61 protein-coding genes, 1 tRNA gene and 2 other annotated features (2 of these 64 only partly in view) are annotated in these 57,671 nt (G+C 36.2%); of the genes, 40 read left to right on the top strand and 22 right to left on the bottom strand.

Annotation, left to right across the window (positions count from 1 at the left end; all coding sequences use genetic code 11):
• From rfbB to JFU18_RS09330, 4 genes are all read left to right on the top strand, one after another.
• Positions 1 to 465: the 3' portion of a dTDP-glucose 4,6-dehydratase gene (gene rfbB / locus JFU18_RS09345; protein ID WP_201034863.1), read on the top strand. It extends 507 nt beyond the left edge of the window; only the last 465 of its 972 coding nucleotides appear in the window; its start codon lies off the left edge, out of view; the stop codon is at positions 463 to 465.
• A gap of 11 nt (positions 466 to 476) precedes the next feature.
• Positions 477 to 1,331, top strand: coding sequence for a dTDP-4-dehydrorhamnose reductase (gene rfbD / locus JFU18_RS09340; protein ID WP_012260557.1), 855 nt, complete (start codon positions 477 to 479; stop codon positions 1,329 to 1,331).
• Between the two features lie 108 nt (positions 1,332 to 1,439).
• Positions 1,440 to 2,210, top strand: a complete 771-nt coding sequence (gene fabI / locus JFU18_RS09335) for an enoyl-ACP reductase FabI (RefSeq protein WP_002011384.1) — start codon at positions 1,440 to 1,442, stop codon at positions 2,208 to 2,210.
• 147 nt (positions 2,211 to 2,357) lie between these two features.
• Positions 2,358 to 2,882, top strand: coding sequence for a CotO family spore coat protein (locus JFU18_RS09330; RefSeq protein ID WP_201032690.1), 525 nt, complete (start codon positions 2,358 to 2,360; stop codon positions 2,880 to 2,882).
• Between the two features lie 48 nt (positions 2,883 to 2,930).
• On the opposite strand, the gene exsY is transcribed toward JFU18_RS09330, so the two are convergent.
• Positions 2,931 to 3,395 (bottom strand): exosporium assembly protein ExsY, encoded by a 465-nt coding sequence (gene exsY, locus JFU18_RS09325; protein ID WP_201032691.1) that lies wholly within the window; start codon positions 3,393 to 3,395, stop codon positions 2,931 to 2,933.
• 124 nt (positions 3,396 to 3,519) lie between these two features.
• On the opposite strand from exsY, the gene JFU18_RS09320 reads away from it, so the two are divergent.
• Positions 3,520 to 3,879 carry a DUF1360 domain-containing protein gene (locus JFU18_RS09320; RefSeq protein ID WP_000899658.1) on the top strand — a complete coding sequence of 120 codons (360 nt, stop codon included), beginning with the start codon at positions 3,520 to 3,522 and terminating at the stop codon, positions 3,877 to 3,879.
• A 164-nt stretch (positions 3,880 to 4,043) separates the two neighbouring features.
• The gene (locus JFU18_RS09315) at positions 4,044 to 4,229 is read left to right on the top strand and encodes a hypothetical protein (RefSeq protein WP_033708144.1); all 186 of its coding nucleotides are present in this window, start codon (positions 4,044 to 4,046) and stop codon (positions 4,227 to 4,229) included.
• A 76-nt stretch (positions 4,230 to 4,305) separates the two neighbouring features.
• Here JFU18_RS09315 and exsF read toward each other — a convergent pair whose 3' ends face one another.
• The 6 genes from exsF to JFU18_RS09285 all read right to left on the bottom strand — a co-directional run bounded on the left by exsF (position 4,306) and on the right by JFU18_RS09285 (position 9,657).
• Positions 4,306 to 4,809, bottom strand: a complete 504-nt coding sequence (gene exsF / locus JFU18_RS09310; protein WP_002011391.1) for an exosporium protein ExsF — start codon at positions 4,807 to 4,809, stop codon at positions 4,306 to 4,308.
• A gap of 167 nt (positions 4,810 to 4,976) precedes the next feature.
• A complete protein-coding gene (cotY, locus tag JFU18_RS09305; protein WP_201034864.1) occupies positions 4,977 to 5,447 on the bottom strand; it encodes a spore coat protein CotY in 471 nt (156 codons plus the stop codon).
• Positions 5,448 to 5,590: 143 nt separating this feature from the next.
• Complete coding sequence (locus JFU18_RS09300; protein ID WP_002011394.1) at positions 5,591 to 7,657, bottom strand: ATP-dependent helicase; 2,067 nt, start codon at positions 7,655 to 7,657, stop codon at positions 5,591 to 5,593.
• Between the two features lie 235 nt (positions 7,658 to 7,892).
• The gene (locus JFU18_RS09295) at positions 7,893 to 8,315 is read right to left on the bottom strand and encodes a GNAT family N-acetyltransferase (RefSeq protein ID WP_016101545.1); all 423 of its coding nucleotides are present in this window, start codon (positions 8,313 to 8,315) and stop codon (positions 7,893 to 7,895) included.
• A 1-nt stretch (position 8,316) separates the two neighbouring features.
• A complete protein-coding gene (locus JFU18_RS09290; protein ID WP_002011397.1) occupies positions 8,317 to 8,835 on the bottom strand; it encodes a YjcG family protein in 519 nt (172 codons plus the stop codon).
• Positions 8,836 to 8,925: 90 nt separating this feature from the next.
• Positions 8,926 to 9,657, bottom strand: a complete 732-nt coding sequence (locus JFU18_RS09285) for an alpha/beta hydrolase (protein WP_002030493.1) — start codon at positions 9,655 to 9,657, stop codon at positions 8,926 to 8,928.
• 203 nt (positions 9,658 to 9,860) lie between these two features.
• Here JFU18_RS09285 and JFU18_RS09280 point away from each other — a divergent pair, with 203 nt between their 5' ends.
• Together JFU18_RS09280 and JFU18_RS09275 are read left to right on the top strand one after the other, a co-directional pair.
• Positions 9,861 to 10,772 carry a DMT family transporter gene (locus JFU18_RS09280; RefSeq protein WP_201034865.1) on the top strand — a complete coding sequence of 304 codons (912 nt, stop codon included), beginning with the start codon at positions 9,861 to 9,863 and terminating at the stop codon, positions 10,770 to 10,772.
• 180 nt (positions 10,773 to 10,952) lie between these two features.
• Positions 10,953 to 11,528: a Crp/Fnr family transcriptional regulator gene (locus JFU18_RS09275; RefSeq protein ID WP_201034866.1), complete on the top strand. Its 576-nt coding sequence runs from the start codon at positions 10,953 to 10,955 to the stop codon at positions 11,526 to 11,528.
• Here the strand turns inward: JFU18_RS09275 and JFU18_RS09270 are convergent.
• A complete protein-coding gene (locus tag JFU18_RS09270) occupies positions 11,518 to 12,189 on the bottom strand; it encodes a DUF4386 domain-containing protein (RefSeq protein WP_201034867.1) in 672 nt (223 codons plus the stop codon). The genes JFU18_RS09275 and JFU18_RS09270 overlap by 11 nt on opposite strands.
• 87 nt (positions 12,190 to 12,276) lie before the next feature.
• Here JFU18_RS09270 and JFU18_RS09265 point away from each other — a divergent pair, with 87 nt between their 5' ends.
• Complete coding sequence (locus tag JFU18_RS09265) at positions 12,277 to 12,672, top strand: PH domain-containing protein (RefSeq protein ID WP_002030490.1); 396 nt, start codon at positions 12,277 to 12,279, stop codon at positions 12,670 to 12,672.
• A 30-nt stretch (positions 12,673 to 12,702) separates the two neighbouring features.
• Here the strand turns inward: JFU18_RS09265 and JFU18_RS09260 are convergent, their stop codons facing one another.
• Both JFU18_RS09260 and putP read right to left on the bottom strand, forming a co-directional pair.
• Entirely contained in the window at positions 12,703 to 13,101 is a 399-nt protein-coding gene (locus JFU18_RS09260) for an Ig-like domain-containing protein (RefSeq protein WP_016101541.1), read from the bottom strand.
• A gap of 163 nt (positions 13,102 to 13,264) precedes the next feature.
• Positions 13,265 to 14,743: a sodium/proline symporter PutP gene (gene putP / locus JFU18_RS09255; protein ID WP_137058715.1), complete on the bottom strand. Its 1,479-nt coding sequence runs from the start codon at positions 14,741 to 14,743 to the stop codon at positions 13,265 to 13,267.
• 308 nt (positions 14,744 to 15,051) lie between these two features.
• Positions 15,052 to 15,290, top strand: a binding site (T-box leader).
• A 42-nt stretch (positions 15,291 to 15,332) separates the two neighbouring features.
• Positions 15,333 to 15,577 (top strand) — a binding site (T-box leader).
• Between the two features lie 51 nt (positions 15,578 to 15,628).
• Between putP and trpE the strand changes: the two genes are divergently transcribed.
• The 12 genes from trpE (at position 15,629) to JFU18_RS09195 (ending at position 26,629) form a co-directional block, all read left to right on the top strand.
• Positions 15,629 to 17,047: an anthranilate synthase component I gene (trpE, locus tag JFU18_RS09250; protein WP_201032693.1), complete on the top strand. Its 1,419-nt coding sequence runs from the start codon at positions 15,629 to 15,631 to the stop codon at positions 17,045 to 17,047.
• Positions 17,044 to 17,631 carry an anthranilate synthase component II gene (locus JFU18_RS09245; RefSeq protein ID WP_002086924.1) on the top strand — a complete coding sequence of 196 codons (588 nt, stop codon included), beginning with the start codon at positions 17,044 to 17,046 and terminating at the stop codon, positions 17,629 to 17,631. The genes trpE and JFU18_RS09245 overlap by 4 nt, the downstream gene beginning before the upstream one ends.
• Entirely contained in the window at positions 17,628 to 18,653 is a 1,026-nt protein-coding gene (trpD, locus tag JFU18_RS09240) for an anthranilate phosphoribosyltransferase (RefSeq protein ID WP_085309791.1), read from the top strand. Before JFU18_RS09245 ends, trpD begins: the two co-directional genes overlap by 4 nt.
• A 1-nt stretch (position 18,654) precedes the next feature.
• Positions 18,655 to 19,416 (top strand): indole-3-glycerol phosphate synthase TrpC, encoded by a 762-nt coding sequence (gene trpC / locus JFU18_RS09235; RefSeq protein WP_002011417.1) that lies wholly within the window; start codon positions 18,655 to 18,657, stop codon positions 19,414 to 19,416.
• Positions 19,413 to 20,027 (top strand): phosphoribosylanthranilate isomerase, encoded by a 615-nt coding sequence (locus JFU18_RS09230; RefSeq protein WP_201034868.1) that lies wholly within the window; start codon positions 19,413 to 19,415, stop codon positions 20,025 to 20,027. The genes trpC and JFU18_RS09230 overlap by 4 nt, the downstream gene beginning before the upstream one ends.
• Complete coding sequence (trpB, locus tag JFU18_RS09225; protein ID WP_002086917.1) at positions 20,024 to 21,217, top strand: tryptophan synthase subunit beta; 1,194 nt, start codon at positions 20,024 to 20,026, stop codon at positions 21,215 to 21,217. Before JFU18_RS09230 ends, trpB begins: the two co-directional genes overlap by 4 nt.
• Positions 21,218 to 21,220: 3 nt before the next feature.
• Complete coding sequence (trpA, locus tag JFU18_RS09220) at positions 21,221 to 21,997, top strand: tryptophan synthase subunit alpha (protein WP_016094533.1); 777 nt, start codon at positions 21,221 to 21,223, stop codon at positions 21,995 to 21,997.
• Positions 21,998 to 22,071: 74 nt separating this feature from the next.
• Positions 22,072 to 22,431 (top strand): DUF4029 domain-containing protein, encoded by a 360-nt coding sequence (locus JFU18_RS09215; RefSeq protein ID WP_016094532.1) that lies wholly within the window; start codon positions 22,072 to 22,074, stop codon positions 22,429 to 22,431.
• 115 nt (positions 22,432 to 22,546) lie between these two features.
• Entirely contained in the window at positions 22,547 to 24,046 is a 1,500-nt protein-coding gene (locus JFU18_RS09210; RefSeq protein WP_201034869.1) for an L-lactate permease, read from the top strand.
• Between the two features lie 224 nt (positions 24,047 to 24,270).
• Positions 24,271 to 24,954, top strand: a complete 684-nt coding sequence (locus tag JFU18_RS09205) for a DUF2278 family protein (protein WP_201034870.1) — start codon at positions 24,271 to 24,273, stop codon at positions 24,952 to 24,954.
• 159 nt (positions 24,955 to 25,113) lie between these two features.
• The gene (locus JFU18_RS09200) at positions 25,114 to 25,653 is read left to right on the top strand and encodes a sigma-70 family RNA polymerase sigma factor (protein ID WP_201034871.1); all 540 of its coding nucleotides are present in this window, start codon (positions 25,114 to 25,116) and stop codon (positions 25,651 to 25,653) included.
• Positions 25,654 to 25,657: 4 nt separating this feature from the next.
• Entirely contained in the window at positions 25,658 to 26,629 is a 972-nt protein-coding gene (locus tag JFU18_RS09195; RefSeq protein WP_201034872.1) for a DUF4179 domain-containing protein, read from the top strand.
• A 45-nt stretch (positions 26,630 to 26,674) separates the two neighbouring features.
• Here JFU18_RS09195 and JFU18_RS09190 read toward each other — a convergent pair whose 3' ends face one another.
• On the bottom strand, positions 26,675 to 27,508 hold the full coding sequence (locus JFU18_RS09190) for a hypothetical protein (protein WP_201034873.1): 834 nt from the start codon (positions 27,506 to 27,508) through the stop codon (positions 26,675 to 26,677).
• Positions 27,509 to 27,703: 195 nt separating this feature from the next.
• Between JFU18_RS09190 and JFU18_RS09185 the strand changes: the two genes are divergently transcribed.
• The gene (locus tag JFU18_RS09185; RefSeq protein ID WP_149190268.1) at positions 27,704 to 28,486 is read left to right on the top strand and encodes a zinc ribbon domain-containing protein; all 783 of its coding nucleotides are present in this window, start codon (positions 27,704 to 27,706) and stop codon (positions 28,484 to 28,486) included.
• A 19-nt stretch (positions 28,487 to 28,505) separates the two neighbouring features.
• Positions 28,506 to 29,741, top strand: coding sequence for a TcaA 3rd/4th domain-containing protein (locus tag JFU18_RS09180; protein ID WP_149190269.1), 1,236 nt, complete (start codon positions 28,506 to 28,508; stop codon positions 29,739 to 29,741).
• A gap of 43 nt (positions 29,742 to 29,784) precedes the next feature.
• On the opposite strand, the gene JFU18_RS09175 is transcribed toward JFU18_RS09180, so the two are convergent.
• Entirely contained in the window at positions 29,785 to 30,207 is a 423-nt protein-coding gene (locus JFU18_RS09175) for a hypothetical protein (protein WP_201034874.1), read from the bottom strand.
• A 199-nt stretch (positions 30,208 to 30,406) separates the two neighbouring features.
• Between JFU18_RS09175 and JFU18_RS09170 the strand changes: the two genes are divergently transcribed.
• Together JFU18_RS09170 and JFU18_RS09165 are read left to right on the top strand one after the other, a co-directional pair.
• Positions 30,407 to 31,741 (top strand): CoA-disulfide reductase, encoded by a 1,335-nt coding sequence (locus tag JFU18_RS09170; RefSeq protein ID WP_201034875.1) that lies wholly within the window; start codon positions 30,407 to 30,409, stop codon positions 31,739 to 31,741.
• A 158-nt stretch (positions 31,742 to 31,899) separates the two neighbouring features.
• Entirely contained in the window at positions 31,900 to 32,310 is a 411-nt protein-coding gene (locus JFU18_RS09165) for a DUF3908 family protein (RefSeq protein WP_002030461.1), read from the top strand.
• 32 nt (positions 32,311 to 32,342) lie between these two features.
• On the opposite strand, the gene JFU18_RS09160 is transcribed toward JFU18_RS09165, so the two are convergent.
• From JFU18_RS09160 to odhA, 6 genes are all read right to left on the bottom strand, one after another.
• Positions 32,343 to 32,933: a class I SAM-dependent methyltransferase gene (locus JFU18_RS09160; protein WP_201034876.1), complete on the bottom strand. Its 591-nt coding sequence runs from the start codon at positions 32,931 to 32,933 to the stop codon at positions 32,343 to 32,345.
• A gap of 92 nt (positions 32,934 to 33,025) precedes the next feature.
• Positions 33,026 to 34,588: a SagB family peptide dehydrogenase gene (locus JFU18_RS09155; protein ID WP_201050300.1), complete on the bottom strand. Its 1,563-nt coding sequence runs from the start codon at positions 34,586 to 34,588 to the stop codon at positions 33,026 to 33,028.
• A gap of 22 nt (positions 34,589 to 34,610) precedes the next feature.
• On the bottom strand, positions 34,611 to 36,560 hold the full coding sequence (locus tag JFU18_RS09150; RefSeq protein ID WP_201034878.1) for a TOMM precursor leader peptide-binding protein: 1,950 nt from the start codon (positions 36,558 to 36,560) through the stop codon (positions 34,611 to 34,613).
• A complete protein-coding gene (locus tag JFU18_RS09145; RefSeq protein ID WP_085309821.1) occupies positions 36,557 to 38,476 on the bottom strand; it encodes a putative thiazole-containing bacteriocin maturation protein in 1,920 nt (639 codons plus the stop codon). Before JFU18_RS09145 ends, JFU18_RS09150 begins: the two co-directional genes overlap by 4 nt.
• Before the next feature lie 125 nt (positions 38,477 to 38,601).
• A complete protein-coding gene (gene odhB / locus JFU18_RS09140; protein ID WP_002168867.1) occupies positions 38,602 to 39,858 on the bottom strand; it encodes a 2-oxoglutarate dehydrogenase complex dihydrolipoyllysine-residue succinyltransferase in 1,257 nt (418 codons plus the stop codon).
• 129 nt (positions 39,859 to 39,987) lie between these two features.
• Positions 39,988 to 42,855, bottom strand: a complete 2,868-nt coding sequence (gene odhA / locus JFU18_RS09135; protein ID WP_201034879.1) for a 2-oxoglutarate dehydrogenase E1 component — start codon at positions 42,853 to 42,855, stop codon at positions 39,988 to 39,990.
• An 826-nt stretch (positions 42,856 to 43,681) separates the two neighbouring features.
• On the opposite strand from odhA, the gene JFU18_RS09130 reads away from it, so the two are divergent.
• The 7 genes from JFU18_RS09130 to JFU18_RS09100 all read left to right on the top strand — a co-directional run bounded on the left by JFU18_RS09130 (position 43,682) and on the right by JFU18_RS09100 (position 47,559).
• Entirely contained in the window at positions 43,682 to 43,897 is a 216-nt protein-coding gene (locus JFU18_RS09130) for a helix-turn-helix transcriptional regulator (RefSeq protein WP_002188807.1), read from the top strand.
• The gene (locus JFU18_RS09125) at positions 43,894 to 44,271 is read left to right on the top strand and encodes a permease (protein ID WP_201032699.1); all 378 of its coding nucleotides are present in this window, start codon (positions 43,894 to 43,896) and stop codon (positions 44,269 to 44,271) included. Before JFU18_RS09130 ends, JFU18_RS09125 begins: the two co-directional genes overlap by 4 nt.
• Before the next feature lie 28 nt (positions 44,272 to 44,299).
• Positions 44,300 to 44,482, top strand: a complete 183-nt coding sequence (locus tag JFU18_RS09120) for a DUF3976 domain-containing protein (RefSeq protein ID WP_002011459.1) — start codon at positions 44,300 to 44,302, stop codon at positions 44,480 to 44,482.
• Between the two features lie 136 nt (positions 44,483 to 44,618).
• A complete protein-coding gene (locus JFU18_RS09115) occupies positions 44,619 to 44,981 on the top strand; it encodes a hypothetical protein (protein ID WP_201032700.1) in 363 nt (120 codons plus the stop codon).
• Positions 44,982 to 45,234: 253 nt separating this feature from the next.
• Entirely contained in the window at positions 45,235 to 45,393 is a 159-nt protein-coding gene (locus tag JFU18_RS09110) for an SDR family oxidoreductase (protein WP_043313409.1), read from the top strand.
• A gap of 32 nt (positions 45,394 to 45,425) precedes the next feature.
• Positions 45,426 to 46,325, top strand: a complete 900-nt coding sequence (locus JFU18_RS09105; RefSeq protein ID WP_201032701.1) for an ABC transporter ATP-binding protein — start codon at positions 45,426 to 45,428, stop codon at positions 46,323 to 46,325.
• Entirely contained in the window at positions 46,318 to 47,559 is a 1,242-nt protein-coding gene (locus JFU18_RS09100) for an ABC transporter permease (RefSeq protein WP_201032702.1), read from the top strand. The genes JFU18_RS09105 and JFU18_RS09100 overlap by 8 nt, the downstream gene beginning before the upstream one ends.
• Positions 47,560 to 48,194: 635 nt before the next feature.
• Here the strand turns inward: JFU18_RS09100 and JFU18_RS09095 are convergent.
• Together JFU18_RS09095 and JFU18_RS09090 are read right to left on the bottom strand one after the other, a co-directional pair.
• Positions 48,195 to 48,267: transfer RNA gene (locus JFU18_RS09095), tRNA-Val, on the bottom strand.
• A 172-nt stretch (positions 48,268 to 48,439) separates the two neighbouring features.
• A complete protein-coding gene (locus JFU18_RS09090; RefSeq protein ID WP_002188839.1) occupies positions 48,440 to 48,664 on the bottom strand; it encodes a hypothetical protein in 225 nt (74 codons plus the stop codon).
• 283 nt (positions 48,665 to 48,947) lie between these two features.
• Between JFU18_RS09090 and JFU18_RS09085 the strand changes: the two genes are divergently transcribed.
• From JFU18_RS09085 to calY, 6 genes are all read left to right on the top strand, one after another.
• Positions 48,948 to 49,175: a hypothetical protein gene (locus JFU18_RS09085; protein WP_085309857.1), complete on the top strand. Its 228-nt coding sequence runs from the start codon at positions 48,948 to 48,950 to the stop codon at positions 49,173 to 49,175.
• Positions 49,176 to 49,329: 154 nt separating this feature from the next.
• Positions 49,330 to 50,616: a D-alanyl-D-alanine carboxypeptidase family protein gene (locus JFU18_RS09080; protein WP_201034880.1), complete on the top strand. Its 1,287-nt coding sequence runs from the start codon at positions 49,330 to 49,332 to the stop codon at positions 50,614 to 50,616.
• Positions 50,617 to 50,812: 196 nt separating this feature from the next.
• Positions 50,813 to 51,382 carry a signal peptidase I SipW gene (gene sipW / locus JFU18_RS09075; RefSeq protein ID WP_105584185.1) on the top strand — a complete coding sequence of 190 codons (570 nt, stop codon included), beginning with the start codon at positions 50,813 to 50,815 and terminating at the stop codon, positions 51,380 to 51,382.
• Positions 51,383 to 51,445: 63 nt separating this feature from the next.
• The gene (locus JFU18_RS09070) at positions 51,446 to 52,033 is read left to right on the top strand and encodes a CalY family protein (protein ID WP_085309863.1); all 588 of its coding nucleotides are present in this window, start codon (positions 51,446 to 51,448) and stop codon (positions 52,031 to 52,033) included.
• A gap of 161 nt (positions 52,034 to 52,194) precedes the next feature.
• Positions 52,195 to 52,992: a DUF4047 domain-containing protein gene (locus JFU18_RS09065; RefSeq protein ID WP_201034881.1), complete on the top strand. Its 798-nt coding sequence runs from the start codon at positions 52,195 to 52,197 to the stop codon at positions 52,990 to 52,992.
• 448 nt (positions 52,993 to 53,440) lie between these two features.
• Positions 53,441 to 54,034: a biofilm matrix protein CalY gene (gene calY, locus JFU18_RS09060; protein ID WP_085309867.1), complete on the top strand. Its 594-nt coding sequence runs from the start codon at positions 53,441 to 53,443 to the stop codon at positions 54,032 to 54,034.
• Positions 54,035 to 54,116: 82 nt separating this feature from the next.
• On the opposite strand, the gene JFU18_RS09055 is transcribed toward calY, so the two are convergent.
• A complete protein-coding gene (locus JFU18_RS09055) occupies positions 54,117 to 54,440 on the bottom strand; it encodes a helix-turn-helix domain-containing protein (RefSeq protein WP_002011473.1) in 324 nt (107 codons plus the stop codon).
• A 79-nt stretch (positions 54,441 to 54,519) separates the two neighbouring features.
• Positions 54,520 to 54,654 (bottom strand): anti-repressor SinI family protein, encoded by a 135-nt coding sequence (locus tag JFU18_RS09050; RefSeq protein WP_000276222.1) that lies wholly within the window; start codon positions 54,652 to 54,654, stop codon positions 54,520 to 54,522.
• A 342-nt stretch (positions 54,655 to 54,996) separates the two neighbouring features.
• On the opposite strand from JFU18_RS09050, the gene inhA1 reads away from it, so the two are divergent.
• Positions 54,997 to 57,384, top strand: a complete 2,388-nt coding sequence (gene inhA1, locus JFU18_RS09045; protein WP_201034882.1) for a M6 family metalloprotease immune inhibitor InhA1 — start codon at positions 54,997 to 54,999, stop codon at positions 57,382 to 57,384.
• Between the two features lie 170 nt (positions 57,385 to 57,554).
• On the top strand, positions 57,555 to 57,671 hold the start of the coding sequence (locus JFU18_RS09040; RefSeq protein WP_201034883.1) for an aldehyde dehydrogenase. The gene runs 1,251 nt beyond the window's last position; the window shows 117 of its 1,368 coding nt (coding positions 1–117); it begins with the start codon at positions 57,555 to 57,557; its stop codon lies off the right edge, out of view.

The raw sequence follows: 57,671 nt of genomic DNA, 5'->3' as shown, positions 1-57,671 counted from the left end.
TTACCGGTTATTATAACGCGTTGTTCTAATAACTACGGACCGTACCAATATCCTGAGAAATTAATTCCGTTAATGGTTACGAATGCTCTTGAAGGAAAGAAACTACCATTATATGGTGATGGATTGAATGTAAGGGATTGGCTGCATGTAACGGATCATTGTAGTGCAATTGACACCGTTTTGCATAAGGGATGTGTAGGAGAGGTGTATAATATCGGCGGAAATAACGAAAAAACAAATGTAGATGTTGTGGAACAAATTATAAAACTTTTAGGAAAAACGAAAAAAGATATTGAATTTGTAACAGACCGTTTAGGTCACGACCGTCGCTATGCGATTGATGCACAAAAAATGAAGAATGAGTTTGAATGGGAACCGAAGTATACGTTCGAACAAGGATTAAAAGAAACGGTGGAATGGTATAAAAACAATGTGGACTGGTGGAAACCACTAAAAGAAAAGTAAGGGGCATGTAGATGAAAGAACGGATTATCATAACGGGAGCGAACGGTCAGCTAGGGAAGCAACTACAAGAAGAGTTGAATTCTGAGGAATATGACATATATCCATTTGATAAAAAGTTATTAGATGTAACAAATATATCCCGAATTAAGCAAGTGGTACAAGAAATAAAGCCACATACAATTGTTCATTGTGCAGCGTATACGAAGGTAGATGGTGCTGAGAAAGAACAGGATCTTGCTTACTTAATAAATGCGATTGGAGCTCGAAATGTAGCGGTTGCTTCACAATTAGTAGGGGCTAAGTTAGTGTATGTCAGTACCGATTATGTATTTCCAGGTGACAAACCGGATGGCTATCATGAATTTCATAATCCAGCACCGATAAATATATATGGAGCTTCTAAATTTGCAGGAGAGCAGTTCGTAAAAGAGTTACATAATAAATATTTTATAGTTCGTACATCGTGGTTGTATGGTAAGTATGGAAATAATTTTGTGAAAACGATGCTACGATTAGGAAAAGAGAGAGAAAACATATCTGTTGTAGCTGATCAAGTTGGTTCTCCTACGTACGTGGCGGATTTAATTACTGTGATTAATAAGCTCATTCATACATCCTTATACGGTACGTATCACGTATCAAATCGCGGTTCATGTTCTTGGTTTGAATTTGCTCAAAAAATATTTTCGCATACAAAAATAAGAGTGAATGTGTTACCTGTGTCGACTGAGGAATTTGGATCGGCGGCAGTGAGACCGAAATATTCGATCTTTCAGCATAAAATGCTACAATTAAATGGTTTTTTACAAATGCCTACTTGGGAAGAAGGATTAGAAAGGTTTTTTATAGAAACAAAAAGTCATTAACAAATTTATGTTAGTGACTTTTTTGTTTGCCTTTAAGAGGTTTTATGGTACTATAATTATAGTATCAGGTACTAATAACAAGTATAAGTATTTCTGGGAGGATATATCATGGAACTATTACAAGGGAAAACATTTGTTGTTATGGGCGTTGCGAACCAAAGAAGTATTGCATGGGGAATTGCTCGCTCTTTGCATAATGCAGGTGCAAAATTAATATTCACATATGCAGGAGAGCGTTTAGAAAGAAATGTTCGTGAACTAGCGGAAACATTAGAAGGACAAGAATCACTTGTATTACCTTGTGATGTAACGAATGATGAAGAACTTACAGCTTGCTTTGAAACTATTAAGCAAGAAGTTGGTACAATTCACGGTGTTGCACACTGTATTGCTTTTGCAAATCGTGATGATTTAAAAGGCGAATTTGTAGATACTTCTCGCGATGGATTTTTACTTGCACAAAATATTAGTGCATTCTCTTTAACAGCTGTAGCAAGAGAAGCGAAGAAAGTGATGACAGAAGGCGGAAATATTTTAACTTTAACATACCTTGGCGGTGAGCGCGTTGTGAAAAACTATAACGTTATGGGTGTTGCGAAAGCTTCATTAGAAGCTAGCGTGAAATATTTAGCGAACGATTTAGGACAACATGGTATTCGCGTTAACGCTATTTCTGCAGGACCAATTCGTACGTTATCTGCGAAAGGTGTAGGCGACTTTAACTCAATCTTAAAAGAAATTGAGGAGCGCGCACCACTTCGTCGTGCGACGACTCCAGAAGAAGTTGGAGATACAGCAGTATTCTTATTCAGTGATTTAGCACGCGGAGTAACAGGTGAAAACATTCATGTTGATTCAGGATATCATATTTTAGGATAAATATAATAGGAATTAAAGTTTAAAAAGGACAGTCTCTAAACGTTGAGACTGTCCTTTTTAATTGTTCCCAGAAAGAACGATTTTTAACGAAAGTTCTAGCCACGTTATGAATATAACTATAATAGTACACGATTTATCCAGCTACGTATGGAAGTGGGAGGGACGAGTGTGAAGAATAAAAATAAAAGTTCAACAGTTGGAAAACCGTTGTTATATATTGCACAAGTAAATTTAGAACTCGCTGCACCGAAAATAAAAAGAATTATTTTAACGAATTTCGAAGATGAGGATCAAAAAGAGCAAAGTAATAGAAATGAAAGTATTGTAAGTAGTGCTGTGGAAGAAGTGGTAGAACAAGAGAAACAAGAACCACGAGAGGAGCCTCAAGTGGAGGTGGAAGAAAAAGTAGAGGAAGAGCAAGAGCAAGTGAGAACGGTCCCTTACAATAAATCCTTTAAGGATATGAATAATGAAGAAAAAATTCATTTTTTATTAAATCGTCCTCATTACATTCCGAAAGTAAGATGTAGAATAAGAACGACGACCGTCTCATATATAGGATCGATTATATCTTACCGTAATGGCATTGTATCCATTATGCCACCAAATAGTATGAGAGATATTCGATTATCTATAGAAGACATCAAATCGATTGATATGGCCGGCTTTTAAATATGTAAAGGTGGTAGAAAGCTTCTACCACCCCAATAGTTTTTTAGTTTACTTAACTATAGAAACGTCGCGTAAGCACTGAATAGCACAGAAGCAGCTTAAATCAACAGTAATGCAAGTAGATGTCGAGATTAATCTTGCATTTGGTATAGCTAAAAACGTACAAATTGGATCGTCAGCAGGTGGTACAGGAGACCCATCACCTAATACTACAGTTAACACACGTAGGACAGCACAGCTATCGTCATCTACGCTTTCTACACGGAAAATTGGAGATTGGCAGCTAGTAAGGCTTGAAGATGGTGCAAATGCTTCAAATGGCGTTCCAGCTTTTGTGTATAAAATAAAAGGGCGTGTATTTGCTACTGCTGCAGTATTGTGTGCTCCTAAAAATGGAATTTCACAACCAGAACCGCATGTTGAACTAGAGCAATCTTGTAGTTCATTGATGAATTTTACGACGTCAACTACGCAGTGAGAAGAGCTATGGTGTTTATTTTCGTTACAACTCATTAATGTCACTCCTTATCTTCTTGTTTGTATTTACATTAATAAGATATTGGAGTGGGGGAGATTTGGTCACAATCTTAAGACCTTTTTTTTTAAATAGGCTAAAGAGGATAGGGAAGGTGGAATTATGTTATTTACAAGCTGGCTTTTATTTTTTATTTTTGCGCTAGCTGCATTTAGGTTAACTCGTCTTATTGTTTATGATAAAATTACAGCTTTTTTGCGAAGACCGTTTATTGATGAGTTAGAGATTACAGAGCCTGATGGAAGTGTATCGACTTTTACAAAGGTGAAAGGGAAAGGATTAAGAAAGTGGATTGGAGAATTATTAAGCTGCTATTGGTGTACAGGTGTGTGGGTTAGTGCTTTTTTATTAGTTTTATATAAATGGATTCCTATTGTTGCAGAGCCTGTACTAGCATTATTAGCCATTGCAGGTGCAGCAGCGATCATTGAAACAATTACAGGATATTTTATGGGAGAATAATAAAGTGAAAATTTAATCAGTGTGGGGCATCCCCCGCTAATTATCAGCCCTCACCAATCGGGATAAATCTTCACGATGTTAGAAAAAGCGGAGTTTAAGAGGATGCGGGAACGGAAATAAAGAGTTGTTCATATAGTAAATAGACAGAATTGACAGTAGAGGAGATGTTTGCTGTGAGCAATAATCCAAGGCAAAATTCATATGATCTACAGCAGTGGTATAACATACAGCAACAGCAACAAGCACACCAACAGGCATATCAAGAACAGTTACAGCAACAAGGCTTTGTGAAAAAAAAGGGATGCAACTGTGGGAAAAAGAAGAATACAATAAAACAATATGAAGAATGAAACACTCATGTTACGGTGAGTGTTTTTTATTGTAAAAATAAAAAGCGGTATTTCAATTAAGAAATACCGCTTTTTACTAGCTAATTTGTGCAACTGTTAATGCTGCAGCACGGATGTCTACAGTTCCAAGCAGTTCAACTGGTACAATTTGAATTAAGTCACCAGGGTTTAAGTTAATAAGAATAACACCACTGGATACGTCTACTTCACCAGTACCAATAACGTTAGAGCGAACCGCTGTACCTGATCCAGGAATAATGTTAGCTGGTGTACCTAATGATAAGAAGAAACGACCAGCTTCTGGTGCAGTAGGAACGTTATCAAGACTAATCGTTAATGTATAACTGATTTGATAAATACCAGCTACTTGAATTCGAATACCGTCTCCGACACTTACTGTATTATTTATTACAGGAACAGTAATATTTGGGTTTGGACTTACGCTAGGTAATAGTAGTGGTGTGAATAGTGAAGCGAACTGAGGTGCAGAAGCGTTGAAAGCAAAACCGAAGGCAGGTAGTGTACTAGCTGGTTTCGCCTCACAATCAATGTTATTAAATTCGCAATCAGAAGAGAACATGTTTTTCACTCCTTTATCTGTTTCTACTTTTAGTTAATGAAAAGGACAGGTTCTATGTTCTAGACAAGTTCCCAATTTTATAAAAAATACATAATAATACCTTTTAAGCATGGATTGGGTGGCAGAATCATCTGCCACCCAATCCATGCTTAAATTAGTATTCAGTTTTATATAGAAACATCGCGTAAGCATTGAATAGCGCAGAAGCAACTTAAATCAACAGTAATACAAGAGGAGGTTGATACTAATCTTGCATTTGGTACAGCTAAAAATGTACAGATTGGATCGTCAGCAGGTGGTACAGGAGAACCATCACCTAAAACTACAGTTAATACACGCAATACAGCACAGTCATCATCATCTATACTCTCTACACGGAAAATTGGAGATTGGCAGCTAGTAAGGCTTGCAGATGGTGCAAATGCTTCAAAAGGTGTTCCAGCTTTTGTGTATAAAATAAAAGGACGTGTATTCGCTACTGATGCAGTGTTATGTGCTCCTAAAAATGGAACTTCGCAACCAGATCCACATGTTGTGGTTGCACATTCTTGTAGTTCATGTATAAAACGAACGACATTAGATACACAGTTGAAATCACAATCATGGTGTTGATGATCTTCATTACAATTGCAGCTCATTATGTTCACTCCTTATCGTGAGTTCTGACATACACTATTACAATATGAACGGGATATGGTTGATATTACGTTAATTCTCAGGATAGAAACAGGGAATTTATATAGAGGGGATGTACATATCGTGATATGGAAAAAGACACCCATTATTTAATGGATGTCTTTTCAGGTAAATCTTTTTGCGTAGTGTATAGAAAACGAGATATATCTAGTTTCTTTCCTCTGAAAAATTGCGGGGAGGAAATGTAAAGTTCTTCTTTTGCGCGTGTAATGGCGACATAGAGTAATCGTCGTTCTTCTTCTAATGCTTCAGAAGTCTCCGTCACACGGTCATTTGCATCTTTTAAAGAAGAAGTATGCGGCAATATACCATCGCTTGCTCCGAGTAAAAAGACGCATGGAAACTCAAGGCCTTTCGCGTTATGAATTGACATAAGCGATACAGCATCTTTTTGCGGCATTGTTTTTAATGCTTCCATTTCTTTTTGACCTTGAATGGCCTCGTTAATAAATTGTAAGTAAGCTGGAATATCCGTAAAGCGAGTTGCTGATTCCATTAATTCTTCTAACATTTCTTCTTGTATGTCCTTATGCATCGTAAAGGAAGAACGATCATTACTTTGTAAGTACTCTAAATACTTTCCTTTACCATGAATAATTTCTTTCAATGCTTTTTTCGGTTCAAGTTCTTTTATAAACTTAATAAAATCGATTCGCTCATTTACTTTTTTAACTTGAAAAGGTTTCAAGCTTGGGTTTAGTAATAGAAAATGAAGAAGAGAAGGGAAACGGCCCTCACCATATTTCCATTGTTCACGTTCAATAAATGAAATGCACTCATCACGGCCAATATACATTGTTGGTAATATATTTGAAAGTGATTCGAGGCGGAACGGTTCAAGCACGAGTCGTAAGTGATCTAATACGGGCCTAATTAAAGAATGTTCGTAGAACGATTGGCTCGCTCCATGTTTAATAAATGGAATCTTATGAATTGTAAGCTGATCAAGTAAAGAACGGCTTACAGAATGTGTACGATATAATAAACAAAAATCTTTATAATTTCGTTCACCACTATCTACTTTTTCCTGAATGAGTTGCAAAATTTGATTTGCTTCATCAAGAGTTGTCACAGGTCGTGCATAAAAAGGCTGTATGCCATCGTTACGAACAGAATATAGCTCTTTATCAAAACGTTCTTGATTGAGCTTAATAACTTCATTTCCAAGTCCTACGATAAATGGATTAGATCGATAATTCGTATTAAGTGCGATAATCGTAGTATTATCAAATTCCTTTGGAAAAGATAAAATAATTTGGTGACTTGCCCCTCGCCAGCCGTAAATCGCTTGATCGTCATCACCTGCGATAAATAAATTATTTCTCGGCGTGGCTAACAATTTTACAATTTCATATTGTGCATACGACGTATCTTGAAACTCATCTACTTCAATGTAATGAAAACGCTCTTGTAATTGAGTAAGCAGGGGAGCGTTATTTTCTAACATATAATACATTTCTAATAAGATGTCGTCAAAATCGATATAATTGTGTCGTTGTTTTACCTCTTCGAAACGTTCGTATACTTCTTTGAACTCTTGTTCAACCGGTGTTTTCGCTTTTACATCTTTCGGACGATTCAAGTTGTTTTTCTCAAGTGAAATCATAGCGAGTATCGTTTCGGCATCATAATCGTCTTTTAAGCGCAATTCTTTCAAAATTTTCTTTATCATAATTTGTTTATGTTTTTCATTTGCTAAAATTTGCTGATTATATCCTTGACTACGAAGCAATTTTAAAAAGACAGAGTGGAATGTACCAGCAACGACATAGCTACTTGCGGCATGATTCATACCAGGTAAATTCGCTACACGGCTTCGAATTTCTTCAGCTGCTTTTTGTGTAAACGTCAGCAGTAAAATATTTCGCGGATGGACATGTTTTACATTAACTAAATAACCAACGCGAGTTGTTAAAACAGATGTTTTACCACTTCCAGCACCAGCTAGTGTAAGGACAGGTCCTTCTGTCGTTTGCACTGCTTCTAACTGTTTTTCATTTAAATAAACACCTTGCTGTTCTAAAGCGCGGAAATACGCCGCATCTGCATCTTCTTCCATAATTAAATGGGTAGATGTTTTCGGAATATGATACGCCGCTTGCGGAATGCCAGCGTGTGTTAACGGTTTTTGTGAAAATTTTTCTTGTGTCATATATTCACCTTCAAAACTATAGCATCAACATTTAACTTTAGCGGAAGAAAAAGAAAATAGCAATGTAAAAAACAGGAGGGGCTACCTCCTGCTACAAAATTACCCCGCTATTTGCGGGCAGTAAAACTCCCATCTCAAAATTCAGGTTGGAGATCAACTGCCCGTAAACGCCCGATTGGTGAAGGCTAATAATCAGTGGGGGAGGAACAAAACCCCCACTGATTAAAGTTTCACTTTATAATTCTTTTATCATTACGACGTGCGGGATATTTGCTTCCATAAACACATCAGAAGCCGTCACGTATCCTAGCTTTTTATAGAAAAATTCAGCATGCGTTTGAGCATGGAGTTTCAATTTCGGTAGAGACTCTTCCTTCGCATACGCTTCAAGTGCATCCATAATGATTTTACCAATGCCTTTTTTACGATGTGAAGCTAGTACGCAAATGCGCTCCATTTTTCCTATTCCATCAACGATGCGGAAGCGACCAGCACCAACTGGAACATCATTATCATATATAACAACGTGTGTTGAAATCTCTTCAAACTCATCATACTCTTCTTCTGCAGAAACCTGTTGTTCATTTACAAATACTTGCTTACGTACAGAGAATGCATCTCTTAGTTGTTCGTCCGTTTGTACGATTTGTGCGTGCAAATTAGTTGTTCTCCTTTCCAAGGTGGAATGTTTCATGTACAGTCCACGTTCCATTTTCTAATTGGTATAGAAGGTGGAAACGATCGATTGGTTGCTCATAATAGAAATCTTTCATACGTAATCGACCTAATACATCAGCGTGCTCTGCGTCTGATAAGTCTTGACCGATTGTTAAATGAGGTACGAAAGAGTACTCGCGCTCTTGTGTAAAGAAACCATTATGCATTTCTTCATTTAAGAAAGTAAGTTCAGGTGTTTTTTCTACTTTAAAATAAAGAACATTATTAACAGGTGCGAATGAACCGACTTTCCCAACATGAAGGGTGAAAGGGTTCGTTTTATTTGCGATTGTATGTAACTCATTCACAATCGATTCTAATTGTTCATCTTGCGTCTCAAAGGGTGTTTTCAATGTAATATGTGGCGGAACTAATGCGTAATGCGGATCATAACGTTTACGTAATCCGTTCGCTTTATCTTGAATCATTTTTGATGGAAAAATTACAATTCCTAATTTCATGTTCCAATTCCTCCCTTTGCAAGTCTAGTTAGATTTTGAGAATAAATCTCTTTATCTATTATATCAAATTATTCTGAATACCGCTCTCTATTATTTCATTGATAGAATATGAGAAAATGCTTTTGGTAAATCTGCTTGCCAATATTTCCATGTGTGATTCCCTTCAAACTCTTCATAATGCGTGATGAAATTTCTATCTGTAAGTAGTTTATTTAACTCGCGATTTGGTTCTACGAAATCAGATACTTGTCCGTCTGTACGCTTGACAGCTGTTTCTTCGGTCCCAATTACGTGATAAAGATCTAGCGCCCCCGGATTTTTGAAATCTTTTGCTAAGTTCATGACTGTTTCATCAACAAATGGTGATTGCATAACGACCTTACCAAATGTATGCGGATACATAAGTGCGGTCATGAAGGAAACTGTACCGCCGAGAGAATCTCCAATTAAAACGCGTCCTTTACCCATTTGATACGTTGGATAATTTGCATCAATATATGGAGCAAGCTCATGAGCAAGGAAGCGAATGTAAGCAGCATTCTTTACATCATTTGGGAAATATTTTTCCTTACGATCGTGTACATTTTTATATGGAATACCGACAATAATTGTGCGGTCAATTTCTTCAGTTTCGCGAAGGCGCTCAATTACACGGTGCGCTTTACCGAGCTGAAAATAATCTCTACCATCTTGTGCAATAACAACCGTATGCTTATGGAGAGGTGTGTAATTTACTGGTAAATAAACAAGAAGTGTAAGCTCCTCTTGAAGTGATGTACTAAAAAATGAAATTTCTTCAATTCTCCCTATTGTTTGATTCATGTATATCCCCCTAAATAAAAATTTACTGTAATGATTGTAAGAGCGACGCTTGTAGTGAAAAGGAAAGAAATAATCACTAATAGGTGCCTTAATTTCTATTTTACCATAATGGTACGAAGAATCTAAAAAATTAGTATTTAAGTTGTGAAAGAAAACGGATATAATGAAGTGGGATTTTTTACAGGTGAGAGGGGAGACAGGATTTGAAACAAGAAAGATCAATCGCACTACCACTAGCAATTTCCATTATAGCAATTTCATTCGCAGCTGTTTTTGCAAAGATGTCCTCAGCACCATCTTCCGTTTTAAGTATGTATCGATTATGGATTATCGTACTTATTATGCTGCCGATCGTTTGGAAAAAACGGGAAGAGTTTAGTAGGATTCAAATGAAAGATTGGGGATTTTTAATTGGATCTGGTTTCTTTTTAGCGCTTCATTTTCTTTTATGGTTTGAATCCTTAAAGCATACGACAGTTGCTAGTTCGACGATTATTTTAGCACTTCAACCGATCGTATCTTTAGTGGGAGGTTTTTTCTTATTTAAAGAAAGAACAACCTATTCAGCAATTGCGACGATGGGAATTGCGATACTAGGCGTAATGTGTATTGGCTGGGGAGATTTAGGGCTAAGTGAGCAAGCAATTTATGGGGATATATTATCCTTTTTAAGTGTAATAGCAGTTGTCGGTTATTTATTTATCGGACAAACGACAGTAAAGAAAGTATCTCATTGGATTTATAGTTTCACTGTATTTGCCTTCGCTGGTATATTTATAGCGATTTATAACGTTATACTTCAAGTGCCATTTACAGGCTATACGAAATGGGATTGGAGTATTTTTCTTTTACTTGCGATTGTACCGACAGTGTCACACGTCATTAATAATTGGTTATTAAATTACGTAAATGCAACAACGATTTCAATGAGCATTTTAGGAGAACCAGTTGGGGCATCTATACTAGCGTTCTTCTTACTTGGAGAAAAATTAAATGCAATGCAAATTATCGGTAGCATGCTCGTATTGTTTGGTGTATCTGTTTTCTTACTACAGCAACAAAAGCGAACAGCAAAAAATGTGGTGAACGAACCGGTGTATACACAGGAATTATAACGAGCCTATTCTAATATACGAAAAGAGAAGTTATTGGTAACTTCTCTTTTTTTGTTCTATGCAGAAAATAAAACAAATCAATAGGAGGAATCCCCTCCATATAGCATGAAAAAAGATAATATATAGTGGAGTTACATCATACGTTTCTCATACAAATATAGAGGGGGAAGGAGAGACCAAATGAAAGAGATTTTAATGAAATACATGACAAATCTTACAACATTAAGTGAAGAACAGCAGCGCATGATCGTAGAAGAATTACAAATTGAAGAGTATAAAAAAGGAACAGTGCTCCTAGGGCAAGGAGATGTTCTGTCTAAATGTTATTTTGTATTAAAAGGATGCGTGAGGCAACATTGTATAGATGAATCTGGAAAAGAAGTTACATCAAATTTTTATACAGAAGAACAAGCAATCGCAAATTTCAATCATCATAAACAAGATAAATTATCCCCACATACGTTAACGTGCCTAGAAGATTGTCTAGTTGTAGTTGGCGATCTGTATAGTGAAAAGGACATGTATAAGAAATATTCACAGTTAGAAGAAATGACGCGCCAAATGATTGAATACAATTTTGGTGAAGTACAAGAAGAACTTACATTATTTATTACATCGACACCAGAAGAGCGCTACAAATCATTATTACAAAAACGACCGCATTTAATCGATCGTGTTCCTCAATATCAATTGGCAAGTTATCTAGGTATTACGCCAGAATCATTAAGCAGAATTAAGAAACGACTCAAACAGTAGAGTTTTTTCCACCTCTAAGCAATAGCCATATACTAAATCCTAGTTCACCTGTGATCATCGGTAGTTGAAAGACAACGTTAAGAATGGAAATAATCGCATCATATTGTGAAAATATCGTATTCATTACGTTAATGATGATATAGCCGATTGCAGCAATGAGCAGTAATATACTAATAGTCTTCGGTATGTTTTTAGATTGAAAGGTTACGTACCCTAAGGTGAGAAGATGTAAGCCGAAAATGATTAATCCTATAGACCAAATGTATTCAAAAGCTTCTAGAAATAACATTGTATATGCTTCTGAATTAGCAACTGTGCTTTTTGAAAGAAGTAATACAAATGTTAAATTGAATATAGCAATACCAAGTATAGTTGTATACATAAGACGAAGACAGGTAGCTAGCAATGAGAGGCTAGTATGGATAGGTTTTAGAAAGAAATAAAGAGCCCACGAGGCGATAATATCCGTAATAAAAATGATAATCCATCCGAAAATTTCTGCTGTGAAAAGTGAACTTGAAGTTTGAATATTATGGAGTGTCGTGCTCGCATTACTTGGTACAACGAGATTTCCGTGAACAAAACCGTAAGAAAAAAATGCAGTGAATGCCATGATAAGAAGAGAAGTGCCTGCAAATAAGGCAAAATTTCGCTCAGTCATAATACGTCCTCCTATTCTAATGTTGTTTTCATTGTAATAGGGAAGAGGAGGAGATTCATTGACTTAAATCAAGGGAGGGGAAGTTTAGTGGAATTTCCATCAAAAAAAGATGTATGGTTATATCCGATTTTTTTCGTTGGCATTGGAGCGTGTTTTGCTCCCATATTTGCAGGGAGAGAATATTTTCTTTTATTTTTTACAATTCCTTTAGCCATACTATTTATTTGGAGTTGGTTTTCAACAAAATATATTGTTGGGGAAGAAACAATTACTATTAGATCGGGTTTCGTTAAAAAGTGCATATTTATACGAGATATAAAACAAATTTCGAGCACGAAAAATCCGTTAGCCGCCTATGCACTATCATTCGATCGATTAGAAATTGTTTACGGATCATATGAAACAGAACTTATTTCTCCAAGAAATAAAGAAGAATTTATTTTGTTGTTAAAAAGAAAAAAACCTGGGATTGAAATAAAGTAAGAGAGTGGATTCATATCTACTCTCTTTATGTCACTTTGGATTTGTCATATAAGGTTGTACGTGAACGATACATAAGTCGCGGAATTTTCCTTCAGCAGTTGTGACAATTACGACTGCTCTTCCTGCACTTTTTCCAGTAATCGTTACTGTCTCACCTTTCGGATAGATGGTGATGACGTCGGAGTTCATATTTGTCCAAATAAGCTCTTGATTCTTTGCCTGCATTGGCAAAACGGAGGCTGATAAATCGGCACTTTGTCCGGTTTTTATTTTAAGCTTATTTTTCTGTATATGAATACCAATTACAGATATAACAGAAGGAGCAATTGAAATTTTGGATGGATTAGGTTGTATGTTTAAAAGAGAAGTAGAAGTGTTTGTGATAGGTGAAAATTTTCTTATATGTTGTTGCTGTAAAGATGCTAACATTGTGGAGTCCCCTTTCTGTATAGGTGTCGATACTAATAATATAAAGGAAGAATGTTATAGTAAATTTAACGAAACATAAAGAAATTGTTAAATTCGAGAAGAATATTGTCGAAATGCGGTTAAAAGAAAGCTCTGCTGTTATCGTAACAGCAGAGCTTTCTTTTTATAGATTATGACTATGTTGTTTTTCAAAATTCTCAAATTGCTCTTCAACTTCTTTTGAAGGCTTAGTTAGTAAACTAACAATTATGATCACTATTAAACTAATAGCGAAACCAGGAATCATTTCATATAAGAAATCTTTTAGGAACTTAAACTGTGTCCAAATAATTACTGTGGCTGCACCTGAAATCATACCAGCAAGCGCGCCCCATTTTGTCATACGTTTCCAATATAAGCTTAATAAAATGGCTGGTCCAAATGAAGAACCAAATCCAGCCCAAGCATATCCAACAAGAGCTAAAATCGTATCATTTTGTTTAAGCGCTAATGCACATCCAATTAAAGCGATACCAAGAACAGCCATACGACCGACAAATACAAGTTCTTTATCAGAAGCAGAACGCTTAAAGAATGTACGATATAAGTCTTCTGTTACTGCACTTGAGGTAACGAGCAACTGAGAAGAGATTGTGCTCATAATAGCTGCTAAAATAGCGGCTAATAAAAATCCAGTAATAAGTGGATGGAATAAAATTTTTCCAAGTTCAAGGAAAATTGTCTCTGGGTTAGATAATGTCAAACCTTGTTGTGAATAGTAAGCAATACCGATAAGACCAGTAAACATAGCTCCGACAACAGAGAAAATCATCCAGCTCATACCAATTCTTCGCGCGCTTTTAATTTCTTTTACAGACGAAATTGCCATAAAGCGTACGATGATATGAGGTTGTCCAACATAACCAAGGCCCCATGCGAATAAAGAAATCATTCCTAAAGTAGAGGCACCTTTAAAAATATCTAGACGTGTTGGATCTACAGATCGAATTGTATCAAATGCAGGTCCAAGTCCGTTTGTATTCATAATTGTTACGATAGGAACAAGAATAAGGGCAACTACCATAATGATTCCTTGCACGAAGTCTGTCCAACTTACTGCTAAGAAACCACCAAATAATGTGTAAGCTACAACAACGCCTGCTACAATGAGTAATCCAACATGATAGTTCATACCAAATGAATTTTCAAATAATACAGCGCCTGAAACTAATCCTGAAGCTACATAGAAAGTAAAGAAAATCATAATAACAAGTCCGGATACTAAGCGTAGCATGTGAGATTTGTCGTGGAAACGGTGTTCCAAAAATTCTGGAATAGTAATAGAGTTGTTTGCAATTTCAGAGTAGGTACGTAAGCGAGGAGCGACATAAAGCCAGTTTGCGTATGCGCCTAGTGTTAGGCCGATCGCAATCCAACTACTACTTAATCCAACGCTAAACATTGCACCGGGTAATCCCATTAAAAGCCAACCACTCATATCAGATGCTCCAGCACTTAATGCTGTTACTGCGGGGCCTAGTGTACGCCCGCCAAGCATATAATCTGTTAAGTTGGACGTTCGTTTGTAGGCGAAATAGCCGATTACTAACATCCCGAGCATGTAAATAGAGATAGAAGTTAAAGTTAACATCTGCGTACTCATGTAGTTCCCCTTCCTTTTGTCATGTCTTTTGATGCATTTTGCATATTTATAATCTATCATGATTATTCTGAAAAATCCATATACAAATATGAATTTTCAGAAATGTAAGCGTTTTTTGACATCGTTTTACTTTTTAAATATATAAATTTCAGACGAAAAAACCTTAATTTTAATAGAGTATTTATTATATTTACATAAAAACACGTTGTTTTGTCAATATAATATTGAAAGAAGGGAGAAATAATTTTTTTTGAAAAAGTATTGACTTGTGAAAAAAGTTAGGTCTATAATGAGTGCAACTTAAAAAAATGCAAGCGTTGATGAAGAAGAGTACACATGATGAACATGTCAGAGAGCTGATGGTTGGTGCGAATCAGTATGGGATTGATGTGGAATGGGCTTCGGAGCTTCCAAACCGAAACGAAAGAAGTAGGCTTTGGCGACATGATCTCATCGATACAAGAGACACGTATTATTTTTTGATACGGCAAAGTGCGTTACATTCGTAACGAATTAAGGTGGCACCACGGGAGTACCCGTCCTTTCTATAGGATGAGTACTCCCTTTTTGTGTACAAAAAATTAAATATGTTAAATCGTTTAAGTAAGAAGAGTACGTATATTGGAGACGTTTCAGAGAGCCGGGGACAGGTGGGAGCCCGGTGCGGTGCCATATACGGAATGGGCTTACGAGAGGTATGCTGAACAATTATTTTCAGTAGGCAACCCGGGTTCCGCCGTTACAAGGATAAGGTATATATTTTGTACCTGAATAAAGTGGGATGCTTTTGCGTCCAACCTGAGGTGGTACCACGGTAAATTTATCGTCCTCTACATATTTCGATATGTAGGGGACTTTTTTATTTTTCAGAGTGAGGTGAAAGGCATGATGACAAAAGAGGAATTTATGAAGCAAAAAGAACAAAGAAATACATTTTTAGTAATTGCTGAAGAAGAAGGAGATAGCATTACGCCAATTTCTTTATATAGACGTATGAAGGGAAAGAAAAAGTTTTTATTAGAAAGTTCGCAGCTTCATCAAGATAAAGGGCGCTATTCTTACTTAGGGTGTAATCCTTATGGAGAAGTGAAAAGCGTTGGTATAGAAGTAGAGCGAATGATGTATGGGAAAAAAGAAAAGCTGCAGGGTAACGTACTGCAAATGCTAGAAGAGGTAATCGCACCAGCGCAAGTAGACAGTCCATTTCCGTTTTGCGGGGGAGCAGTTGGATATATTGGCTATGACGTCATTCGGCAGTATGAAAACATTGGAGCAGATTTACACGATCCATTAAATATTCCAGAAGTACACCTTTTACTATATCGTGAGTTTACCGTTTACGATCATTTACGCCAAAAGTTGTCATTGGTATATGTATGCAGGGAAGACGATTCAGCTTCTTATGAAGAAGTATACGAAAGATTGCAAGTATACAAAGAGGAAGTGCTAAAGGGAGAAGAAGCAGAAGTAACTGAAATAAGATCAACATTATCATTCACTTCTTCTATAACAGAAAAAGAATTTTGCACGATGGTAGAAACAGCGAAAGAATACATTCGGGCCGGAGATATTTTCCAAGTTGTATTATCCCAGCGTTTGCAAAGTGAATGTATTGGAGATCCATTTGCATTATACCGGAAACTTCGAATTGCAAATCCATCACCATATATGTTCTATATCGATTTTCAAGATTATGTTGTACTTGGCTCTTCGCCGGAAAGTTTGTTATCAGTAAGAGAGGATAAAGTGATGACAAACCCAATTGCTGGTACGAGGCCGAGAGGGAAAACGAAGCAGGAAGATGAGGAAATCGAAAAAGAACTGTTAGGAAATGAGAAAGAGCGAGCAGAGCATATGATGCTTGTGGACCTAGGACGAAATGATATTGGCAGAGTAAGTGAAATTGGCTCTGTGACGATAGATAAATATATGAAAGTAGAAAAATACTCTCACGTTATGCACATTGTATCTGAAGTTTACGGAACATTGCGAAAACAAACGAGTGGATTTGATGCATTAGCGTATTGTTTACCAGCTGGTACAGTATCAGGTGCTCCGAAAATAAGGGCGATGGAAATTATTAATACGTTAGAGCATGAAAAAAGAAATGTATATGCCGGAGCAGTTGGATATATTTCATTCTCAGGAAACCTTGATATGGCGCTAGCAATTCGAACGATGGTTGTAAAAGACGAGAAAGCGTACGTTCAGGCAGGAGCGGGTATCGTCTACGATTCAGACCCGGTTGCTGAATATGAAGAAACATTAAATAAAGCGAGAGCGCTTTTGGAGGTTATGAAATGATTGTACTTATCGATAATTATGATTCGTTCACATATAACTTGTATCAACTATTAGGCGAGTACGAGAAAGAAATTGTTGTCGTAAGAAATGATCAAATAACAATTGAACAATTAGAGGAGATGAAGCCGAAAGGAATTGTGCTCTCACCAGGACCTGGGAAACCAGAAGATGCTGGAATTTGTATCGATGTTATTCGTCATTTTTATAAGAACGTTCCCATCTTAGGAATTTGCCTTGGCCATCAAGCAATCATATCCGCATTTGGAGGAGAAATTGTTAGAGCAGAGCGCATTAAACACGGAAAAACATCGCGTGTGAAACATAACGGAACGTCAATCTTTTCGTACGTTACGCAGCCGCTAACAGCAATGCGTTACCATTCACTCGTCGCAGTGCAAAATAGTTTGCCGCAGTGTTTTGACATACTTGCGACAGCGATGGATGACGGAGAAATCATGGCAGTTCGTCACAACTATTATCCGCTCTTCGGATTACAGTTTCACCCAGAATCAATTGCAACAGAAGAAGGCGGAAAGTTAATACGTGCCTTTTTAGCAGAAGTGAAAGAGGAGGAGAGAGTATGAACAGTTATCTTCGAAAATTAGTAGAGGGACAACATTTAACAGAAGAAGAAATGTATGAAGCGGGACTTCTTTTATTAAGTGACAACATATTGGAAAGTGAAGTTGCAGCTTTCTTAGTATTGCTGAAAGCGAAAGGCGAAACAGCAGAAGAAATATACGGTCTCGTTCGTGCTCTTCGCGAAAAGGCATTACCGTTTTCAAATCATATAAAAGGCGCGATGGACAATTGCGGAACGGGTGGTGACGGTGCGCAAACATTCAATATTAGTACAACATCGGCATTTGTACTTGCCGGAGCTGGTGTAAAGGTTGCGAAACATGGAAACCGCGCTGTTTCTAGTAAAACAGGAAGTGCTGATTTATTAGAAGAACTCGGTGTAAACATAAGCTGTACGCCGGGTGAGATTGACTATTTATTAGAGAATGTAGGTATTGCCTTCTTATTCGCACCAGCGATGCATCCAGCATTAAGACGCATTATGAAAATAAGAAAAGAATTAAACGTTCCGACGATTTTTAACTTAATTGGACCGTTGACGAATCCGGTTAATTTAGAAACACAATTTGTCGGTATTTATAAGCGAGATATGTTATTGCCAGTAGCGGAAGTATTGCAGAAACTTGGCAGAAAACAAGCGCTCGTCGTAAACGGAAGTGGCTTTTTAGATGAAGCATCATTACAGGGAGAAAATCATGTCGTCGTTTTAAAAGATAATGAAATAGTAGAAATGAGTATTGATCCAGAAAAGTATGGTTTTTCAAGAGTGAAAAATGAAGAAATTAGAGGTGGGAATTCAAAAGAAAATGCAAAGATTACGCTCGGAGTATTAAGCGGAGAAAAGAGTGTCTATCGCGATACTGTTTTATTAAATGCAGGTCTAGCCCTTTTCGCAAATGGAAGAGCAGAAACGATTGAAGAAGGAATTACACTAGCAACGCACAGCATTGACTCTGGAAAAGCATTAGCCAAACTAAACTTATTAATTGCAGCAAGCCATGAAAATTTAGAAAGGGTGAATTAAAATGGGGACGATTCTAGACAAAATTGTAGAGCAAAAAAAAGTAGAAGTTGCGGAGTTATATGAAACATATTCACCAGTGAAAGAAAAAAGGAAAACACACTCACTTGTAAAAGCTTTAGAGCAGTTTACTGTAATAGCAGAGGTAAAGCGAGCGTCTCCATCAAAAGGCGATATTAATTTACACGTTGATGTGCCAAAACAAGTGAAAACATATGAAGAATGCGGTGCTGGAGCAGTTTCGGTTTTAACAGACGGTCAATTTTTTAAAGGGTCGTTTCACGACTTACAAACGGCAAGAGCAGAAAGTAACATTCCGCTTTTATGTAAAGATTTTATAATCGATAAAATCCAAATTGATAGAGCGTATGAAGCAGGAGCAGATCTTATTTTATTAATTGTTGCAGCATTGTCAAAAGAGAAATTAAACGAGCTTTATAACTACGTGCTAGAAAAAGGATTAGAAGCGATTGTTGAAGTTCATGATGAACAGGAATTAGAAATTGCAATCCGATTAAATCCGCACGTTATCGGTATTAACAACCGTAATTTAAAAACATTTGAAGTAGATTTAAGCCAAACTGAAAAGCTCGGAAAACGACTGAATGAGGAAAACCTACTTTGGATTAGTGAAAGCGGAATTCATTCAAAAGAAGATATTATTCGCGTCAAACGTGCTGGTGCAAAAGGTGTATTAGTTGGAGAAGCACTTATGACATCATCTTCTATAAGTAACTTTTTCGAAGACTGTAAGGTGAACATATGAAAGTGAAAATTTGCGGCATCACTGATGTTGAAACAGCAAAACATGCTTGCGAATACGGAGCAGATGCAATTGGATTTGTTTTTGCAGAAAGTAAGCGGAAAATCACCCCAGGGCTAGCGAAAGAAATTATTGGGGAAATTCCAGTCCACGTTTTCAAGGTAGGTGTTTTCGTAAATGAATCAGTAGAAGTGATCCAGAAAATTGCAGAGGAGTGCGGGTTAACGCATGTGCAACTACATGGGGATGAAGACAATCATCAAATTAGGAGATTGAATATTCCGTCTATAAAAGCGGTAGGAGTAGCTTTAGAGAAAGATATTGAATGTGCGAAAAAATATGATACAGATTATCTGTTATTTGATAGCCCGAAAGAAAAGTTCTACGGAGGAAACGGAAAGACATTCTCATGGGAGTTACTCGCACATATGCCAAATGAGTTGCGAGAGAAAACGATATTAGCTGGCGGATTAAACATCCTTAATATAGAAGAAGCAATTCGAACCGTTCAGCCGTATATGATCGATGTGAGCAGCGGAGTAGAGACAGAAGGAAAGAAAGATATAGAGAAAATAAAACAATTTATTAAAAAAGCGAAGGAGTGTTCAAAATGAACTACGCATATCCAGATGAAAAAGGTCATTACGGTATATACGGAGGACGATACGTTCCAGAAACGTTAATGCAATCCGTATTAGAATTAGAAGAAGCATATAAAGAAGCGATGCAAGATGAAGCGTTTCAAAAGGAATTAGATCATTATTTACAAACGTATGTTGGAAGAGAAACACCGCTTTATTTCGCTGAAAATATGACGAAGTATTGCGGCGGAGCAAAAATCTATTTGAAACGTGAAGATTTGAACCATACGGGAGCTCATAAAATTAACAATACAATCGGTCAGGCACTTCTTGCGGTAAGAATGGGTAAGAAGAAAGTTGTCGCTGAAACAGGAGCAGGACAACACGGAGTTGCAACAGCTACTGTATGTGCACTTTTCGGTTTAGAATGCGTCATCTTCATGGGAGAAGAAGATGTGAGACGACAAAAATTAAACGTGTTTCGAATGGAATTACTCGGAGCAAAAGTAGAAAGCGTTGCGGCAGGTAGCGGCACGTTAAAAGATGCGGTGAACGAGGCGCTTCGTTACTGGGTTTCACATGTACACGATACGCACTACATTATGGGATCAGTTCTCGGGCCACATCCATTCCCGCAAATTGTTCGTGATTTCCAAAGTGTAATTGGGAAAGAAACGAAAAAGCAATACGAAGCGTTAGAAGGAAAATTACCAGAAGCAGTCGTTGCTTGTATTGGTGGTGGTAGTAATGCAATGGGAATGTTTTATCCGTTCGTACACGATGAAGAAGTTGCTCTTTACGGTGTTGAAGCAGCTGGAAAAGGTGTTCACACAGAAAAGCACGCAGCCACTTTAACGAAAGGAAGTGTCGGTGTTTTACACGGATCGATGATGTACCTTCTGCAAAATGAAGAAGGGCAAATTCAAGAAGCGCACTCTATTTCGGCAGGGCTGGATTACCCAGGTGTTGGGCCAGAACATAGCTTGCTAAAAGATATTGGCCGCGTTTCTTATCATTCCATTACAGATGAAGAAGCGTTAGAAGCATTTCAATTATTAACGAAAAAAGAAGGGATTATCCCGGCATTAGAAAGTTCACATGCTGTTGCATACGCTTTAAAACTAGCGCCGCAAATGAAGAAAGACGAAGGACTTGTCATTTGTTTATCAGGCCGCGGTGATAAAGATGTAGAGAGTATAAAACGTTATATGGAAGAGGTGTAAAAAATGGGAGTAGAAAAAATTATAGCAGCATTTGAAAATGGCAAGAAAGCATTTATTCCGTATGTAATGGGCGGAGATGGTGGACTTGAAAAGTTAAAAGAAAGAATTCGTTTTCTTGATGAAGCAGGAGCAAGCATCGTTGAAATTGGTATTCCGTTCTCAGATCCAGTCGCAGACGGTCCAACTATTCAAAGGGCAGGAAAAAGAGCATTAGATAGCGGTGTAACATTGAAAGGTATTTTTCAAGCATTAATAGAGGTGAGGCAAGAAGTTCAAATTCCATTTGTACTCATGACATATTTAAATCCAGTACTCGCATTCGGAAAGGAACGTTTCATTGAGAGCTGTCTTGAAGCAGGGGTGGATGGTATTATCGTTCCAGACTTACCGTATGAAGAACAAGACATTATTGCACCGCTCCTTCGCGTGGCGAATATCGCTTTAATTCCACTCGTTACCGTAACGAGCCCTATTGAACGAATTGAAAAAATTACGAGTGAATCACAAGGATTCGTCTACGCCGTTACAGTAGCGGGCGTAACGGGAGTACGTCAAAACTTTAAAGATGAGATTCATAGTTACTTAGAAAAAGTAAAAGCACACGTCCACTTACCAGTAGTCGCAGGATTCGGTATTTCAACACGAGAGCAAATTGAAGAAATGATTACAATATGTGATGGAGTAGTCGTTGGAAGTAAAGTCATTGAGCTGTTAGAAAATGAAAAGCGAGAAGAAATTTGTGAGTTAATACATGCAGTAAAAGAAACAGAAGAGGCTTAAGTCTCTTCTGTTTCTTTTGTGTAATAAATGTTAAAATATACAGAAAATACTTATAACTTAGAGGGTGAGAAGGCATGCTAAGACGTAAACTATTATATCTTCTTTTAACTGTACCATTATACGCTTGGCTCATTAGCATGACGAAAATAGAGTTGATGGCTCTGTTTTTAGGATATGTATTCATCTTTTCCCAATTAAATCGAATACAAGAGCAATCTATTTTAGAAGTATGTATATTTTCGGTTAGTATAGAACTATTTAGTATCGTTTCGATTGTATTATTAAGTGAATTATTCCAATGGATCCATTCATTTGAATTAATAAAACTTGGGAATATTGTATTGCAAGTAATATGTGCTTATATTGTGTTTGTTGTACTAGAAAAAATGATTGGACAGCAGACGGTTTTTCAGGATAAAAGAAAATGGGAGTGATTAAAAAAGGAGCCAAGCGGCTCCTTTTTTAAATCTGTTATAAAAATAATTGAAAATCATAACATCTGTTATATAATAGTTAAAAATTGCAATTTTTACGAAAAGAGATGATAGCATGGCCATATTGTTGGCACTTATCCCGATTATGATGATTTTTATTTGTTTGTTTTTGTTTAAACAAACGTCATTAAGAGCCTCATTAATCTCTTATGCCGTTTCTGTCGGAATCGTTTTACTCTCGCCAACGTTTCAATTAGAGATAAGTGAAACTGTACACGCAACAATTAAAGGGTGGTTAATTTGTTTTATTGTCGGATACGTTTTATTTTTCGGTATTTTTTTATTTCACCTCATGAACAAAATGGGATACATCGATCAAGTAGCACGATTTCTAGAACAAGTCACGCGCGATCGATTATTGCAAATGCTTCTTATGTGTTTTGGTATTTGTCCACTTATTGAATCAGTGAGTGGATTCGGAATTGGTTTTATGGTCGCAGCACCTATTTTTCTTTCGCTCGGTTATAAACCGTTTCAAGCTGTGCTACTATCGTTTATCGGTTTACTTGCAAGTTCATGGGGCGCGATGGCAACGGGTACGATTATCGGTTCTCAGCTTATTAACATGCCGCTCACAACTCTTGGTACAAATACAGCATTATTAAGCATCCCGATTTTCGCATATTTTATCTTCCTTTCTTTATACGTTGTCGGTGGCTGGCAGGCAGTTATAGAAAAGTGGAAGGAAGGAGTAGGATTCTTTCTATTATTTTCTCTCGGAATCTATCTTTCTAACGCATACGTAAGTGTTGAACTAGCAGGTATATTAAGTTCTATTGTTACAATTACATTTGGCTTTCTTATCATTAAATTAAAAGGGAAAAGTGAGCAAAATCTTATAACAGAACATGCGGCGGCAATGGAGAGGGAAGTATCTATTATAAAAATTATTAGCCCTTATATATTCTTAACAGTTTGTATTTTACTTTCTCGCCTCGTTCCAGCATTACATGATTTTCTTAGGTCATATGCAGTTCTCGATTTAAAATCATACTCTTACAAACTAGAGTTACTATATTCGCCAGGGTTTTGGCTCGCCATGACTTGTTTATTTACAATTATTTTCTTCCGCATTCCATCTAATATTATTAAACAATCACTCTCGCAAACGATAAGACAATGGATTCCATTCGCAATTACAACGACGATGTTCATCGCCATTTCAGAACTAATGGGCGCATCTGGTATGCATTCATTACTCGCAAAAACAGCTGGTGAAACATTTGGGACATTTTTCGTTTTCGTTGCACCATTCATCGGCGGTATCGGCGGTTTTTTAACAGGTAGTAACGCAGGATCAAATGCGATGTTTATTAAACTCCAAATGCAAACAGCGCAAAACGTAGCACTCCCGTGGCAATATGTCACAACACTGCAAAACACCGCGTCATCAGTAGCGACAATCGCTTGTCCATCACGGATTACACTAGGCGCGTATTTATGTAATATCCCTTATCGTGAAAATGAACTATTAAAGAAGACGACGTTAATGATTTTTGGTGCAGTGTTGCTTGTAGTGGTGGAGGTTATTGTTTGGTATATGTTGATAAAGTGAAACTTTAATTAGTGGGGAGTGTTTTTCATCTCCACTAATTATTAGCCTCACCAATCGGGCTTTTACGGGCAGTTAGGCTCCAGTTAGATTTTTTGGTGGGAATCTTACTGCCCGTTAATGCGGGGGAAAATAAGAAATTCTCCTGGGAAAGGAGGATTTTCTTTTTATATGGATAATGCCTAAAGTATGAAAAGCTTCTACTAAATGAATAGGAGATGAAAGAGATGCCCTTAAAAAACTACGGTGTATTAAAAGGTACAGTTGTACAATCTAAGATTGGAAAAGGGAAAATACCTCATTATCAAGTTCATTTACAAGGCGAAGCAGGAGTTAATTATCGCATTGCAATTAACGTGAAATCGCAAAGCTATCCGTCGGAAGTTTTATATTTTGCGAGTAACAATATTCGATCAGAGGCGATTCATATTTTACCGACATTACCGTTCGGTTTTACGGAAGTGAAAAACAATGAGCCGAAAGTAGCTTTAGATTATGTAAGAGGTAATTTATTTGATTCAAAGCAAATGATTCCTTTGCCAGCTGAAAAAACGGGATCTGATAATGATTTAAATGAAAAGATAGAACGTTATATAAAACGAGCAATAGATGAGAAAGCAATTATTTATGCGTTTGGTGAAAGGTGGGGACCAGAAGAAAAGGTTCCGGATTCGTATTTCCACTTTACACCTGGAAACGGTATACACGATATTCATATGAATCAAGGGAATGTAGAGAAATGGCAAGGTGATGATGGCAAATGGCAAGACGGTGGGATATTGATTCACTTTGAGAAGAAGGAAGAGTGGATTGGTATTTTTCTTGCCTTTCAGTCACAGTCATGGTGTACGGATGAAGAAGGGCATGCTCGTGTTCCGGTTGAGCATTGTGATTATAAGAGGGAGAAGTGATTAGGAGAGCTAGTTCTAAATGGACTAGCTCTTCTCATTGTATACAAGATATATAGTGATGAAATTTTGTTTGTAATATTAAAAAATGGTGATAGGGTTATTGATTTTTATTCGTATTAGAAAGTAGGTACCCAATTAGCAGGACAAGGAGGTCTACCTTTGAAGATAACGGAAGAAAATGTTGTGCAACAAATTAAAAAGCGTAATGAGAAAAGCGTTATGTTTATTATTCAAACATACGGCGGTTTACTAAGCGTGATTATTAAAAGATATGTACAGAGTAATCAGCAAGATTATGAAGAATGCTTAGATGATGTATTATTAGCCATTTGGTTTCATATCGATTCATTTGATTCAAGTAAAAATACGTTTAAACAATGGATAGCAGCCATTGCTAAATATCGGGCAATTGATTATCAGCGGAAAAATGCGAGAAATCAGCAACAAACTGTCTGTGCGGAGATCAATGACCGTCTTTATCAAGAACAAAGAAAATCAAAGGATTTCTTAGACGTACAGGAATTGCTTAGTGAGTTGTCAGCAACAGAGCGGAACATTTTTGAAAAGTATTATTTAGAAGGTGTACCGTCTCGTGAAATTGCTTCCCATCTTAACGTGAAAGAATCATGGATTCATAACAAACTGTCACGCGGACGAAAAAAGCTCAAACAGATTTTTATTTTTAAAAATGGAGTGTGAGGGCATGTCTATTTATAAAGAGTTAAATGATATTCAGCTAGATATCACAGAGTTTGAGGAGACTCCCTTAACCAAAATAGAGGAAAAGCAGTGGGAAAAACGTGTGAAAAATAAGCTACGCAAAAATAAAAAAACAAAAAAATGGTTCGGGGTCGCAGCAGCTTGCATGTTAATTGTCAGTATTACAGTGCCACTTGGACAAACATCTTTAGCAAATATGCCATTTATTGCGGGATTGATTGAAAAATATATTGATAAACAGCAACCACTTGACTATTCTCCCTATAAAACGGCTATTGGGAAAACTGCTGAAAATAAATACGGTAAACTGACGTTAAATGAGGTATTAGTGGATGACAATAAATTATTCATCAGTTCAACATTTGAGCCAGCGAAGGGTGTGAAATTTGATTATCAAACATATTTAATTCCACAGGTACGAATAAATGGGCGTGACTTTTCTAATACAAAGGATGCACAATCAATTGAAGTAAATGATTCTATGTTTACAATTTACGGTGGTATCGAGTTAAGTGAAATGCCACAAACTGATGAACTTCAAATCGAAATTACTTATGATACATTCAACAGGGATACTGTAATTGAGCAACCATGGATATTTGCTATTGAAGTATCACAAGCTCAGTTGATGAAAGAGAAGCGGACGTTTGATTTAAATGAAACAATTGCTTTATACGATGGCAATAAAGTAACTGTTAACAAAGTAGTTTCTACGTCGATTTCCACAACGATTTACTATGATGTGACACAAAGTACAAATGAAGATATTTATTTTAAAATCGAATCAGAATCTGGGGAAGCACATACAATTAAAGAGGTGGTTATATCGAATGAAGATGGTGGTATTTCTTTTAGTAGATTTGATGGAATAAATGTAGCGGTGGGAAAATATTCACTTGTACCGTATTCGGGGAAAGAAAACAAAAAAATTGGACCACCTATTCCGATTCAATAACTTATTAAAGCTGATAAATAATTATTTAAGGAGAGAAGAGGACGTTCACAATGAACGCCCTCTTCTCATTTTATAAAACCCAAAACTAACAAGTGTAGAAATACAAGAGAAAAGAAGCGCTACACTAGAAAATGCAATGAGATACATATTATACTTCATCATTTTACCGATTAGTTGGTTACTATCGTACTGAAACAGTCCCGCTATTATATTGAATAAAAATAATAAGATAAACATGACGATGACGCCGTCTATTGATCCTTTAATGTCTGGTTTACTTAAAGCGATATGTGCGGAAATACAAATAGCGATAAATAAAAATAACCAAAAAGAAGGGGTCAATAAATTGTTCATTGTAAACAAGCTTTTTAATAAAAAGAATGTTGATAAAAACATGTTTTGGATCATGTCTAAGTTAATAGAAGTCGATGTAACAGTTTTTTCCAGATTCGTATTAAATAAATAATATGACTTTGGTACGAAATAGCGCATTAAAAGTATTAAGGCAGTAATACCAGAAATAATAGGACCGATGCCGATAAAGAAATTACCGATTCGTTGATATACACTTTTTTGATTGTATTGATGTTGTACGTAACCTAAAGCTCCCTGACTTGTATCTGTTGGGAAAAACTGCGTTGCTACAATTTTATGACGAAATACTAGACACATAATTGCATGCCCAAGTTCATGAACGGGAACACCAATCCATGCAGTTAAAAGAAATCCCTTCCTACCAAAAGCTCTCGACCAATACGTTCGTGTGAGAGATTCTAAATAACCTAATATAAATCCAATTACAATGATGACACCAATTAAAGAAAATAATTGGATCACACTTGTAAGGAGTGTTTGAAAAATCGAGTTTACAAATTCCACTGTCTTCATCCAATCTGTTTAAAATGTTATTTGCTCTGTTTCATAATAACATTATTTTTCTATATTACTAGCACACATAGTTTCGTTTAAAAGAAGGATTTCATATTCTTTTTCTTGTAGTCATGTTTTATGTACAAAGTCATATATTGAATTTGTAACACCCTATAAGGTATATGCTTAAGGAGGGATGAGAGAATGAAATGTCCGGCATGTAATACTGAAAATGCAGCGGAAGCAAGATTTTGCGGGAATTGTGGACATTCGTTAACGGAAGAAGTGGTAGCGAGTGGTGGGCAGGAAGAAGGGCAGCTATCGCGCCCGGCAAGAGTAAAGGAAACTCGTCCGAATGAAACGGTAGAGCAGGCGAAACAATTTGCAAGTGGCTATTTTCAGTTCTTTAAAAATGCTTTTAAATCACCATCGGCCATTATGGAAAGTGGAAATATTGAAGTGCGAAATGGAATTACAAGCCTTGTACTTATTTGTTTTTTAGGAGCATGTATTTTTTATAGAATGATGAGCGCAGCGGCGACTGTTACGAGGACATTAGTGCCAGATATAGCTACTCCTACTTTCTTCGGAGAATCTGTAATGGTCTTTTTCTTTTTATTAATTTTAACTTTATTTGTCGGATTTATTATTTTTGTAAGTGGTAAGATGATGAAATCATCTTTTTCTTTTCTTGAAGCATTCGGTATATGGGGGACGATAGCGACGCCAGCTATTGCTATACTAGTTCTTTCTTTTCTATTTAGTTTCCTATTGATCTTTTTTTTACCAATCTTATTAGGGCTGGCTACAACGTATATGGGAATTAGTATAATTGTAGCTATATTAAAACTAGACAACGGCGGAGTAGATCCTGTTTACACACTTATTATCGCAAATGTTTTAATCGGAATTGCAACGTTTATCGTGTTTTGGTCTTACATTAAAACGATAATCCAAACCTTTATCGGGGGATTAACAGGCTTCTAACGAAAAGGTGGTTGAATGGATGAATGTATGTACAAAATGCGGAGCTCAGTATGAAGATGGAGTGCAATTTTGCCAAAACTGCGGGATGAAGAGGGAAAGTCTTGTAGTAAAGAAGAAAATGAGCGGCGGTACAAAAGTTGGCATTACACTCTTAACATTACTTGTTATAGTAATTGTTGGATTGTATTTGTATGGATCATCGTATTATAAGCAGACGGCACAAGTAGACCGAATGATTACTATTTTACAAGAGAGGGACGGGGAGAAAATAGCTGAGATCATCACGGCAGATGATCCAGCCGTTATTGTAACGAGAGAGAGTTTAACGCCTCTATTTTCATATATAAAAGAAAATCCATCTTATGTGAATGAATTGAAAGAATATTTGAGGCAAGGTGAAAAACAAGGGGATGGAATAGAAAGAGCAGATTTTTCTTTAACGAAAGATGGGAAACATTTCTTTTTATTTGATTGGTATAAATTGAAAGCAAAGACGTATTATACGACTCTGCTTACAAATGAAAAAGGTACATCTTTAAAATTGAACGGAAAAGAAATTGATAAGACAAATGACAAAAAGTTTGAGAAGCAATATGGACCGTTTCTTCCTGGAACTCAAGTATTTCAATCTGAATATAAAAATGACTATGTAAAACTATCACGTGAGGAAAAGGTTGTACTTATGAAACAAAGTCAAAATAATGTAACGGTAGATTTAACGTTGCAAGGGCAATATATTACAGTTCAAACGAATGAATCTGGTGCGACATTATACGTGAATCAAAAGCCAGTTACTGCGTTGACTGGAGAAGAAATTACGTGGGGACCAGTAGCAACTGATGGAAGTGCGGCGATTTATTTAGAACGAAATGGAGAAAACGGAAGGGAAACGACAAAGGTAGAAACGGTAACGGCACTTTCGGCTTATAATCTTCCATTTCAAAAGAAAAGTGTAGAAAAAACAGTTGTTTACAATGTTACTCCACCGCCTACGACTGGGTATGTATATAATGGTTTCATCTTCCCTGATAGTGATATTCGAAAATTAAAGAGTACGGACTTAACATATTTATCGAAAGAACAATTGAAAATAGCAAGAAACGAAATATACGCAAGACATGGACATATGTTTCAAACGAAAGATATGCAAGCGTATTTTTCAAAACAGTCTTGGTATAGAGAAAATCCGTATTTTACAGGAAAGCTAACAGATATTGAAACTTATAATGTTGAATTGATCAAATCAAGAGAATAAACACGTGAAAAAGGTACAGTGCATAGCTGTACCTTTTCTATGGTTATTTAGCTGTACCAGGATCCCTTGAGAAAAAGATATGAAAGAGGAATGTGACTTTGCTTGCTCCTCCTGATGTACTTGCTTGCACATCAGATAATGCACTAGATGTTAAAACACCTTCAGAACGAGGGGGTACGACTATTTTGAGAGTATCATCTTTTTCTGATGATGCAGTAACTGTTATTGTATCATCAGATAAGTTTACAATTTTAACAGTACCGATTGGTAAGATGGACTTGCCAGCGTGTGATGCTGAAGCGAAGCGAGAGCCTTTCCAAATCGTTTGTGCGAAAGTCTCATCATTAGATAACCAAGCACGAGCGCTGTATAATGTTACGTTAATAGAAAATTCTTGATCAAGTGGCATGGCGGCTTTCGGTTCTTGCGGTTCCTCTGGAGTTTGAGCGAGAAGGCCGGCGCACATGTATGTTTCACCTACTTTCAATAGTTACTGTTATAGCATATTAAACTTCTTGTTTATAGGACACGACGGATACCTATTCATGCATAGGTTTGTGCACCAAATTTGTAGATAGAATTCTATTTCTTTACAATGGAAGTAGGTGTTATTTCTATAAAATATGGAAATCGTAAAGAGTATGTAAAAAAGAAGGAGTGGTAAAGTGAACTATGTCATTATTGGCGGAGATGCAGCAGGTATGAGTGCAGCAATGCAAATTGTTAGAAACGATGAAACGGCAAATATTGTAACGTTAGAAAAAGGTGAAATCTATTCATACGCTCAGTGCGGATTACCGTATGTGATTAGTGGTGTTATTGCTTCTACTGAAAAGTTAATTGCACGCGATGTAAAGACGTTTCGTGATAAATATGGAATTGATGCGAAAGTACGTCATGAAGTAACGAAAGTAGATACGGAAAAGAAAATGGTGTACGCAGAGCATACGGAGACGAAAGATGTTTTTGAATTTCCGTATGACCGTTTATTAATTGCGACTGGAGTGCGTCCTGTTATGCCGGAATGGGAAGGGCGAGATTTGCAAGGCGTTCATCTTTTAAAAACAATTCCGGATGCTGAGCGCATATTAAAAACGCTAGAAACGAATAAAGTTGAAGATGTAACCATTATTGGCGGCGGTGCAATCGGTCTAGAGATGGCAGAAACATTCGTCGAACTTGGTAAGAAAGTAAGAATGATTGAGCGAAATGATCATATCGGTACGATTTATGATGCAGATATGGCTGAATATATACATAAAGAAGCAGATAAACACAATATTGAAATTTTAACGAATGAAAATGTGAAAGCATTTAAAGGAAAAGAAAGAGTGGAACAAATTGAAACAGATAAAGGTACGTATAAAACAGATCTCGTTTTAGTATCTGTCGGTGTACAGCCAAATACTGATTTTCTTGAAGGGACAAATATACGTAAAACTCATAAAGGTGCAATTGAAGTAAATGCTTATATGCAAACAAATGTGAAAGACGTATACGCTGCTGGTGATTGTGCAACGCATTACCATGTTATAAAGGAAACTCATGATCATATCCCGCTCGGAACGACTGCGAATAAACAAGGGCGACTTGCCGGACTCAATATGGTTGATAAACGAAGAGCATTTAAAGGTACGTTAGGTACAGGCATTATTAAATTTATGAACCTGACGCTCGCAAGAACAGGCTTAAATGAAAAAGAAGCGAAAGGGCTAAACATCCCGTATAAGACGGTCAAAGTAGATTCAACAAATATGGCGGGCTATTACCCGAGTGCTTCGCCACTTCACTTGAAATTACTATATTACGCCGATACGAAACAATTGTTAGGCGGACAAGTAATTGGAGAAGAAGGTGTAGATAAACGTATTGATGTTATCGCAATGGCACTTTTCAATAAAATGAGTATTCACGATTTAGAAGATGTCGACTTAAGTTACGCACCACCATATAACAGCGTTTGGGATCCAATTCAACAAGCAGCAAGGAGAGCGGAATAGCACTTTTTTAAGTGCTATTTTTTTGTGAAAGGGGAATAAATAAAGTTTCACTTTATTTTGAATATACCGTTCACCCTTGAAAACATAGTACGTATCGCTTATATTGTCATATAGTATTTATTTTTTAATAAAGCAATGAACGAACCAGGGGGCACAGTATGGCAATTAACATGAATACAATCGAAGAATGGATTGCTGAATCAAATGCAAGAAACGAAGAAGATTTAGGAAACGTTGTTGAAGAGATGAAAGAAGTATGTGTCGGACTTGATAACGCGACATTAATTTATACGAAAAACGTATTTTGTTTCGGTAAGAAAGTAGAAGTATTCTTCTTCTTCCAAGATCACGTCGTTATCGGAGAAGAGAAGGAAGAGTATATTGAGATTGAAAAATTAAAGTATGATGACATTACAAATAGCAACTTAAAAACAAATGACAAAAATACAACGTTAGAACTTAAGTTTTCTAACGGGAAAGCTATTAATTTAGATAGTCTAAATGATAACTACGGTACGAAAAACTGGTTATTTGCAAGACAAATTAAGAGTATTTTTAAAGTAATCTAGTAAAAAAGGCAGACCCCTAATGGTCTGCTTTTTTACTTATTTCCTATTAAATAAAGGCACCCTCTTTCTTCGTAACATTTCACGCTTGTAAATCCCGTCTCATAAAAAAGGTTTACTAATTCTTCGGTCGTCTTAAATTTATCCATATGATATTGGATTTTGAAAGTTTCAGCGACTAGTAAAACGGATCCATTCGGTTTTAAGACGCGAAATACTTCTTTCATATCATTCTCAACATCAGGCCAAAAGTAGTGGGTTTGAAAAGCGGTAATGAGATCAAAGAAGTCCGGATGATATGGAATAGAGGAGACGCTTGCTTGATGAATAATTACTTTCGCTGCTTTGACATCCTTCATATTTGCTTTCTTTGAGTTTTCAACAGCTTGATTGGAGTAGTCGATCCCGTATATTTTCCCAAGCGGAGTTCGTTTTGAAAGAGTCTGTATGGTTTTACCACCTCCACAACCAATATCTAAAATAACTGCATTTTCACGTATATGTATTTTTTGTAAAGCCCAATTTGTTAGTCTCGTATGCGCAGCATTCATAATGCAAAGCATAGAGGAACCAATTGTCCCGCGAGGATTTTTCGCTTGCTCGATTAATCTTTGTAAAATACTCAATTCAAACTCTCCTTTTATATAAGAATATGTATTTATTTCGCTTTTAATAATTTAACTCCTTTAAAAAAAGCACGCCATTAATCGGCGTGCTTCTAATTATGCAAGGACCCTTTTAGCCAATTTCGCGCCCTGTAAGCCCCAACAGGAATTTGAATGAGTGAAGTTTCATTTCCGGCATCAATCCCGTACAATTGATCGCATGAATTTGTATCAAAACTTAGTAACGGATGCCCGCCCATCCCCATCGCAGTCGCTGCAAAAACGAGTTTATGAACGAGCATGCCAGCTTCCATTTGATGAATGCGATATCCTCTATAACCTAATTTATTTTTATAGTAATCTTTATTTCCGATTACATGTAGACAAAGTGGTACTTGAAAAAGGTTTACGTTATCCATCGTCATACTGGATTGCAGAGAATAACGAAGGTCTCCGTACCGAATTGGCTGTATGGAATGTGTCCTACTGTTATAAGCGTAAGCGCCGTTTTCTATGTCTTTTACGTTATAAAAACATCCATATAGTGAGACTCGTGCGTTTTCATTTAAATATTTGCCATCAAGGTCGTTGTAATAAGGGAAGGAGAGGCTCGCTTCTTGTAGTAAAGTAGCGAGCTCGGCTGCATCCCATTTCGTTAAAATGAAGTCAGAATCAGGTGAATATCGTTTTTTACAAAGTTGTAAAAAATCATATGATAAACGTGCCACTTTAGGTAGCTGCATAGCGTGTGCACTATATTGTTGTCGTTCTTCACTGGTAAATGTTTGGAAGTGTTCTGTTGATTCAATCATAGATGACGCGTTTATTTTTTTTATCATCGGATAGTCATCTACATGTTTTGAACGAACGAAATGCTCATGTGTTAACGGCGGGATTTGCTGCAACAAGTCATGAGAAGTAACGGTTTTATTTTTACGATGATCATCATGAAACCAATCTGTATTCGGTTCTGTACTTAAAGGAATAACAGCATACACACTTTCTTCACCTTCTGACAGTCCAAGTAAATGATTCATTGCCCGATCTAGAAACTGAAAATATACACCATTTGTATAACCAAATTGTTTTGCGCATTCAAGTAATTGACCGATGAGAACACCGCTATCTAATCCTTGAAGACGATACGAAAAGTTATTGTATTTAAAGAAGTTTTTCCAAAACATAGTGGATACAAATGCAGCACCAAAACAAGAATGTATGTTACAACGATTGCCGAGTGCTTCTGTAAGATAAGAATCGAAATTTCCTTCGCGAAGTAAGATAAGACGGTGATGTGCGGCGTCGTAATGGTAAATGCCGTCTGGATAATGATCAATTTTTAAATACATATATAATTCATTCGGATATAAAGCACCCCCAGAAGGGATGAATCTTCGAAATAGAGTTGTTGTTTTATTATTTTCTAGGTTAGTAGTAGGCTGACATAATTGTGTTAAACCAAATGAGTACCAAAGATAATGACCGATTTCCTCTAAGTTAGGTTTAGTAGAAGAATTCCGCAAAGTTAATGGGATTTCTAAAGAGAGAGGGATTACTGGTAAATTTCGATATAATTTATAAGGAAGTGGTGCGTCTTCCCAGTCAATCTCTTTATCGGACGACATAATTTCATTAATAGAAAAATGGAGATGATGTAAAAAAGTATCAGGTTGCATCAAATTTCCCCCTCACTATGAATTATGGAAACGGATGCGGATGTGGATTTAAACTTTCATTCGTTAAAGGCTCAGCCCAATATCCAAGTGTCATCGGTACGGTATACACTCTATCCAGTCCTGTAACCCGAGTGAGATGGTGACCGAACGTCATCGGTAACATGCCTGGAATAATTACTTTTACACAATGTAAGCCGTTCTTTTCTATAAGGGGGACCGTTTGATCTACAACAATTACTTCAAGTCCAGATTGATGTAATCTGTTTAAAAGTTGATGAAGATCAGATGTTAAATCCATATCAAATGATTGTAATGCATTCATTTCTTGGAACGTTTGCACTGGAGCATCTTCACGTAAAAGGAAGTGAAGACGCTCTTCAGCTTCTTTCAATCCGTACAGCATACTATGGTCTTCCATTTGCGAAACAAGATATGGATCTTGTAAACAGTTTTCATATTTCTCTCTTTTTTGTTCAAGCTCTTCATCTGTTATAAGTAACATGCCCGCTATTTCATGAATTGCATTTTTTACAGCTCGAATTGGTTCCATATGTGCGCCGCCAGCACAGACGAGATTCATACCATCTTGCCTTGTATTTTTCGCAATGACCCATATGCTCGGAATACCATGTTCCATCGTTGCGTTGAAAACGTATAATTCATATCCAGTAATTGTGCGTAAGCGTTCCAACATTAGTTGCAATTCAGTATCATTGGCTGAACTAAGATCGAGACGGGGAAGAGGTAACTCGGCATACCAAGTGAGCAAAAAGGCGTCACGCTCTACAATTTCTAAAATGCCGTGAAAAATTGCTTCTTCTAAACTACCACCAATTGCACATCCATTTGATGTTTCATACACGAAAGCATCTCTATGACCAAGGCTATAATAAGCGATTGATTCTGGAACTAGAAGGGGCCTGCTTTGTAATAAAGAATATCCCCATACCCAGTTTTGCTCATAATCAGGATCAAACGGTTTAAACGGAAAGGTATCACGATTATAGTGTCCATTTGTATGTACACCAAGTGTGAGGGGATTCAGTGCAATATCTTCTAGCTCACGAAAACTGCCATGTACATTTGTTTTTTTTCCACGAGGCGACATACCGCAATAGCGTTCTAATCCTTCTAAAATAGCGGTTGCTTCACTAAGTGAAAATGAATGAGTCCGGCCCGCGACACCTTCATTTCCAAACAGTAACGGCATGTTTATAATGACATCAGCAAACGGTAATAAAGAATGTTGCATTTGGCCGTTTAAAATACCAGTCCGGTAATCTAAATAGTCTCTCGTTAAAAATGTGTTTAGCTCATGAATGGAACGACAGCGATACGTTTCAGTACTCGTTTTCAAACTTGGTTGTAAAGAAATTTGCGCTGCATCTGCTGTATCGTCAGGCAAATTGCTGCATACCGGACAGAGAGGGTCTGGAAGAAACGAATTCCGGGTACATTGTAACGTTTGTAAGTCCAGTAAAATGAGTTCGTTTTCTAAAGAAGAATATCCATGAGCTAATATTTTCTCTGTTTCGGCATGAATGAGCTGGCACATTTGTAACATTCCATTTTGGGTGGCGCGTACATCACGCCTCGTCACGTTCTCTGCTTTTAATGCATATTTTCGTTGTAGTTCCCACATTTCTTTTTGATCAAAGCCAGCTATAAACCGGCGTCCATCAGCGCAGTGGGAACATCCAGTTGTAAGAGGCTTCACGTAAGGACCGATAATACCTTCACCAAACGAAGTAAACGCGCGAAGCCACGGAATATTATTTGAGCGAAAGATAAGCTCAGCATCATGATGTACGGAAGAAGGAGACCCGTCATGTAAAACGAGAGCAAGATGAATGTTTTCAGGGAGAGCTTCTGTAATTGTATGCTGGCGGATGAGTGAATATTGCTTACACAATTGCTCATGTACATAGTCTGTGAGTAGGCCATCTCCTATAAGTAGTATGTTTTGAGTCATTGGTCATCCTCCTTTGCAATTAATACCCCATATACACCGTCTAAGTTGTCTCTTAAAAATGACTCAATAGCTAAATCAAAAACGAATGGATACAAGTTGTTTTCCGTTAAATTTTGCAAAGCAACTTGTAAAGACTGTACGCCTGGAATTTCTTCCTCTTCTTGTATTGCTACTCTAACAGGATCCGTACTATATAAAACAATGGATGATTCCGGTAACATATTAGCTTTATAAGGAATCTCTTCATTTTGAATATGAAGGAGTGCTTGTTGCAGAGCATTTCTTAATGCGAGTGTTATATTAATATTTGCCGCACCATACCATCTATCATTAATACCGATCCAAACGACAGGAAAACCAAGTAACCCCTCACTCATTCCTACTTTAGGTATTTCATGAATTGTAGAGAGAGCATCGTAGTAAAACCTACAATGTTTATCATGAATTTCGGTTAAATAAAGCTCTGTAATCTCTTCTAGCATATGTGATTGGCGTTCATATAACTTATTATTTAAATGTTTTTGGAGTGCTCGGTATACACCTTCTGTCATCGTTTCCCCAGCACCAATACCGATATCAGTATGTTCGGGGATAAGACGATGAATCATTTCAGCTACATATGTTTCAACTCCTGTTAAGCCAGCTTCGCGACGTGCTTCATTATGAGTTAATCCACCGCAAGTTATAGTAGGAAGGGGAGAGGTAGGTCCGTCTGATAATGGATTTGCAACTTGAATATTGCACTGTGATAAAGGCAATTGGTGTAAATCTTGTTCATCCCACATGTGGAATATGCCAGCTTCTTTAGAAGTTAACGTATCAAAAAAACGAAAAAGTTCAGTTGAAGTATATTGTCCGGAACGATGGGCAAGGTTTTCTTGAAGATTTTGCACCGTATCAATTGTAAAGATTTCATCGGTTGCGAGAAGATGTTTTATGAAAGGGTGCCACTTTCCTTCAAGTGTTTCCAAGTTTAATAAAAAGAATTGAGGATTATGCTGCCTATGTGAACCTTCAGCGACATGTTTAAATAACTCAAAAACGATAACATTTGCTAACATTGCAGATGCAATTGGTGAGAAAGATTCAGGTGGATTTTCACTTTGTAAAGTAGTTTCGTGTAGACGATGCCAAGCTGATTCCCAGCATTCTTCACGGTCTGCGGTTACGACGGGTCCAGCTAAACCAATTCTTGATAAGCAAATAGCTGGTATGAAATTTTTCTTAAACTCTCTACAAATAGTATGGATTGCTCTTAAACTTTCAATATCTCCATTTTGGGAAACATATAAAATCCAGTCGAAAGGCTCGAATACTTCATGTAAAGGGCGATCAATTGTAATATCTATTTCTTGAATAAGTACATTGTCATCATTTGCATTTGCACGTTCGCTTAGTTCATGAATTCGATCGTAGTTTGTTTCAGCACGATCTGTAACAAGATAATGGAATGTAGGTAAACCAGATTCTAATAAAGAAGAAACTAGGGAAGTAAGCATATCGCCAGAACCAATTATAAGCACATTTGCTGCGCGGTACGTTTCGAATTTTAAAGCGCCTGAATGGGAATCAGCTTCTAAAAACTCAATTTGCGAAGCATATCTGTCGAGTAATGCACTGTTTAATTCGTGGGGAGCATCTTGGCTTACATCACGAATGAAACCATTTTCATATAAAATCTCTCCAATTTCAAATACACGATTTTGATAGGGGAGAGGGAGACCATCGGTTATTTCTGTCAAAGAATGATTACCGTTAAACATAGGCATTAATTTCTCAATCCAGTCATAAATTCCATCACCATCCATACGGAATGAACTGGAGTTATTTCGAAAGTAAACACCCCCGTTTGAATCGGGGAGGAAGAAAGTATCCTTATTTGCTTTAAGTTTTGCATGAACTGGAAGGTTATTCATGTTTATCCCCCTTACGTTTTAGGCATACATTATTAGTCTATGTAGTGTGATTTGTCCCATATGAACATAATGAAAAAAGGCTGTAGAATGATTCATTCTACAGCCTTTAATAGAGTAATAATCTATCAACCTTCTAATAATAATGATTTTGGATCTTCAAGCATATCTTTAACAGCAACAAGGAAGCTAACTGCTTCTTTACCATCAACAATACGGTGATCGTAAGATAGTGCAAGGTACATCATTGGACGGTTTTCCATACGCTCTGCATCAATTGCAACTGGACGTACTTGGATTTTATGCATCCCTAGAATACCTACTTGTGGACTATTTAGGATTGGTGTCGACATTAGAGAACCGAACACACCACCATTTGTAATTGTAAATGTACCACCTTGTAGCTCTTTTAATGAAAGTTTATTATCGCGTGCTTTCAGACCTAAATTACGAATCTCGCTTTCAATTTCAGCGAAGTTCAATTGGTTAGCATCGCGTACAACTGGAACAACTAATCCATCTGGAGCTGCTACTGCAATACCGATATCATAGAATTTTTTAATGATAAGCTCATCGCCTTGAATTTCAGCATTTAATAATGGGAACTGTTTTAATGCTGCAACAACTGCTTTTGTGAAGAATGACATAAAGCCAAGACGTACATCATGTTTTTTCTCGAAAGCATCTTTGCGTTCTTTACGTAATTCCATGATTGCACTCATATCAACTTCGTTAAATGTAGTTAACATTGCAGATGTTTGTTGAACTTCTACAAGACGTTTTGCAATTGTTTGACGGCGGCGGGACATTTTCACACGCTCAACTGGTTTTTCAAATTCAGTTTTTGCAACTGGAGCCGGACTTTGTTTTGGAGCAGCTGGTGCTTCTTTTGGCGCTGCAGCGTGAGCTTGTACGTCATGTGGTCTCACACGTCCAAGTGGATCTGTGCTACGTACTTCGTTTAAATCGATTCCTAATTCACGAGCCATTTTGCGAGCAGCTGGTGATGCGATAGGACGATTTGTATTTGGTAAACCTTGCAACGCTTTATTTTGTTCAGCACTTGGAGCTGCTGCTTTCGGTGCTTCAGTAGTTTCTTGTTTTGGTTGCTCATTAGCCGGAGCTGGTGTGCTTACTTCAACCGCTGCGCCGTTTGCATCTAAAATTGCGATAGTAGCGCCAACTTCAACTGTATCTCCAGGTTCGCCTAGTAACTTCGATACAATACCTGAATCCTCTGCAATGATTTCTACATTGACTTTGTCAGTCTCAAGCTCAACAACGCTGCCACCTTTCTCAACTTTGTCGCCTACGTTGATAAGCCATTGTGAAATAGTTCCTTCTGAAATAGATTCTGCAAGCTCAGGTACTTTAATTTCGATCATTTTAAATGTCCTCCCCTTATTTGCCTAACGGTGTGTTTTATCTTCTTTAATCTTCGGTAATCTCCATTTGTTAGCCTGGCTGTGGCAGACTATCTGCCACAGCCAAGCCTGAAAAACTCATTGTTACTTTCAGTTGCTGAAAACTTCAATTTCTTGTTTATCTTGACGGAAGTTGTACTTCACATCTAAAGCGTGTGCAACGATTAATTCTTGCTCAGCTTTGTGAGCGAATGGATCGCCACCAGATGGGCTAGAACGATCCGGGCGTCCAATGTAACCTGTTTTCACTTTATCCCCAGCTAGTTCGAATAGAATTGGAGCCATGTAATGCCATGCGCCCATATTACGAGGTTCTTCTTGAACCCAAATGATTTCTTCTAAGTTTTTAAAGCGTTTAATAATAGATTGAACTTTTTCAGCAGGGAATGGGTACAACTGCTCGATACGAACCATATGAACTTCATCTAGGCTGTACTCATGCTTACCACTTTCGATTTCTGCTGCTAAGTCAATTGCCATTTTACCTGTACTTAAAACAAGACGTTTTACTTTGTTTGGTTTCGCACCAAGGTTTTCTTGTTCTAAAGCAGGTTGGAAACGTCCTTCGCTTAACTGACTAGCAGTTGAAAGCGTAAGTGGATGACGTAATAAACTCTTTGGTGTCATAAGCACTAACGGTCGAACAGCTTCTGTTCCTAAGATAGATGCTTGACGACGTAAAATATGGAAGTATTGTGCCGCGCTCGTTAAGTTTGCAACTGTCCAGTTGTTCTCAGCAGCTAATTGTAAGAAACGCTCTGGACGTGCACTAGAGTGTTCTGGCCCTTGACCTTCATAACCGTGTGGTAATAGAAGAACTAAACCAGATTTTTGACCCCATTTTGCTCTTCCTGCTGAAACATATTGATCAAATAATGCTTGCGCAGTATTTGAGAAGTCACCGTATTGAGCTTCCCACATCACAAGAGTTTCTGGAGAAAATACGTTGTAACCATATTCGTAACCAACAACAGCAGCTTCTGATAACGGACTGTTATGAACAGAGAATGATGCGTTAATGTTCGGTAAACGGTGTAATGGTGAATATGTTTCGTTTGTATCAGTATCGTGTAATACGATATGACGGTGCGCGAATGTACCACGCTGTGAATCTTGACCAGTTAAACGAATTGGCGTACCTTCTTGCAAAATAGAAGCGAATGCTAACGATTCAGCAAGTGCCCATTCAATTTTACCGTTCTCTTCAAGAGCATCTTTACGGCGCTCAAGAATTTTCTTCACTTTTGGATATACGTTAAAGCCTTCAGGCCAAGATAATAGTCCTTCATTAATTGCACGAAGTGATTCAATTGAAACACCAGTGTCAATCGGTTGAATTCCTTTTGCAACAACTTCTGGAACTTTAACGTGAATTGTTGCAGCACTTGTATCAGCTGGTGGCACTTGTGCGTATTCAGCCTTTAATTCTTCTTGTATAAACTGAGTAATTGTTTCAACCTCATCTGCATTCAGAACGCCAGCAGATTGTAATTGATCTGCATAAATTGCTCTTACAGTTGGGTGATTTTTAATTTTTTTGTACACTTGTGGTTGCGTAACTGCTGGATCATCCATTTCGTTATGACCATATCGGCGGTAACCGATTAAATCGATTAAGAAGTCCTTTTTGAACAGCGTACGATATTGGATCGCAAGGTTTGCAGCAGCAAGACAAGCTTCCGGATCATCAGCATTCACGTGAACAATCGGAATATCGAAACCTTTTGCAAGGTCGCTTGAATATTTAGTAGAACGAGAATCATAGCTATCAGTCGTAAAGCCGACTGCATTATTTGCGATAACATGAATAGTTCCGCCAGTTTGGTATGCATTCAATCTACTTAAGTTGAGTGTCTCAGACACAACACCTTGACCAGGGAATGCAGCATCACCATGAACTAAAATTACGAATGATTTTGTAGTATCTTGTTCTGGAAGACCAGATTTTTTACGATTCTCTTGAGCTGCGCGTGCGAAACCTTCAACAACAGGGTTAACGAACTCAAGATGACTCGGATTATTAGCTAATGTAACACGAGTGCTAACCTCTTCATTACCAACGACTTGTTCTCTACCTAAATGGTATTTCACGTCGCCAGTCCAGCCAGCATTTGCCACTGCACCTTCTATTTTTGCATGTTTGAATTCTGCAAACATGTGATTATATGGCTTTTCTAATACGTGAGCGAGTACGCTTAGACGACCACGGTGAGCCATACCAATCATGACATCTTCAACGCCGCCTTTAGCACCTTCTGAAACAATTTCATCTAGTACAGGTACAAGCATATCAACGCCCTCTATTGAGAAACGTTTTTGACCAACGAATGTTTTATGCAAGAATTGCTCGAAACCTTCAACAGCAGTTAAACGTTTTAAAAGAGCAGTTCGTTTTTTATTTGATAATGGTTGACGCAATGAATTTGATTCCACCATTTGATGCAACCACGCGCGTTCTTCACTATCTTGTATATGTGAGAATTCATAAGCTAAAGATTTTGTATAAACGTCTTTTAATCTATGAATTACATCAAGTGCAGTGTGAATACCCTCTGGTGCATCTTGCCATACTGTTTTTGCTGGAATCGCTTTCAAGTCAGCATCGCTCAGTTCGTTCATTGTTTTCTCGATAAGAGATTGTCCGTTTGCAGCATCTTCCATCGGATTAATGTGAGCCAATGTATGCCCGAAAGAACGAATCTGTTCAACAAGTTGAACGACTTTAAGAATCTTTTCAATGTTCCCTGAGTTTTGAGGAGAAAAATGTGTTGCTGTGTTGTCCCCTGTTACGACATCATCTTGAAACGAAGGAGCTCCAAAAATTTCAAAAAGCTCTTGTAATTCCGGATCAACAGAACCTGCTCCAGTTACGTAAAGATCATACTGTTCAATAACATAACCAAGGTTCGGACCATGGAACTTGGCCCAAGGGTTTGTCGTTGTATTCTTCCTCGTCATTTGTTTAAACCTCCCAATGCATATAATCCTTTTTCCATACAAAAAGGTGCATTTTGCTCTTTTCAATAATTGATGAACCAATAATCAATGTAAATGTTTTTCTTTACTCTTATGTTATTACAATAATTTACATAATACCAAACACTATTACTTATCTGTTTTGTAAAAAAACATTCACAATAACTTATCACCCAAGTTAATCTTTCATGTTATAAAGTAATTTCACGGGAAAACGGGGTGGATATATTTGGTATACCTACATTAATACCTATAATTGTTGCATTTAAATATAAGTATAACTATCAGAATGTTTCGATAAAATTTAGTTCGAATTATGTATATTGGAATAATAAGCGCTTTCATTGATATTATACAACAATATAACGGAATATAGTATAAAAAATAAAAAATTATGAATTTACCATAAACTTTATCTCGATAGTGTTAAATATCGAAAGGAAAATGAAGGATTTCTACAAAAAAAGTGGCTATACATAAAAAATGCTTCATAAACCGTTAGTTTCTATAAATATGGCGAAAAACAACGTAAAAACAATAGCGCATTTCACCCGATAAAGAGCAGAATGAAACATTTTAAAAGGATAAAACAAATATGGAGATATTAAATTTTCATAAAAACGGAGAGGAGATATAGTAACGGCTATATACATTGTTCCATGTTTCATTTCAAAATAGACGTGCTGAATTTGAAAAAGTTTCTTCTATATAAATAGAATGAAAAATAAGCGAAATGAATGTAAAGGAAACTTGACGTAAAGTTTCCTTTACATATATACTCGGTATAAGGGAGGAGGGAGAAATTTCCTTGGAAAATAAAATGGTCGAATACCGAAAAAAACTTGGACTATCTCAAGAAAAATTGGCTGAGAAACTTGGGGTTTCCAGACAAACCATCATTTCAATTGAAAAAGGAAAATACGATCCATCACTTCCATTAGCATTTGAAATAGCAAAAACATTTCAGACAACGATAGAACATGTATTTATTTATGAAGGAAAAGAAGAGGGGGAAAAAGGATGAATTATTCACAAAAGTACTTTGTAATTATGGGGATTATCTTTTTAATTATGAGCGGAACTATGATATTAGCAGGTATAATGACTCATTCTGCACCGCCAATTCCAACCTATACAGTACTTGCAATGATGATCATGTGTTTTTGCCTAAGCTACTTGCACCCGCAATTTAAAGAAAAAGATGAGCGAATGAAACTTATTCGTTATAAAGGAATGTTCTTCAGCTTTTTTGCACTAACGGCATACTATCTTCTTTTCTCTATTGGCTTAAACTTAAAAGTAATTACGCTATCTTCGGTTGAACTATTGAATATATTAATGGCACTTACGATGAGTACAGTTTTTATATCGTTTGTTGTTTTATCGAAAAGATATTAAGATGTAAAAGAGAAAGGAAGATTAACATATGCAAATGATGTATGCTTTTGGCATGGGGCTTGTATTATTTTTAGCGGTATTCTTATTTATTCGTAAAGACGTTCAAGGCGGAACGTTAACGAAACGAGGATTTTATAAAATGATCGGCTGTTTAGTTGTTATGTTTATAGCGATTATCGTAATGATCGTTCTAATTAATAAAACATTATAGAATTTAAAAACGGAACCTTACTTTATAGTAAGGTTTTTCTATTTGAAATTAATACTAAAAAATACCATAAAAACTATTTAGTGACTATATTTCCTATTATATAATCCAATAAAATGATAGATAAGGAGAATAGTATATGAACAAAAAAACTATCTTCTTCTTATTAACATGTCTACTACTTATAGCTAGTATTACTTATATAATATGTAACAAACGAGAACAAGTGCCACCTATGTTAGTATGGGAGGGCCAGGAATACTACGTTACGAATGAACCTGCCAAAGCAGAAGAAATCGGACAAAGACTTGGTGAAGTAACAAAGAAAATTGAAACGAGCAAACAGCCTACTAAAGATAGTGAATCCAACATATTACAAGAAAAAACAGAAGTATTTGAAATGATTTTAGAAGAAGAGGATGAAAGGCCGCCTATACTCGTAAAAGAACCTAAGAGTGAAAAATGTAGAGTAGTAAGGCCGATGTTAAAGCAAGTACTATAATAATGAAGAAACAAATTTTTAATAGAGAGTAGTGACGTTATGAGATGGAAAGCAGGAACGTTTGAAAAAATAGAAACGAATGATTTATCTATTGAGCAGCTTAAATGTGCCTATAAGTTGTTTTAAAGTACATAACGAAAATTTTTTCAAAGAAATACCTTATAAAAATATTAAAATATGCAAAATTGCATATTGGTTATTCTAAATCTTATGCTAACCTTATAATGAAAAATATAACATTTGTTGGTAATGAATGATTTTTGAAGGAAATAAGTTGTTGAAAAAAATACCATATAGGGAAATTGTTAGAAGTTCAGATGTTACAAACGTCATCTTATTTTCAATGTCTGATAAAAGTGATGCCATCAGAGGGCAAAATATTGTTGTTGACTATGGATATACAATTGTATAAATAAATCATCTTGGGAATTAAGGGTGTGGATAATGAGTTTACTAATTAAAGATTTAACAAAGAAATTTGACGAGCATGTTGCAGTGAATAATTTGAATATCGAGATACCAAAAGGTGAAATATTTGGATTCTTGGGCGGGAATGGAGCAGGTAAAACGACTACATTTCGAATGATACTTGGCCTTTTATCGAAATCAAGCGGAACCATTTCATGGAATGGTAAGCCTATAAATTATGATGTAACGGATAAGATTGGGTATTTACCCGAAGAACGTGGGCTTTATGCGAAAATGACTGTCAAAGAACAAGTTAACTTTTTTGCAAAACTAAAGAACATGAAAAGTAAAGATGCAGAAAAAGAACTTCACTATTGGCTGGAGCGTTTTAATATAACTGAGAATCTGAACAAAAAAGTAGGAGAACTTTCAAAAGGGAATCAGCAAAAAATTCAGCTGATAACAGCGATTATACATAAGCCTGAACTCTTAATTTTAGATGAACCATTTAGTGGTTTAGACCCAGTAAATGTTGAAATGTTAAAAGAAGCCGTTCTTGATATGCAAAAACAAGGGTCGTCCATTCTTTTTAGTTCACATCGTATGGAACATGTGGAAGAGTTATGTCAACACATTTGTATCATGCACAAAGGAGTACCTGTTGTTCAGGGAGACATTGCAAAAATTAAAAGTGATTTTGGTAAAAAGAATGTTGTAATCGTTGGCGATCATGACTTTGACCATTTGAAAGAAATAAAAGGTGTAGAAAGTATGAAGAAACGTAAGAATGCAGTTACTCTTAAAATTTCATATGAAGAAGTTTCGCATATTTTATTTAAAGAAATAACGAAGTTAGGGTATGTTAAAAAGTTTGCAGTAGAAGAGCCTACATTAAATGACATCTTTATTGAGAAAGTAGGTGCACAGCATGAATAGTTTCTGGACGATTTTTTTACAAAACTATAAATCTAAGGTAAAAGCTACATCATATATTGTTATTACAATCATGATTTCTATGTTAATTATAGGAATGATGAATTTTGAAAAAATTTATAACTATTTTGTAGGTAACGAGGAAGAGCAAGTTGTCGTTGTTACAGAAAAAGAAGAATTATATACAAAAATTCAACAAGTGTTTAAAAATGTCGATAGTAAGATACATGTTAAACATAGTACGGATAAACAAAAAGCAGAATCAGGTGTTAAAGATGGTGATTATACATATGCAATCGTTGTAGAGGAATTGGATAATAAGCAACTAAAGGCTACGTATATAACTGAGACAGATACAAATCAGCAAGATGTTAGTAAGGTTCAAACGATTTTATCTCAAATACAATCTTCTAATTTCGCGCAGCAATTAAATCTATCACAAGATGAATTAAAGGTGTTAACAACGCCAGTAGAAATACAAACCAAAACTGTTTCAGATAAGGTTAAAGATGGAGAACATACAGAGGGTGTAGGAATTTTAATTAATACCTTTATCATGCTAAATTATGTAATGATATTAATGTATGCTGCACAATTAGCTACAGATGTTGCAACAGAAAAATCTTCTCGTGTCATGGAGTTAGTTGTTTCAAGTATTTCGCCTACAAAACATTTATATGCGAAGCTCTTCTCAACATTATTGGCAGGTATTACACAAATAATAATTTGGGGCTTGGTCGCAACTGTAGGGTATAAAACAGCAATTAATGAATCGAAAAATGATGTTTTAAATAGTATTGATTTAAATTCTGTTGCTCCTACTCTAGTGTTTTATGGGATTCTATTCTTCACATTAGGATTCTTATTATATGGCTCATTATCTTGTCTACTCGGCTCTGTTATTAGTCGTATAGAGGAATCTTCTCAAGCTGTTATGCCGCTGACATTTATGTTAATTGCTGCTTTGTATATCGCACTTTATGGAATGTCAAATCCAAGCAGCACGGTTGTTACCATTACTAGCTATATACCTTTCTTTACTCCTATTGTTATGCTCGTACGAATTGGATTCCTCAATATCCCAGTATGGGAGATTGCGCTTGCATTAGCGATTCTATTAGCAACAATATGTATGATGATTGGTTTAACGAGTCGTGTTTACCGCGGTGGCGTATTATTATATGGTAAAGGTGCATTCAGTAATATAAAAAAGGCAATCAAGTTAGGGAAAAAATAAGATTGGCTTATTCATATTTAAAAAGACTACATAGTTAATCTATGTAGTTTTTTGTTGTTACAATAATTTTTATATATAAATTATTGTATTAGGCTATTTTTTAAAGAAAACTTTAAAAAGCTCCCAAGAAGAGAGTGAAGAATTGAGTTCTGGTGAACAACGCAGAGCTATGGGTGATATAATTTATATCTTTCTCAAAAATTGAGGAAAAGAAGTAGGGGAAATGGTATAAATATAATATTAGCGATTGATGAACTGGAAGTTTCACAGAATCTTACGCAATGTTTCAATCGAAATATAAGTTGAAAGAAGTGGATATATTTATTGCTTTTTGAAGACATGTTGATTATTACAAGTTTAGAATCGCACTTTGCTATATCACGGTGAACGATATTACAAATAGCAGTAAATCAAATAAAATAAAGCTAGCTTAGATTGAGCTTTTTTGTCTAAAATATTGACTCAAATCTAATAAGAGATTTAAAATCATAAGTTTATTTTCATATGAAAAATTAATCGTTAACCAAAAGGGAGATATTGATCAAATCTTGAACAGTATATAAAAAATTATTATAAAAATAATATATTGATTTGCTACATAAAGAAAGCCCCGTGACTATCAAGGGGTTCTCATATGATCCCGACTGGCCTCGAACCGACGACCTCCACCCTGTCAAGGTGGCGCTCTCCCTGCTGAGCTACGGGATCTTCAAAAATGCTTATCTAATAGCATCTTTAATAAATCTGCTAAAGCAATTATATATAATTAACTGAAATTTTACAATATTTTATATTAGATGTGTAATGGAAAAAAGGTTTATTTTAGAATTTATATTATAATGTATGTTTTTATTTTTAATACGTAGAAGATGATGACTTGTTATGATTTCCGATACCAATCCAAAGGACCTTCATCGCTTAAGTCAACAAGAAAAGGGAATAAGAAGTGTAAAGGTAAGCTTATAAGTTCTGGCATAGCGTTCAATGTTTTCTTTGATAGATATTGCCTTCCGAAACAATACGGACAATCTTTTTCAAATGTTACGAGTATCGACCATACATCTTTTACTTTCCACTTCGTTTTACAATATGTACAACGCGCCATGGAGTTCCTCCTCATTTTAAGGTGTTTTCTAATATATTCCATTTGATTGTACTAAAGTCAAGTGTATTTAGTGTGATAGAATATAAGTTGGTTTGTTTTTTTATATGGATGTATTCCGTAATTTATGACTAAATGAATGTAGTGTGAGGGTTATATAATAAGAGATTTTCATTTTTAATATGCAAATTGGCCAATATATCCTTTTTACAATTTTCAAGAAATCATGTATAAAAGAAGTACAAGATATTTATAAATATTCAAGAGTAGAGGGAGAATAATTGTAATGGTAAGAAAAACGTTTAAGATGCATGTGTCTAGAAATAGAACGATTTCGATTGATGGTTCGATTCTTGATGTGGATGTGACGCATGATGAGTTTTTACAAGAGTTCGTTGAGTGGGTCGATTCTAAAGGTTGGTCGTTTATGGGTATGACGGACGAGATTACGCCCGAAGAAGCTGGGCAAAAGTTAATAGATTCGTTGATTGATGAGAAGGATAAGAAAGAGTAATTCCTTCTTATTTTTTGTTGTATATTTATGTTCCTAATCGTAAAAGTGTGATATAGTAAAAAAAGTGAATATTCTTCCAAATTAATACAAATTACATATAGGTTGGTAGAGGTATTTTATAGAATGTGAAAGTAAAGGGAAAAGGGAGAGTCATATGGTAAATTTTAAGAAAATTTCGGTTTTTGTTATGGTTATTTGTTTATTTTTTTTGACACCTATGACGTTATATGCTGAGACGAATATTGGAGTAAATCCGGAGCAAGTGGCACCTCCACCTGCGGAAGGGCCGAATGTTTTTAGTCAGTTTGCGACTACGATTGATGCGAAAACAGGAGATATGTTGTACGACAAAAATGCACATCATCGTGCGTTCCCTGCTAGTATGACGAAAGTGTTAACGGCGATTTTACTGATGGAGCATACGAAGCCAGAGGATCAATTTACGTTTTCACAATTAGCATTAGATCAAGAGAAGAGTAATTATCAAATTGAGTTTCACCCTGGTGAGACTATTAATAGAAATACTGCACTTATGATTTTAATGGTGCTGAGTGCGAATGATGTATCGTATGCGATTGCGGAGCGTATTGGAGGAAGTGTTGAAAACTTCGCCAATATGATGAATGAAAGGGCGAAGCAATTAGGGGCTAAAGATAGTCATTTTGTAACGCCAAATGGATTGCATGATCCAAATCATTATACGACGCCATATGATATGGCCATGATTACGAGAGGTGTGCAAAAGTATCCTGAAATTTTACAAGCGATGAATACGAAAAGAACGACGGTTACGACATCTACGCAAACAGTTTCTATTTTTAATAAGTCTACTTATTTTGAAAATCCATATAGCATGGGTGGTAAGACAGGATTTACGAATGAAGCACGCAATACGCTCGTTTTATTAAATGAGAAGGATGGAAATCGTATTATAAATGTAGTAATGGCTTCTCAAAGACCTGAAATTTATGAAGATTTGAAGCAGATGGCGGAATATTCTTTTGGGCAATTTACGAAGCAAACTGTACTAGATAAACATAGTTGGCACCAAAAGGCAAAGTATTTAAATAAAGATGTTGACTCTGAGCTGGAAAAAAGTGCAGAGCTTATGCTAAAGAAAGATGAAGGGAAAAATATAAAAATGGCTTTTCGGGTTAATTCAGTGGATAAAGAAGCTTTGTACCAAAAAGGAATTCATCGCGGTGAAGTAGTTGGTGCGGTAGATATTATAAAAAATAATCAAACGATTGCGACTATAAATGTTCTTTCAAAAGAAGATGTTACGTTTGCGGTGCCTAAAAAAGATACAGTTGCACCTGAAGTAAAGGAATCGAATGTGAAAGTGATAAGTGTTGGAATAGGTGCGATTTTATTATTTGGAGCGATTTTATATGTAGTGCTGCGCCGAAATAACCAAGGGATGAAATCAGAAGAAAAATAAATTGCTAGTAGACCGTGATGAGATTTTGTCACGGTCTTTTTTGTATGCATTTCAAAAATGATTTAACTAATAATTGTAAATTTTCTTATTGCATTTCCAAATCGTTCGTTATATTATTTACTTGTGTTCTCGTTAGAGAACTAAATGAATATTGTATACTTCAAATAACATAAAACAACGGAGAGGGAGAGAGACGATGAAATTAATTTGGAAGGTGATTAGCAACGTTATCTCATTTGTTTTATTTGCGGTAATGGTTTGTTTAGCTTTTGTAGTTATTTCTTCAAAAGCGAGTGGCGGGGATCCAACAGTGATGGGATATCAATTTAAGAGCGTTCTTTCAGGATCGATGGAACCAACATTTTTGACAGGGTCAATCATTGCGATAGAGCCAACGAAAGATGGTTCTAAATATCAAAAAGGTGATGTTATTACGTTTAAAGAGAAAGATGAAAAAATTGTCACTCACCGTATTATCGGTGTGAAAGATACAAATGGAAAAGTAATGTATGAAACAAAAGGGGATAACAACAACGGACCAGATTTAGCACCAGTACTTGCAGAGAATGTAATCGGAAAGTATGCAGATATTACAGTTCCATACGTTGGTTATGGACTGAATTATGCGAGTTCAAAAGCGGGAGCAGCATTACTTCTTATTATTCCAGGAGTCTTTTTACTTGGCTATTCCGCGATTTCTATTTTTGGCGCTATTCGTAGCATCGACGGAGAAAAGAAAGATAAAAAAGTAGAACAATCCGTCTAGTTATCTTAGTTATTATTTCCTACGAGGAAATTAACAAATATATATATTATGGGGGATTTGGACATGACTTTAAAGAAAAAATTAGGGATGGGTATCGCATCAGCAGTACTAGGAGCAGCATTAGTTGGTGGAGGAACATTTGCATTCTTTAGCGATAAAGAAGTGTCAAATAATACATTTGCGGCTGGTACGCTTGATTTATCATTAAATCCATCAACAGTTGTTAATGTATCGAATTTAAAACCTGGTGATACAATTGAAAAAGAATTTAAACTAGAAAATAAAGGCTCTTTAAATATTAAAAAGGTTCTATTAAAAACAGACTATAATGTAGAAGATACGAAGAAAGATAATAAAGAAGATTTTGGTCAACATATTAAAGTAACATTCTTAAAAAATGTAGATAAGCATGAGACGATTGTGAAAGAAACTACATTAAATAAATTGAAGGGTGATACACTTACAGCAGTAAATAATGATTTAGCTGCTTGGTTCTGGGATGAAAAAGGTATTTCTGCAGGTAAATCTGATAAATTCAAAGTGAAATTTGAATTCGTTGATAATAAAAAAGATCAAAATGAATTCCAAGGCGATAAGTTACAATTAACTTGGACGTTTGATGCACAGCAAGGCGATGGTGAAACGAAATAATAATGACAACAAAAAGAGACTATCAAAAGTGGTAGTCTCTTTTTGTGTTAAAAGAGAAATGTAAAAAGAAACATAATTTTTATATCATTTTGTAATTCACTTTATTATAATAAAGGTATAGTTCTTGATAAAGAACAAGTTGTTCGATAGGAGAGATTAAAATGCTGAAGGCACCTCGCAAATTCAAAAAGATGCTTATATTGCCATGTTTGTGCTCTATTACTTTTTATTTAGGTTCTCAAATGATGACTTATACAGAGGCAGCTTTCATTCATGAGACGAAAGTGCAGGCTACTATTTCTACAGCAAGTATTTTTCCAAAAACAGTTGATCAGTTAACAAAGCAAGCTAAGCAACATAAGGAAGTTATTTTGCATGAGTATGAAGAGATGAAATCGAAATTAACTTTCACTTCCACTCAAGAGTTAGAACAGGTGCTTGTTACGTGGAAGCAAGGGCGTGAGAAAATAGCTGCTGAGAGAGAGTTATTACAAAAAGTATATGAATCAATAGAAAGTCCGTATAACAAAGCGAAAGAAGAGTTAAAGGAAAATGAAAGTGAATCTAATAAGCAAGTATTCTCGTATGTGAATGCTGGTTTTCATATAGTTAAAGAAAACTGTGAGTATGTTGATAAAGAGGTTAAATTACAGGTGATTGATAAACAAATTCAAGCTTTTGAGAAATTATTAGTAGATGAAACAGCAAAGCAAGTGAGTGAGGCTGAGAAGCAAAAGAAATTAGAAGAGAGCAAGAAACAAGAAGAGGCGAAAAAGTTAGAAGAGAGTAAGAAGCAAGAAGAGGCGAAAAAGCTAGAAGAGAGTAAGAAACAAGAAGAAGCAAAAAAGCTAGAAGAGAGTAAGAAACAAGAAGAAGCAAAAAAGCTAGAAGAAAGTAAGAAACAGGAAGAAGCAAAAAAGCTAGAAGAAAGTAAGAAACAAGAAGAACAGAAGAAATAGGAATAGTAAGTAAAATACAGCAGCATTTCGGAAGGAATAAACTACAATCATAAGACAAATAGGTGAGAGACCCCTACTACTCACCTATTTGCTTTGTTTTTCTTATTTCACTATTCGTAGGTATAAGGTCTTCACCTAAAAATTTAACGAATGTGAGGAAGTTAGTTGGCAGCCCACCACTTGGTGAAGGTTAATAATCAGTGGGGATGGGCAGAAAAACATTGATTAAAGTTTCACCTTATTTCTCAATGATTTTCTGAAAAAAGGAAAAATGTTGAGAAATAAAAATAATTAAAAAATATATTGTACTTATATAGTTTTGTTCGTTATAATGAACTTAAGGTTTTAAAAAAAGAACAAATATTAGCTAAGCTAATATAGTTTTAGTTACACCTCTTATTTTGAAATAAGAGATAAAAATACAAAAAACAGCTAGGGGGAATTGATTGTGAGTCTGAAAAAGAAATTAGGTATGGGAGTTGCATCAGCAGCATTGGGGTTATCTTTAATTGGTGGAGGAACATTTGCATTCTTTAGCGATAAAGAAGTGTCAAACAATACATTTGCAGCTGGGACGTTAGATCTTACATTAGACCCTAAAACGCTTGTAGATATTAAAGATTTAAAACCAGGGGATTCTGTTAAGAAAGAGTTCTTATTAAAGAATAGCGGTACTTTAGCAATTAAAGACGTTAAATTAGCGACAAAGTATACTGTGAAAGATGCAAATGGTAATAATGCTGGTGAAGACTTTGGTAAGCACATTAAGGTGAAATTCCTTTGGAACTGGGATAAACAAAGTGAGCCTGTATATGAAACAACTTTAGCTGATTTACAAAATGCTGATCCAGATCTTTTAGCAAAAGATATCTTTGCTCCTGAGTGGGGAGAAAAAGGTGGATTAGAGGCTGGAACAGAAGACTATCTATGGGTACAATTTGTATTCGAAGATGATGGTAAAGATCAAAACAAATTCCAAGGCGATTCATTGAACTTAGAATGGACATTCAATGCTAACCAAACAGATGGCGAAGAAAAATAATAAATAAAAAAAGCGGGGGATTCCCCGCTTTTTTTTATAAAGAAAAAAAGAAGTGCCCGTTTTAAGCACTCTTTCATATGTATTATTGTTGATTTTTCTTCCATTGTGTAAATTCGAGAAATTCACGAAACTGTTCTTTTGAGACACCAGAGCTCATCGCATCTTTAACGAGTTGTGTCCATTCGGAGTCTAGATGACTTTCCGTTGTTGTTTCATCATGAAGTAAAGTATCAACTGGAATTTGTAGAACAGCTGCAATTTTTTCAAGAAACTGAATGGAAGGGTTTTTTTGTAAATTCCGTTCTATAGAACTAATGTAAGATTTAGCTACACCAGCTTTTTCGGCGAGTTCTGTTAGTGAAATGCCTTTTTGTAAACGAAGGCGTTTTATACGTTCTCCTATCATATTTGCGCACCTTTCTATCAATATGTCGTCGTCTTATGATGTCATTATTATAACATAAACTTCGTTAAAAAGAACAAGGCTATTGAGCTTGACTTGATGGCTTCATACGTTGGAAAAAGTGTTCGATATCTTGCAGGGCAATGCCAGCATCTAGAGCTTCAAGTATTAAATCAATCCATTCTTGATCCAGTGTGTCCGTCTTATCTTTGTACAATTGTAATTCCTCCCTAATTATCGGTCATAACTGCTGCTACAGAATATATGATAATACAATCGAATTTTGTATTTTATATAGTGAATCATCAAATATTTTGTAGATGCAACAAAGATAAAATCCCCATTAAATTCCCTCTATGGCGATTATAAAGTTTCTGACAGATATTTTCAATATTTTCTGAAAACATTGTTGAATTGTGATATATTCGTATACTAACTATGAAATTTTTACAAATATATTAAAAAAATTACATAATATAACTAAATATTGAAAATATATCGAATTTTTAATAATATAAAATATGTAATACATATTTTATATTAGGGGAGGAAATAAGGGATGAAAAAGAAACCGTTTAAAGTGTTATCATCAATTGCTTTGACAGCTGTTCTAGGCTTGTCACTTGGTGCGGGAAGTCAGCCTACATATGCTGAAACGCCGGAGAACAAGACAGCTACAAGTCCAGTTGATGATCACTTAATTCCAGAAGAAAGATTAGCAGATGCGCTAAAAAAACGTGGGGTAATTGATTCGTCAGCTTCAGAGAAAGAAACAAAGAAAGCTGTCGAAAAGTACGTAGAGAACAAAAAGGGTGAAAATCCTGGGAAAGAAGCAACAAATGGGGATCAACTTACGAAAGAAGCATCTGACTTTTTAAAGAAAGTGAAAGATGCGAAAGCAGACACGAAAGAAAAACTAAATCAGCCAGCAACAGGGACACCTGCAGCGACAGGCCCAGTTAAAGGCGGACTAAATGGTAAAGTACCAACTTCTTCAGCAAAACAAAAAGCATATAACGGCGATGTTCGTAAAGATAAGGTACTTGTTTTACTTGTAGAGTACGCTGACTTTAAACATAACAACATCGATAAAGAACCTGGTTATATGTATTCGGAAGACTTTAACAAAGAACACTATGAAAAAATGTTATTCGGTGATGAGCCATTCGCGTTAGAGGATGGAAGCAAAATCGAAACGTTTAAACAATATTACGAAGAGCAATCCGGTGGTAGTTACACAGTGGACGGAACAGTTACAAAATGGTTAACAGTTCCTGGTAAAGCTGCTGATTACGGTGCAGATGCTGCTACAGGTCATGATAATAAAGGACCAAAAGGACCACGTGATTTAGTAAAAGATGCATTAAAAGCAGCTGTAGATAGTGGTCTTGATTTATCACAGTTTGATCAGTTCGATCAATACGATGTAAATGCTGATGGAAATCAAAATCAACCGGACGGTTTAATCGATCACTTAATGATTATTCATGCGGGTGTTGGACAAGAAGCAGGCGGCGGTAAATTAGGTGATGATGCAATTTGGTCACATCGCTGGACAGTTGGACCAAAACCATTCCCAATTGAAGGTACGCAATCGAAAGTTCCATATTGGGGCGGAAAGATGGCAGCATTCGACTACACAATTGAACCAGAAGATGGCTCAGTTGGTGTATTCGCACATGAATATGGTCATGATTTAGGTCTTCCAGATGAGTATGATACAGACTATACCGGTCATGGTGAACCAATTCAAGCTTGGTCTGTTATGAGTGGCGGAAGCTGGGCTGGTAAGATCGCAGGAACAACGCCAACGAGTTTCTCACCACAAAATAAAGAGTTTTTCCAAAAAACAATCGGTGGTAACTGGGCAAATATCGTAGAAGTAGATTACGAGAAATTAAATAAAGGTGTCGGTCTAGCAACATATTTAGACCAAAGTGTTACGAAATCTAGCCGACCAGGTATGATTCGTGTTAACTTACCAGATAAGGATGTAAAAACAATTGCTCCAGCATTTGGTAAACAGTATTACTACAGCACAAAAGGTGACAATCTTCACACGAAAATGGAAACACCACTGTTCGATTTAACAAATGCAACGAATGCGAAATTCGATTTCAAATCATTATATGAGATTGAAGCTGAGTATGATTTCCTTGAAGTACACGCTGTAACAGAAGATGGACAACAAACGTTAATTGAAAGACTTGGCGAGAAAGCAAATAGTGGAAATGCAGATTCGACAAATGGAAAATGGATTGACAAATCATATGATTTAAGTCAATTCAAAGGTAAGAAAGTAAAATTAACATTTGAGTACATTACAGATGGTGGTTTAGCATTAAATGGTTTCCTACTTGATAATGCGTCATTAACAGTAGATGGTAAAGTTGCATTCTCAGATGATGCAGAAGGTACATCACAATTTAAATTAGATGGTTTCGTTGTTTCTAGCGGAACAGAGAAGAAGAAACATAACTACTATGTAGAGTGGAGAAACCATACTGGATCAGATAGCGCATTGAAATTTGCTCGCGGTCCAGAATATAACTCAGGTATGGTTGTATGGTATGCAGACTCAGCTTACTCAGATAACTGGGTTGGTTTACATCCAGGACACGGTTTCCTTGGTGTAGTTGATTCTCATCCAGAAGCAATTGTAGGAACTTTAAATGGTAAGCCGACAATTGACAGTAGTACACGATTCCAGATCGCTGATGCGGCGTTCTCATTCGACAAAACGCCAGCTTGGAAAGTTGTATCTCCAACGCGTGGAACGTATACGTATAATGGCTTAGCTGGTGTACCGAAGTTTGATGATTCGAAAACGTATATTAATCAACAGATTCCAGATGCAGGACGTATTTTACCGAAGCTTGGTCTGAAGTTTGAAGTAGTAGGACAAGCTGATGATAATTCTGCAGGTGCTGTTCGTTTATACCGTTAATACAGTAAAACTACCGAGAGATTTTCTTTCGGTAGTTTTTTGTGAGCAATGAATTTTATATAAAGGGAAAAGTTATATATAATGTAACTTTAAGAATAGAAATTTGTTACATATGAAGTCTATATAAATAATGAAAGAATTGGATAAACATAGTGGGAGAAGGTGAGTGAATGAGTATTTCCTCTATTGTAAATAAACAAAAGCAATATTTTTATAATGGATATACGAGAAGTATAGAAACAAGAAAAAATAATTTGAAAAAGCTTTATGATGGAATTCAGCGTTTT

This window comes from Bacillus sp. TH22, assembly GCF_016651015.1.
Classification (GTDB): domain Bacteria; phylum Bacillota; class Bacilli; order Bacillales; family Bacillaceae_G; genus Bacillus_A; species Bacillus_A mycoides.
This window is presented reverse-complemented; position numbering and strand designations above follow the sequence as displayed.

What these genes read in the sequence shown, in the direction of transcription:
- JFU18_RS09185 (WP_149190268.1), top strand. Translation starts at nt 27,704, where the DNA reads ATGAAATGTCCGGCATGTAATACTGAAAATGCAGCGGAAGCAAGATTT.
- trpB (WP_002086917.1), top strand. Translation starts at nt 20,024, where the DNA reads ATGAACTACGCATATCCAGATGAAAAAGGTCATTACGGTATATACGGA.
- JFU18_RS09270 (WP_201034867.1), bottom strand. Translation starts at nt 12,189, where the DNA reads ATGACTGAGCGAAATTTTGCCTTATTTGCAGGCACTTCTCTTCTTATC.
- JFU18_RS09070 (WP_085309863.1), top strand. Translation starts at nt 51,446, where the DNA reads ATGACTTTAAAGAAAAAATTAGGGATGGGTATCGCATCAGCAGTACTA.
- JFU18_RS09090 (WP_002188839.1), bottom strand. Translation starts at nt 48,664, where the DNA reads ATGGCGCGTTGTACATATTGTAAAACGAAGTGGAAAGTAAAAGATGTA.
- JFU18_RS09210 (WP_201034869.1), top strand. Translation starts at nt 22,547, where the DNA reads ATGGCCATATTGTTGGCACTTATCCCGATTATGATGATTTTTATTTGT.
- JFU18_RS09115 (WP_201032700.1), top strand. Translation starts at nt 44,619, where the DNA reads ATGAACAAAAAAACTATCTTCTTCTTATTAACATGTCTACTACTTATA.
- JFU18_RS09275 (WP_201034866.1), top strand. Translation starts at nt 10,953, where the DNA reads ATGAAAGAGATTTTAATGAAATACATGACAAATCTTACAACATTAAGT.
- cotY (WP_201034864.1), bottom strand. Translation starts at nt 5,447, where the DNA reads ATGAGCTGCAATTGTAATGAAGATCATCAACACCATGATTGTGATTTC.
- JFU18_RS09330 (WP_201032690.1), top strand. Translation starts at nt 2,358, where the DNA reads ATGGAAGTGGGAGGGACGAGTGTGAAGAATAAAAATAAAAGTTCAACA.
- JFU18_RS09195 (WP_201034872.1), top strand. Translation starts at nt 25,658, where the DNA reads ATGTCTATTTATAAAGAGTTAAATGATATTCAGCTAGATATCACAGAG.
- JFU18_RS09260 (WP_016101541.1), bottom strand. Translation starts at nt 13,101, where the DNA reads ATGTTAGCATCTTTACAGCAACAACATATAAGAAAATTTTCACCTATC.
- JFU18_RS09125 (WP_201032699.1), top strand. Translation starts at nt 43,894, where the DNA reads ATGAATTATTCACAAAAGTACTTTGTAATTATGGGGATTATCTTTTTA.
- rfbD (WP_012260557.1), top strand. Translation starts at nt 477, where the DNA reads ATGAAAGAACGGATTATCATAACGGGAGCGAACGGTCAGCTAGGGAAG.
- odhA (WP_201034879.1), bottom strand. Translation starts at nt 42,855, where the DNA reads ATGACGAGGAAGAATACAACGACAAACCCTTGGGCCAAGTTCCATGGT.
- JFU18_RS09230 (WP_201034868.1), top strand. Translation starts at nt 19,413, where the DNA reads ATGAAAGTGAAAATTTGCGGCATCACTGATGTTGAAACAGCAAAACAT.
- trpE (WP_201032693.1), top strand. Translation starts at nt 15,629, where the DNA reads ATGATGACAAAAGAGGAATTTATGAAGCAAAAAGAACAAAGAAATACA.
- JFU18_RS09285 (WP_002030493.1), bottom strand. Translation starts at nt 9,657, where the DNA reads ATGAATCAAACAATAGGGAGAATTGAAGAAATTTCATTTTTTAGTACA.
- inhA1 (WP_201034882.1), top strand. Translation starts at nt 54,997, where the DNA reads ATGAAAAAGAAACCGTTTAAAGTGTTATCATCAATTGCTTTGACAGCT.
- JFU18_RS09245 (WP_002086924.1), top strand. Translation starts at nt 17,044, where the DNA reads ATGATTGTACTTATCGATAATTATGATTCGTTCACATATAACTTGTAT.
- fabI (WP_002011384.1), top strand. Translation starts at nt 1,440, where the DNA reads ATGGAACTATTACAAGGGAAAACATTTGTTGTTATGGGCGTTGCGAAC.
- JFU18_RS09315 (WP_033708144.1), top strand. Translation starts at nt 4,044, where the DNA reads ATGTTTGCTGTGAGCAATAATCCAAGGCAAAATTCATATGATCTACAG.
- JFU18_RS09085 (WP_085309857.1), top strand. Translation starts at nt 48,948, where the DNA reads ATGGTAAGAAAAACGTTTAAGATGCATGTGTCTAGAAATAGAACGATT.
- JFU18_RS09175 (WP_201034874.1), bottom strand. Translation starts at nt 30,207, where the DNA reads ATGTGCGCCGGCCTTCTCGCTCAAACTCCAGAGGAACCGCAAGAACCG.
- JFU18_RS09150 (WP_201034878.1), bottom strand. Translation starts at nt 36,560, where the DNA reads ATGACTCAAAACATACTACTTATAGGAGATGGCCTACTCACAGACTAT.
- sipW (WP_105584185.1), top strand. Translation starts at nt 50,813, where the DNA reads ATGAAATTAATTTGGAAGGTGATTAGCAACGTTATCTCATTTGTTTTA.
- trpD (WP_085309791.1), top strand. Translation starts at nt 17,628, where the DNA reads ATGAACAGTTATCTTCGAAAATTAGTAGAGGGACAACATTTAACAGAA.
- JFU18_RS09300 (WP_002011394.1), bottom strand. Translation starts at nt 7,657, where the DNA reads ATGACACAAGAAAAATTTTCACAAAAACCGTTAACACACGCTGGCATT.
- JFU18_RS09205 (WP_201034870.1), top strand. Translation starts at nt 24,271, where the DNA reads ATGCCCTTAAAAAACTACGGTGTATTAAAAGGTACAGTTGTACAATCT.
- JFU18_RS09110 (WP_043313409.1), top strand. Translation starts at nt 45,235, where the DNA reads ATGATTTTTGAAGGAAATAAGTTGTTGAAAAAAATACCATATAGGGAA.
- JFU18_RS09105 (WP_201032701.1), top strand. Translation starts at nt 45,426, where the DNA reads ATGAGTTTACTAATTAAAGATTTAACAAAGAAATTTGACGAGCATGTT.
- JFU18_RS09100 (WP_201032702.1), top strand. Translation starts at nt 46,318, where the DNA reads ATGAATAGTTTCTGGACGATTTTTTTACAAAACTATAAATCTAAGGTA.
- JFU18_RS09155 (WP_201050300.1), bottom strand. Translation starts at nt 34,588, where the DNA reads ATGCAACCTGATACTTTTTTACATCATCTCCATTTTTCTATTAATGAA.
- putP (WP_137058715.1), bottom strand. Translation starts at nt 14,743, where the DNA reads ATGAGTACGCAGATGTTAACTTTAACTTCTATCTCTATTTACATGCTC.
- JFU18_RS09055 (WP_002011473.1), bottom strand. Translation starts at nt 54,440, where the DNA reads ATGATAGGAGAACGTATAAAACGCCTTCGTTTACAAAAAGGCATTTCA.
- exsF (WP_002011391.1), bottom strand. Translation starts at nt 4,809, where the DNA reads ATGTTCTCTTCTGATTGCGAATTTAATAACATTGATTGTGAGGCGAAA.
- JFU18_RS09180 (WP_149190269.1), top strand. Translation starts at nt 28,506, where the DNA reads ATGAATGTATGTACAAAATGCGGAGCTCAGTATGAAGATGGAGTGCAA.
- JFU18_RS09290 (WP_002011397.1), bottom strand. Translation starts at nt 8,835, where the DNA reads ATGAAATTAGGAATTGTAATTTTTCCATCAAAAATGATTCAAGATAAA.
- exsY (WP_201032691.1), bottom strand. Translation starts at nt 3,395, where the DNA reads ATGAGTTGTAACGAAAATAAACACCATAGCTCTTCTCACTGCGTAGTT.
- JFU18_RS09165 (WP_002030461.1), top strand. Translation starts at nt 31,900, where the DNA reads ATGGCAATTAACATGAATACAATCGAAGAATGGATTGCTGAATCAAAT.
- JFU18_RS09065 (WP_201034881.1), top strand. Translation starts at nt 52,195, where the DNA reads ATGCTGAAGGCACCTCGCAAATTCAAAAAGATGCTTATATTGCCATGT.
- JFU18_RS09320 (WP_000899658.1), top strand. Translation starts at nt 3,520, where the DNA reads ATGTTATTTACAAGCTGGCTTTTATTTTTTATTTTTGCGCTAGCTGCA.
- trpC (WP_002011417.1), top strand. Translation starts at nt 18,655, where the DNA reads ATGGGGACGATTCTAGACAAAATTGTAGAGCAAAAAAAAGTAGAAGTT.
- odhB (WP_002168867.1), bottom strand. Translation starts at nt 39,858, where the DNA reads ATGATCGAAATTAAAGTACCTGAGCTTGCAGAATCTATTTCAGAAGGA.
- trpA (WP_016094533.1), top strand. Translation starts at nt 21,221, where the DNA reads ATGGGAGTAGAAAAAATTATAGCAGCATTTGAAAATGGCAAGAAAGCA.
- JFU18_RS09145 (WP_085309821.1), bottom strand. Translation starts at nt 38,476, where the DNA reads ATGAATAACCTTCCAGTTCATGCAAAACTTAAAGCAAATAAGGATACT.
- JFU18_RS09080 (WP_201034880.1), top strand. Translation starts at nt 49,330, where the DNA reads ATGGTAAATTTTAAGAAAATTTCGGTTTTTGTTATGGTTATTTGTTTA.
- JFU18_RS09215 (WP_016094532.1), top strand. Translation starts at nt 22,072, where the DNA reads ATGCTAAGACGTAAACTATTATATCTTCTTTTAACTGTACCATTATAC.
- JFU18_RS09120 (WP_002011459.1), top strand. Translation starts at nt 44,300, where the DNA reads ATGCAAATGATGTATGCTTTTGGCATGGGGCTTGTATTATTTTTAGCG.